We start from the raw sequence: 57,671 nt of genomic DNA, 5'->3' as shown, positions 1-57,671 counted from the left end.
CCCTCCCTACGCTGCGGTCATGGAGTTGCCTCGCGATCTGCCGTTGTTCGAGCGAAGCGCGGTGCGGGTGGTGGTGCTCGACGTCGCCGACCGGATGCTGCTGTTCCACACCCGGGATCCGGAGCACCCCGACCTGGGGGTGTGGTGGGAGCTGCCCGGCGGCGGGCTGGACCCGGGTGAGACGTACCGGGAGGCGGCGGTGCGCGAGCTGCGCGAGGAGACCGGCATCGTGGTCGCGCCGGACGAGATCGGCGCGCCGACCTGGCGGCGGCGGGCCAGCTTCCGGCACCGGCAGCGGCGACATCTGCAGGACGAGGTCGTGGTGCCGGTGCGGCTACCCGGTCCGGGGCCGGAGGTCGACGGGACGAACCGGCTGGACTACGAAGTGGAGGACTACTTCGGGTTCCGCTGGTGGCCGCTGGCCGAGGTGCTCGCCGACCGGCCGCGCTGCTATCCCGGTCGGCTGCCGGAGCTGCTGCCGGCGTTCCTCGCCGGCGAGGAGATCGACGAGCCGTTCGAACTGTGGTCCTGACCGACGTGCCGGGAACCCCGCCAACGGGCAGAGTGGAGCGGTGACTCCTCTCCACGCACCCCTGGCCCACTACGCCGAGCGGCTGCACCGCGCCGCCGGTGACACCCACCACGTCGCCTCGCCGCTGGGCGCCTGGCTGCTGCTGGCGCTGACCGGCCCGGCCGCCACCGGCGAGGCCCGGGCGGCGCTGGCCGAGGCGCTCGGCGTCGATCCGGACGACGCCGCCGCCGCGGCCCGGGCGTTGCTCGCCGCGCCGCACCCGATGGTCGCCGCGGCCACCGCGCTGTGGGAGCGGACCCCGTTCGAGGAGCTGGCCGAGTGGCGAGCCGGTCTGCCCGAGCAGACCGAGCGAGGTCCGCTGCCCGACCAGGCGGCGCTCGACGCGTGGGCCCGGGAGCGCACCGGTGGCCTGATCGAGCGGTTCCCGGTCGACGTCGCGCCGGAGACGCTGCTGATCCTGGCCAACGCGTTGGCCACCCGGGTCTCCTGGGCCGACCCGTTCGAGGTGGCGCCGGCCGCGGGGCTGGGCGCGGACAGCGCCTGGGCGGGACGGCTGCGGCAGGTGCTCCGGACGCCCCCGGTCGGGCACCGGTGCTGGGTGTCCACCACCGAACGGGCCGGCGACGTCGCGGTGCACGTGGCGCCGGCGCGCGTGGGCGACGACGGCGCCGGGATGCTCGTGGTGTCGGTGATCGCCGCGCCGGACGTGTCGCCCGTCGTGGTGCTGGCCGCCGCCCGGGACCTGGCGGTGGCCGCCGCCACCGTTCCGGACGGGCCGGTGCCGGGACGGCGGTCGCTGTTCGACCTGCCGCTGGGCGAGACCCCGTTGTGGACGCTGCGGGAGGAGCCGACCCGGACGTTCGCCCGTGACGGCCGCGAGGAGCGCGCCACCGCCGTGCTGCCGTGCTGGGCGGCGCGCAGCCGGCACGACCTCACGCCGGCCGGGTTCGGCTTCGACGCGGCGGCCCGGGCGTTGGGCGAGTTGCTCGGGCTCGCCGAGCCGCCGTTCGCCGCGGCGCAGTCGGCGGTGGCGAGGTTCGGCCGCTACGGCTTCGAGGCCGCCGCCGTGACCGCGTTCGGGATGGTGGCCGGGCTGCCGCCGGAGGGTGTCGCCCGCGTCGCCGACCTGCGCTTCGCCCACCCGTACGCGGTGGTCGCGGTGGCCACGGACCCGGCGGGTGGCCCCTGGCACGCCCTCCCGGTCTACTCCGCCTGGGTGCGGGACCCGGAGGACGTCCCGGCCGACGAGGTCGGCTGACCCGGGCCGGCGTCGAGGATCTGTTCCCGGAGGATGTCCGCGTGCCCGCAGTGCTGGGCGAGTTCGCGCAGCACGTGCAGGTAGACCCAGCGCAGCGGCAGCGGCCCGAGCCGGTGCCCGCGCAGGACGTCGTCCGGGCCGAGGGACGACGTGGCCCGCCGCGACGCCGCGCAGGCGTCGCGGTGCGCCTGCCGGACGGTGGCGATCGTGTCGCCGTCGTCGAGCACGAAGGAATCCTCCGACCGCTCGGGGATGCCGATCTCGGCACGCGACCGGCCGGTGACGGCCTCGTCGAACCAGACCTTCTCCACGAAGGTCACGTGCTTCACCAGGCCCAGGAGCGTGGTCCGGGAGGCCACCAGCGACCGGCGTGCCTGTTCCTCGGTCAGCCCGTCCAGGCAGCCGTCGAGCGCCGCCCGGTGCTCGTCGAGGAACGCCTCGAACTGGCCGCCGACCGGCAGCGCGACGACCCGGTCGGCGAAGGTGGGTGGAAACGACGGCATGGGCGAAGCATTCCAGACCGTCGCCGCCGAGGGCGTCCGGTCGGCGACCGGGGTCAGCCCGCGCTGAGGTCGGTGCGGCGGACGATCCACCAGACGGTGAGCAGGGCCAGCGCGGCCAGGCCCAGGTAGCCGGAGGCGACGATCAGGTGGAAGTCGGGGATCCGGCTACCCGGCTGGTACTGCACGTGTTGAACAAGATGGTTGTCGAACTCACAGGGCAGCGTGGTGCCGGCGCCGTTGTCGGGCGGGCAGAGGCGTTGCAGTTCGACGCCGGTGAGCTCGCGGCCGGAGGAGTCGAAGGCGCCGGACGGCCCGTCGATGCCGTAGTCGATCATGCCGCCACTCACGACCAGCGCGTTGTCGCGCAACGGACCACGGTCCGGCCCGCCGACCCGCAGGGTCACGGACAGCGGCTCCAGCAGGGTCGGATAGCGCCACTGGACGAGATAGGTCAGGCCGAAGAAGCCCGCGATCACGACGAACACGGCGGGAAGCGTGCGTCGGATCGCGGCGCCGAGCGCGACGCCGACCGCGAACCAGGCGATGCTGATCGCCACCGGCAGCATCCCGGTGTTCAGGAACGGCAGGTAGTCGAAGAGGGTCACCGGGGCGACCAGGGCCGTCGTCCGCTCGAGGTGGTCGCTGACGCCGCCGACGACCGCGGTCACCGCCGCCACGAAGAGGCCGAGCGCGCCGAGCCTGGTCCACAGCCAGCGCGTCGGGGAGACGTCCTGACTCCAGGCCAGCAGCAGCGTCCGCTGCTCGTGCTCGCGGCTGAGCACCGGGACGCCGACGAACAGGCCGATCAGCAGCGGCATGTACTGCACCAGCCGCTCCAGGGCGGCCAGGGTCAGACCCAGCGGCGAGGACCCGCCGAGCCGCCTGCCCTGCGGGGAGTCCTCCGGGCAGAACGTCTCGTGGCACTGGTGCCACAGGTCGGTCAGCTCCATCGACAGGTAGGTCATCACGCCCACCAGGACCGCGGCCAGGACGAGCGTGCTGACCAGGGTCCAGCGGTGCTGGCGCCAGGTCAGCCAGAGCAGGCCGCGCAGCCCCGCGCCGGACCCGGCATCCGCCCGGCGCTTCGCGGGGGCCGCGTCGACGACCGCGTTCATGAGACCGCCTCCAGGTCGCGGGATTCCGTGGCCGACGCCCTGAGGTAGGTCAGGATCAGCTCGTCCAGGGTGAGGGGCTGGGTGGTCCAGCCGGGCGCGACGACGGCGTGCGTGGTGGGCGTCGCCGGCTGCCGCAGCACGAATGTGGACTGGCGGTCGGTGTGCCGCGCCTGGACGACCGCGCCGGGGCCGGGTGGCTGGTCGGCGCGCGGTCCGGTCATGCGTACGTGGCCGTCGAGCAGCTCGTCGACGTCGCCGGTGAGCACGGGCCGGCCCGCGTCGAGCAGCAGCAGATGGTCACCGACGCCGCTGAGCTCGGCGATGATGTGGGTCGACAGCATGACGGTCATGTCGCCGTCGGCGGCCTCCGCCATCAGTTCACCGGTCACCTCGGTACGGGCCACCGGGTCCAGGTTCGCGAGCGGCTCGTCCAGCAGCAGCACCGCCGGTCGGGACCCCAGGGCGACGGCCAGCGCGACCTGCGCCCGCTGCCCGCCGGAGAGCCGGCCGCAGCGCCGGTCCAGCGGAATGTCGAAGCGTTCCAGCCAGGACAGCGCCCGCCGCTGGTCCCACATCCGGTTCGTCGACCTGCCGAAGCGGAGCATGTCCGACACGCTGAAGTCCCGGTAGAGCGGCTTGTCCTGGGCGAGGATCGCGACCCGGCTGCCGGCGGAGGCGCCCCCGTCGCCGGAGCGTCCTCGCACCACCGGCCGACCGTGGACCAGCAGCGAGCCGCGGGTGGCCGCCAACGTGCCGGCGATGATGCTCATCAACGTCGACTTGCCCGCGCCGTTCGCGCCGACCAGCGCGACGATGCGGCCGGCGGGCAGGCGGAAGCTGCACTCCCGTAGCGCCCAGACGCTGCCGTAACGCCGGCTCACGTCGCGCGCCTCCACGGCGACGGGCTGCGCGCTCATGCCGTGCGTGCCGGGCATGCCCGCACGGCCCTCACTCCGCTCGGTGCGCTCGGTCATGCGGCGCCCTCCTTGCCGTGCCCCACGCCCGGTGCCGGCGGGGCGGTTCGTCGGGTGGGGTTCTCCCCGATCACCGAGGCGAGCAACGCCTGGACGTCCTCGTCCTCCAGACCGGCCTCGCGGGCCTGGTCGAGCCACCGGGCCAGGCTGCCGCGCAGGCGGGCCATGACGTGCGGGTCGGCGCCCCCGAGCGTGCCGGTGACGAAGGTGCCCGCACCCTGTCTCGCCTCCACCAGGCCGGACAACTCCAGCTCCCGGTAGGCCTTGAGCACGGTGGTCGGGTTGACCGTGCACGAGGTCACCACGCTGCGCACGGTGGGCAGTTGGTCCCCGGGCCGCAGCGTCCCGATCCGCAGCGCCTCGCGCACCTGGCGCACCAGTTGGGCGTACGCGGGGACGCTGCTGGACCGGTCGACGTGAAAGTTGATCACCTGGTGGCTCCTCATCCGTTCCGGACACCGCAGATTGTTCTGGTTAAGTAGAACACCAGTCAATCGGCGTGACAAGTTCCGTCAGGCGCGGGGACCCAGGAACAGGCCGCCACTGGCGTCGACCACCTGCCCGGTGACCCAGCGCCCGGCGTCCGAGGCGAGGAACGCGACCACGTCGGCGACGTCGTCGGGCCCACCCAGCCGGCCGAGTGCGGTCATCCCGGCGATCGCGTCGGCGAGCCCGGGCGCCTCGAAGACCGGCGAGTTGGTCGCGGTCCGGGTGGCGCCGGGCGCGACCGCGTTCACGGTCACCCCCCGGGCGCCGAGCTGGTTGGCCAGCGTGCGGGTCATCGTCTCGATCGCGCCCTTGGTCATGGCGAACGAGGTCTGGGTGGCGTTGGCCATCCGGGTCGCCACGGAGGAGATCGTGACGATCCGACCGCCGTCCGCGGGAAACAGCGGCAACGCCCGCTCGATGACGAAGTAGGGCGCTCGCACGTTGACCGCGAACAGACGATCGAAGGCGGCCCGGTCGGTCTCGCCGAGCGGGCCGGCGGGAGGCGCCGCCGCGTTGTTGACGAGGATGTCGAGCGGCCGGCCGGCCAGGTGGGCCTCGACGCCCGCGAACAGCGTCCGGACGTCGCCGTCCACGCCCAGCACCGCACGGACGGGGTACGCCGTGCCGCCGGCGCGCACGATCTCGTCGACCGTCGCCGTGGCACCGGCCTCGTCGGTGCCGAAGTGCGCGACGACGGCAGCTCCCCGGGCCGCCAGCCGGATCGCGATCGCCTGCCCGATACCCCGCGACGCGCCGGTCACCAGCGCCGTCCTGCCGACCAGGTCACCCATGGTGTTAGTCGCCCCCAAATTGATAGTTACTACCATCCTGGTAGTGTCTAACACATGGATGGGCGACCCTCAACCCTGCGGGAGCAGCGGCGGGCCGAGACGCAGCGGGTGATCCAGACGCACGCGGTCCGGTTGTTCGTGGAGCGTGGCTACGACGGCACGACCGTGAACGACGTGGCGGAGGCCGCCGGCGTGTCCCCGATGACGGTGTACCGGCACTTCCCGACCAAGGAGGACCTCGTCCTGGTCGACCAGAACGGCCCACTGGTCGCGGACCGGGTCGCCGCGACGCCGGCCGGGCAGCCGCTCGTGCACCGCATCGGCGGCGCGCTCGTCGAGTCGGCGCGGGCGCTGACCGCCGGCGACGACCGGTTCCTGCTGGCCCGGCTGCGACTGATGATCTCGACGCCCGCGCTCCGGGCCCGGCACCTGGACAACCACCACGTGCTTCAACAGGCCATCGTGGACGGGCTCGGCGACGAGGCCGCCGACCCGGACACGGCGTTCCGCGCCGCGGTGGCGGCCAGCGCCTGCCTGGCCGCCATGCACACCGCGCTGGTGCGGTGGGCGACCGAGGACGGGCGCGGCGACCTGCCGGATCTCATCAGCGAGGCGTTCGCCGCGGCCTTCGGCGACGCCGCGCCCCGACCCCGGTAGGTCAGGGTCGGCGGCGGCCGGCGATGCCGTCCAGGACGATCGTCAGGTTGTGGTGGAAGGTCTCCGCGGCGTCGAGGTGGGCGCCGTCGACAACGAGCCGGGCGACCGTGGGATAACGACCCGTGTCGAGCATGCGGGTCAGGTAGGGCCCGAGGGCGGACTGCCAGGCGGCCACGTCGACCCCGGTCGTCCGCGCGGTGCGCCGCTCGGTGACCTCCCGGCGGAGCGCCCCGACGAGGTAGGCGTTGAAGGCGCCCAACGCTCGCTGGAGATCGTCGACGTCGCGTACGCCCGGGGCCTGGACGAGGGCCGCCGCGGTCGCCTCACCCACGGCGAGCGCGTACGGCCCGAGGTGCGGCCGCGCGCCGAGCAGGTCGGCGAACCACTCGTGGTCGAGAGCGGCGTCCCGGGTCGCCCGGGCGAGGGCGCGGGCCGTCGCGCGCCACCCGTCCTGCGGGGCGGTTTCGGCGATCCGGGCGTACACCTCGTCGACCATCAGATCGAGCAGCTCGGATCGGTTGAGCACGTAGTCGTAGAGCCGCATCGGGCCGACGCCGAGAGCTTTGGCGATCTTGCGGAGCGAGAGTCCGTCGAGGCCCTCCGCATCGGCGATCCGGGTCGCGGTGGCGGCGATCGTCGCCCGGGTCAGCGGCACCGGCGTCGCCCGGGGCCGGGGCTCGGGGCGTTCCCAGATCGGCAGGGGTGCGTTACCGTACGGCGTATCCACGAAATACAGCGTACGCTAAGGAGACCACGATGCGCATCGCGATCGTCGGCGGTGGCCCCGGCGGCCTGACGCTGGCTCGGGTCCTGCGCCGGCACGGCCTCCACGCGACGGTCTACGAACGCGAGACCCACCGGACCGCACGCTCACCCGGTGGCTCGCTCGACCTGCACCCGGAGTCCGGGCAGCGGGCCCTGGCCGAGGCCGGCCTCGCGGCACGGTTCCGGTCCGAGGCGCGACCGGAGGGCGAGGAACACCGCATCCTCGATCCGGCCGGACACGTCCTCGTGCACCACCGGCCGCAGCCCGGTTCGTTCTCCGGGCGGCCCGAGATCGACCGTCGGGTCCTGCGCGACCTGCTGCTCGACTCGCTCCCGGACGAGGCGGTGGCGTGGGGTCACCGGCTCGTCGGCGCGACGCCGCGACCCGACGGCGGCTTCCGGCTGGCGTTCCACGGCGGCCGGCACGTCGACTGCGACGTCCTCGTCGGCGCGGACGGCGCCCGCTCGGTCGTCCGACCGCTGCTGACGGACGCGGCGCCGGCTCCCGTGTCCACGATGGTGGAGCTCACCATCGACGACGTCGACCGGCGCCACCCGGAGCTCGCCGACCTGGTCGGCCCCGGCAACCTCTGGTGCGTCGGCGGACGCCGGATCCTGTCCGGGCAACGCCTCGGCGACGGCAGCATCCGGGTCGGGGTCTCGCTGCCGGCGGACGACCGCCCCCTCGACACCTACCGCGACCGGCGCGCCCTGCTCGACGTGTTCGACGGCTGGGCCCCGCACCTCACCGCGCTCATCGAGGCCGGCGACGGCCCGCCCGTCCCGCACCGGATCGCGGCGATGCCCGTCGGCGCCCGCTGGGCGCACCGGCCCGGCATCACGCTCATCGGTGACGCCGCGCACCTCATGCCGCCGGTCGGCGAGGGGGCCAATCAGGCCATGCTCGACGGTGCCGAACTCGCCACCGCGCTCGCCGCCCACGTCGGCGATCCCGACTCGGCGATCCGGGCGTACGAGGAGCCGATGTTCGCCAGGACCCGCGCGGTCGCGGAGATGTGCGACCGGGTGCAGGCGATGATGCTCTCCCCCACCGCCGCCGACGACCTCGTCCGCTTCTTCACCCCCCGGCCCACCGAGTCGGCACCCGCCGACTGACCCCACCCGATGCCGCCGGCTCGATACGATGAGCCATGGACGTCGACGTGCTCCGCTGCCGGTGGCGCCACGACCTCGCCGTTTCGCCGGCCCTCGCCTGGTTGAGCATCCATCTGCTGCTCTACCTCGGTGTCGGCGCGACGACCCTGGCGCTGTGGAATCGGGTGCCCGACCTGAGCCTCGTCGACACGCTCCTCCTGACGCTCCTCGGGGTCATGTTCGTGCTTCTCAACCCTGGCGCGGCGGCCGTGGGCGTCGCGGCCGCCTGCTGCCTGGGCGTGCTGCGCCTGCTTTCCGGCGTCCGGTGGTACTGGTTCCGGGTGGCCGCGGTCCTGCTCTTCGCCGTGCCGTTTCCCCTGGCCCTGCTCGTCGCCGCAGGCCCGGCGACGGCGTTGCCCGTGGCGGCCTTCCAACTGACGGCGGCGCTGCTCGTCGTGCAGCCCCGTGAGCGGCCGGACGCGTGGGCGAGCCGGGACCCGGCCATGGAGGACCACCGGTGGTAGCGGGGAGGTGACGCGCCGGCTCGGCTCAGGCCGTGGCCGGCCTCGGCCCGTAGCGTTCGGCCGCACGTGCCTTGGCCTTCGCGGCCTCGACCTCGCGGTCCCGGGAGGGCGCCTTCGTCACGAGGCTCTCCAGCAGGGTCCGGGTGGCCGCGGTGACCGCGCGCACCGCCTCGTCGAACGCCTCCTCGTTGGCGGCGGACGGGCGGGTCGCGCCGCTCACCTTCCGCACGTACTGAAGGGCGGCGGCCTCGATCTCGTCGGCGGTCGCGGGCGGCTCGAAGTTGTGGAGCACGCGAATGTTCCGGCACATGCCTCCACCATGCCAGCTCGCACCGACCTTTTGCTTGACAGGCCGGCGTGGCCTGCGGCAGTCTTGCCGCCGACCACGCGTTCGGCGTGGCACCACGCATGAGGGAATGACGCCTGTGATCCAGGTAGGCCCAGCGGCCGCCTGAGTGTCGACCGCGCGACGGATGACCGTCGTGCTGTCCGGCCACGGTTCGGCGGTCCGACGCATCGTTCGTCCACCGTCCGCTCCTCCCTGCATCGAGGTTCTACGTTGATCATGGATGCTCGCGTCCAACAATGCGTCGTCGCCACCCTCTCGGCGCGTCCCGCGCCCGTCGAGGTGGGGCCGTTCGTGGTGGGGGTCGACCCGACCACCACCAGCCCACACATCAACTACGCCACGCCGCGCGCCGGCTCGGCCGTCACCGCGGCCGACGTCGCCGCGCTGGTCGCCGCGTTCCGCGCCGTCGGTCGCCGACCCCGCCTGGAGTACGTCGCCAGTTCCGCCCCCGCCCTGGAGGCGCTGCTCACCGACGCCGGGTTCGTCGTGGAGGCCCGGCACACCTACCTGGTCTGCCTGCCCGACACGCTGCGGACCGCACCCACGCCCGCCGACCTCGACCTGATCGAGCCGCGCACCGACGACCAGCGCGCCGCGCTGATCGGCGCGCAGAACGAGGCGTTCGGCGGGGAACCGGAGGCCACCCCGGCCGACGTGGCCCGGCTCCGGCGCCAGCAGGAGGACGGCGCCGTGGCCGTCGCGGCGGTCACCGGATCCGGCGCCTGCGCGGGCGGCGGCGGGGCGGCCCCGCCCGCCGAACGGGTGAGCGAGGTCGCCGGCATCGCCGTCCGCGCGCCGTACCGCCGCCGCGGCCTGGCCGCAGCGATCACCGCCGAGGTGACCCGGCGACTCTTCGCCGCGGGCGCGGAGGTGGCCTGGCTGGAGGCCGGCGGCGAGGACTCCTGGCGGGTGTACCGGCGGGTCGGATACCGCCCCGCCGGTGAACGGCTCTACCTCGCCGCCGACTGACCCCGCCCCGCACCGGTCCGCCGCACCACGCGGTGATCGAGGAGTTCGCGTCGGCCCCGGAGCGGGAACCGACGCGAACTCCTTGATCGACCCGGTGCGGGTGGGGGGTCAGACCGGGACGGCCTCGCGGGTCTCCGCCCTGGCGGCGAGGCGCTTCTCGCGCTCCTGGGCGCCGATCAGGTCGTCCGGCAGGGAGTCCTCGACCTCCAGGTCGAAGCGGCGTAGCAGCCGGATCGCGAAGCCGCCCAGGGTGATCAGGATCAGGATCACCCCGAAGCAGACGTACGCGAAGCCGATGCCGCGGCCCGGACCGGTGCCGATCACCGCGCCCACCGAGCCGGCGAGCGACCCGCCCGGGGCGAGCATCGGCTCGAACACGGCGGTGGCCGCCGGCGCGAGCACCGCGAAGCCGATCGGCAGCGTGGACCAGGCGATGGTCTGGTTCAGGCTGAACACCCGGCCGTGGAAGCGCTGCGGCACCTTCACCTGGACGATCGTCGCGTAGATCGACTGCGCGGTGGTCATCGCCATGGCCAGCCAGCAGAAGCCGACGCAGATCGTCACGATCGACGCGTCCAGGCCGATCAGCACGCAGCCGATCGCGGTGCCCAGGTTGCCGATCAGCACGCCGATCATCCGCCGCTTGCGTGGCCCGCCCCACAGCGACATCAGCACGCCGCCGAGCACCGCGCCCACCGCCTCGGCCAGCGCCACCTGGGCCACCTGGGTCGGACTGCCGAACGACAGCACCAGCGGGGTGGTGAGCACCAGCGCCGGCGCCAGGAAGATGTTGCCCAGCGCGAAGTAGCCGAGCATCAGCCGGAAGCCGCGGTGCCGCCAGGAGTAGCGCAGGCCGTTCGCGATGGCCACCAGCATCCGCTCCCGGGGCCGCCAGCCGAGCAGGTCCGGGAAGCGGACCACGGCCAGGGTGAGCACCGCGACGACGTAGCTGGCCACGTCGACGACCAGGATCCCCTTCAACTCGATCGCGGCGAGCAGCCCGGCGGCGAACGCCGGCATCAGCAACGTGGCCACGCCGGTGGAGAGCTGGGTGATGCCCATGGCGTGCCCGAGGTAGCGCTTCGGCACCAGTTGCGGCACCGCCGACTGGAACGCGATCCGCTGGAACGACCCGGCCACCGAACTGAACGCCACCAGCAGGTAGATGTGCCAGAGCACCAGGTTGTCGGTCCACAGCAGGAGAGCCAGCACCAACTGGATCGAGCCGGCGACGCTGCTGGCCAGCATCATGATCCGGCGTCGGCTGACCCGGTCGACCAGCGCGCCGGCCACCGGCAGCATGAGCACGCCGCAGATCAGCGCCAACGCCCACAGCAGGCCCAGGTCGGCCACCGAGCCGGTGCGGTTGAACAGCCAGATCGGCAACGCGAACGCGGTCAACGCCGATCCGGTGCTGGAGACGAGCTGCCCGACGGTGACCGCCAGGAACCGGCCCATGCTCGGCTTGACCGTGGTGTCCGGCTTGCGGTCCTCGCCGACCCGCAGCGTGTCGTGCACCGCCCAGCCGGCGTCCTCGCCCCGGGCCTCCGGGTCCAACCCGCCGACGTCGCCGGCCACCACCGCCGGGTGCACCCGGGTGACGATCTCGGCCAGCTCCTCGGCGCGGTACTTCAGGAAGAAGTGCCCCGCCTGGTCGAGCACCACCAGGCCGAGCGTGTCGCTGAGGAACTGCCACTCGGCGTACCGCTCGCGGTAGTAGTCGGTGACCGGGTCCTCGGAGCCGACCACCGAGACGATCGGCGCGCGCAGCTTCGTCGCCTGCCGGTCGAGCAGGCCGGTGAAGTACTCCTCCGAGGCGCGGGAGTCGGCCCGCATGTTGCTGATGATCCGGTCCGCCTGCTCCGGGTCCAGCTCGTCGGTGTCCACGCCCATCGACTTGAGCCAGCTCGCGTAGTGCTTGTTGCTGCGCAGCTGCTCCAGCCGGTTGCGGGCGGCGGCGAACGGGCCCTTCGGGCGGGCGAACGGGAACATCGCGCCGATGTAGACGGCGGCGAGGTCCCGGCCGGCCGCCTCGACCTTGCGGGCCACCTCGGCGACGATCGCGCTGCCCACGCCGCAGTGGCCGTAGAGCGCGATCGGCCCCTCCACCCGTTCCACGATCTCGTCGGCGACCCGGGTGGTCAGCTCGTCGAACGGCACCGCGTCCTCGCTCAGGCCCACGTCGTGGCCGGGGATCGCGAGCGACCACAGCCCGTACCCGGCCGGCAGCGCGTCGGCGAGCGGCTGGTAGACGATGGCGCTGCCGCCGCCGTACGGAACACAGACGTAGGTCAGCACCCGCTTGCCGGCCGGGATCGGCTTGGTCAGCTCGTAGAGCAGCCGGCGCGGCCCCTCCTGCGCGGCGTCACCGGAGACGAACGCGGCCAGCTCGCGAATGGTGCGCTGCTGGAACAGGTCCATCACGCCGACCGCCCGGCCGCCCAGCTCCGCCTTGCGGATCTTCGCGACCACCTGGGTGGCGAGCATCGAGTGCCCGCCCAGGTCGAAGAAGTCGTCGTCGATGCCGAGCGTCTCCACGCCGAGCACCTCGGACCAGATCGCCGCCAGGGCCCGCTCGGTGTCGTCGCGCGGCTCGACCAGCGCCACCGACGCCTCGCGGGTCACCACCGGGGCGGGCAGCGCCTTGCGGTCGAGCTTGCCGTTGGGGGTCAGCGGCAACACGTCGAGCGTGACGAACGCGGCCGGCACCATGTACTCCGGCAGCGTGTCCTTCAGCGCCGCCTTCAACGTGGCGTGCTCGGCCGGCCCGACCAGGTAGGCGGTGAGCCGCTTGTCGCCGGGGCTGTCCTCGCGGACGATCACCGTGGCCTCGGTGACGCCCGGCTGCTCGCGCAACGCGCTCTCGATCTCGCCCAGCTCGATCCGCAGGCCACGCAGCTTCACCTGGTGGTCGATCCGGCCGAGGAACTCGATCACCCCCGCGCCGTCCGGCCCGACCACCCAGCGGGCCAGGTCACCGGTGCGGTAGAGGCGGGCGCCCGGCTCGGCCGAGAACGGGTCGGGCACGAACTTCTCGGCGGTCAGCGCCGGCCGGCGGTGGTAGCCGCGGGCCAGCCCGACGCCGCCGATGTGCAGCTCACCGGCGACCCCGACCGGGCACACCGCCCCGGACGGGTCGAGCACGTGCAGCCGCAGGTTGGCGATCGGCGCGCCGATCGGCACCGCGCTCACCTCGGCCAGCCGCGCCGGCTCGCACGCCCAGGAGCTGACGTCGATGGCCGCCTCGGTGGGGCCGTAGAGGTTGTGCAGGCCGCACCAGGGCAGCCGGGCGGTGAAGTCGACCGCCGCGGTCAGCGGCAGCTCCTCACCGGAGCAGATCACCCGGCGCAGCGCGGTGGCCGCCTCCACGCCCTCCTCGGCGAGGAAGACGGTCAGCATCGACGGCACGAAGTGGGTGGTGGTGATCCGCTCGGACACCAGCAGGTCACGCAGGTAACCGGCGTCCTTGTGGCCGCCCGGCTTCGCCAGCACCAGGCGGGCGCCGGTGCGCAGCGGCCAGAAGAACTCCCAGACCGAGACGTCGAAGCTGGCCGGCGTCTTCTGCAGCACCGCGTCGTCGGCGCCGAGCCGGTAGGTCTTCTGCATCCAGTCGAGCCGGTTGACGATGCCCCGGTGGGTGTTCGGCACCCCCTTCGGCCGGCCGGTCGAGCCGGACGTGTAGATGACGTACGCCAGGTGCTCCGGGCCGGCCGACGGCGCCGGGTCGGTGGCCGGCTGGTCCGCCCAGACCGTCGCGTCGTCGAGGTCGAGCACGGTCGCCGAGGTGGCCGGCAGCACGTCGCGCAGGTGCGACTGGACCAGCACCACCGGCGCGTCCGCGTCGGTGACCATGAAGGCGAGCCGGTCCGCCGGGTACTCCGGGTCCAGCGGCAGGTAGGCGCCGCCGGCCTTGAGCACGCCGAGCAGGCCGGCGACCAGCTCCACCGAGCGCTCCGCGCACACCCCGACCAGCGTCTCCGGGCCGACACCGGCCGCGCGCAGCCGGTGCGCGACCCGGTTGGCGTCCGCGTTGAGCTGCGCGTACGTGCGGCTGTGCCCGTCGATGGTGACGGCGACCGCGTCCGGGGTGGCGGCGGCCCGCTGCTCGATCGGGCCGTGCAGCGTCTCGTGGCGGGGGAAGTCCGCCGCCGTGTCGTTCCAGCCGGCCAGCAGCTCCCGCTCGGTGTCGGCCAGCAGCGGCAGCCGGGACACCGGCGTGTCCGGCGCGGCGACGACCGCGTCCAGCAGGGCGGTCCAGCGCCGGGCCATCCGCTCGACGGTGGCCCGGTCGAACAGGTCGGTGTTGAAGACCAGCTTGCCCCAGAGCCCGTCGACGGTCTCCACCGCGTGCAGCTCGAAGTCGAACCGGGTCGCCTGAAGCTCCATCGGGGTCCACTCGAAGGTGACCTCGTCGCTGCGGGACACGCCGCGGAAGCGGCCCATCTCGTAGTTCTGCAGCACGAACATGGTCTGGAAGACCGGGGAGCGGCTGACGTCGCGGGCCAGCCCCAGCTCGTGCACCACCTTGGCGAACGGCACCTCGGCGTGCTCGAAGCCGTCGAGCACGCTGCGGCGGGTGCGGGCCAGCAACTCGGTGAAGGTCGGGTCGCCGGCCAGCTCGGCGCGCAGCGGCAGCATGTTGATGAACATGCCGACGACGTTCTCCAGCTCCGGCGCGGACCGGCCGGCCACCGACGCGCCGACCGCGAAGTCGTCCTGCCCGGCGTGCCGCGCCAGCAGCACCTGGTACGCCGACAGCAGCGTCATGAACAACGTGCCGCCGCTGTCGCGGGTGAGCGCGTTGAGCGCCTCGGTGGCCGCCGGGTCGAGCTGGAACTCGACGAAGTCGCCCCGGTAGGTCTGGGTGGCCGGGCGGGACCGGTCCAGCGGCAGCTCCAGCGGCGTGACGCCGGCGAGGCGCTGCTTCCAGTAGTCCACGTGCGCGCGGGCCTGCGGGCCGTCCAGCTCCCGCGCCTCCCAGGCGGCGAAGTCGCCGTACTGGATCGGCAGGGCGGGCGGCTCGCCGCCCCGGTAGAGCGTGATCAGGTCGCGCAGCAGCACGTCCACCGACCAGCCGTCGCCGACGATGTGGTGCTGACCGAGGAAGAGCACGTGGTCCGAGTCGGACAGGCGGATCAGCAGCGCCCGCAGCAGCGGCCCGTGTGCCAGGTCGAACGGCTCGGCCGCCGCCGCGTCGACCAGGGCCTGCGCGGCAGCCTCGTCGGCCGCCTCCACCACGGTCAGCGGGATGTCGGGCGTCTCGGCGACCACCACTGTGGGGCGGCCGTCGGCGTCCGCCGGGAAGCGGGTGCGCTGCGACTCGTGCCGGGCGCCGAGCGCGGCCAGGGCCGCGCGCAGCGTCTCGACGTCGAGCGGTCCGCGCACCCGCAGCGGCACCGCGATATGGTACGCGGCCTCGCCCGGGGCGAGCTGGTCCATGAACCAGACCCGCTCCTGGGCGTAGGAAAGCGGCACCGGCGCGCCGTCGGGCCGGGGGGTGATCCGGGCCGCGGGGGCGGCCTGGCGGGCGCGCAGTCGCTTGGCGATCAGCGCCTGCCGGGCCGCCTCGCGGGCCGGATCCTTCAGGTCGGTCATCAGTTGGTTCCCTCTTCCGCCGCGAGCAGCGCGGCGACCTCGGTGTCGGAGAGCCCGTCGAGTTCGGCGGCGATCCGCTGTTCGATCTGGGCGGCCAGGTCCGCCACCACGGGGCTGGCGAACAGCGCCCGCATGGGCAGGTCGACGTCCACCTCGGCGCGGATCCGGGCCATCGCCCGCATGCCGCGCAGCGAGTTGCCGCCGAGGGTGAAGAAGTCGTCGAGCGCGCCGACCTTCTCCACCTGGAGGATGTCGGCGTACACCTCGGCGACCAGGCCCTCGGCCTCGGTGCGCGGGGCGACGTAGCTGTCCTCGGCGGGCTCGGTGGCCGCCGGGGCGGGCAGCGCGGCCCGGTCCAGCTTGCCGTTCGGGGTCAACGGCAGCGCGTCCAGCCGGACCAGGGCGGCCGGCACCAGGTGCGCCGGCAGCTCGCGGGCCAGCTCGGCGCGGACCGAGTCCTCGTGGGCCGGGCCGACCAGGTAGCCGACGAGCGTCGGCTCGCCACCGCCGTCGACGCGGACCGCCGCGGCGGCGGCCCGTACGTCCGGGTGGGCCAGCAGCGCGGCCTCCACCTCGCCCAGCTCGATCCGCATGCCGCGCACCTTGACCTGGTCGTCGCGGCGGCCCAGGTAGTCCAGCGTCCCGTCGGGGCGCCGGCGGGCCAGGTCGCCGGTGGCGTACATCCGCGCGCCGGGCGGGCCGTACGGGCAGGGCAGGAACCGCTCGGCGGTCAGGCCGGGGCGGTCGTGGTAGCCGCGGGCGAGTTGGGCGCCGGTGACGTACAGCTCGCCGACCACGCCCGGCGGCACCGGCTGGAACGCGCCGTCGAGCAGCAACGCACCGGTGTTCCAGGTGGGCGTGCCGATCGGCACCGGGCCGGGGGCGACCGGCGCGCCGGGGGCGATCCGGGCCGCCACGCAGCCGACCGTCGCCTCGGTCGGGCCGTACTCGTTGACCACCGCGACCTCGGGGTGCGCGGCCCGCCAGCCGGCGAGCTGCTCCCCGCTCAGCGCCTCGCCGCCGATCACCAGGTCGGTGGTGGGCGACAGCTCGCCGTCGAGCAGCGGCAGGTGGCTCGGGGTGACCTTGAGGAAGGACGGCCGGCCACCGGCCCGGGCGGCCGGCGAGTCGATCGCGGCCAGCCGCACCGTGCCGCCGGCGGTGAGCGTGCCGAGCAGGCCGGTGACGGTGAGGTCGAACGAGACCGGCGAGTGCAGCAGCGCGACGCCGGCCAGCCCCGGGTAGGTCGCCCGGGCCCAGGCCAGGTAGGCGGTCACCGCCCGGTGCTCGACCACCACGCCCTTCGGGCGGCCGGTGGACCCGGAGGTGTGCAGCACGTACGCCGGATGCCCGGGGCGCAGCGGGGCGGACCGGTCGGCGTCGGTCAGGTCGTCGCCGGGCTGGTCCGCGCCGACCTCACCGTCGAGCACCAGCGTGTCGCCGGCGGCGGACGCGGCGGTGTCGGGCGTGGCCACCACCAGCGCCGGGGTGGCGTCCGACAGCAGGTAGGCGATCCGACCGGCCGGGTAGGCGGGGTCCACCGGCACGTACGCGGCGCCGGACTTCAGCACCGCGAGCATCGCCACCACCAGCTCGCAGGAACGGGGCAGCAGCAGCGCGACCCGGGTCTCCGGGCCGGCGCCACGGGCCACCAGCAACCGGGCCAGCCGGTTGGCCGCGGTGTTCAGCTCGGCGTAGCTGAGCGTGACACCGTCGCAGACCAGCGCCGCGGTCTCCGGGGTGGCGGCGGCCTGCCGCTGCACCTCGTCGACCACCGTGGTCACCGGCACGTCGCGTGCGGTGTCGCCGCCCAGGACCAGGTCCCGCTCGTCGTCGGTGAGCAGCGGCAACGCGCCGACCGTACGCTCCGGCTCGGCCACCGCGGCGGCGAGCAGCCGCACGTAGCGCCGTACCACCGCCGCCGCGCTCCCCCGGTCGAACAACGCGCTCCGGTAGACCAGCCGGGACTCCCCGGTGGTGATGTCGAACGCCAGGTCGTCCTTGGTGGTGCCCAGCTCCACCGGGTCGAGGCCGGAGTCCGGGATCCAGTTCAGCGCGGTCTGGAAGACCGGCTGCACCGACGGGTCGCGCTGCGGGTCGACCGCCTCGACGATCTTCTGGAACGGGGTCTGCCCGTGCTCCATCGCGTCGATCAGGCCGTTGCGCACCCGGCCGAGCAGTTCGGCGAAGGTCGGGTCGCCGGAGACGTCGCAGCGCAGCGCCACCGGGTTGACGAACATGCCGATCAGCGGGGCCAGCTCGGGGTTGTCGCGGCCGGCGGTGGAGACGCCGACCACCACGTCGGTGTCGCCGGAGATCCGCGACAGCAGCGCCGCGAAACCGGCCAGCAGCACCATGTACGGGGTGGCCTGCGCGCCGACCGCCAGCGCGCCGACCCGGTCGAGCAGCCCGTCGGGCAGCGTGAAGCGCACCTCGTCGCCGGCGAAGCCGAGCTGGGCCGGGCGGGGCCGGTCCAGCGGCAGGCCGGTGACCGCCGGCGCGCCGGCCAGGTGACCGGTCCAGAACGCGAGCTGCCGCGTCAGCTCGTCGCCGGTGAGCTGCTCGCGCTGCCAGACCGCGAAGTCGGCGTACTGGATCGGCAGCTCGGGCACGGCGGGCTCGGCGCCGGTGCGCGCGGCCTCGCAGATCGCGGCGAGTTCGGCGTGGAACAGCACCGCGGAGTGGCTGTCGAAGACGGCGTGGTGCGCCACGAACGCCAGCGCCCAGGCGTCCTCGAGGCGGATCAGCCGGGCCCGCCACAGCGGCGCCGCGTCCAGCGAGATCGGGGTGCGGGCCAGCTCGCCGCGCAGCCGCTCGAACTCGGCCAGCCGCTCGCCGGCGGGCAGGTGGCTCAGGTCCACGGTGGGCAGCGGGGTCGGCTCGTGGGCGCGCACCACCTGCACCAGCGCGCCGTCGTCGACGCGCAGGTGGGTCCGGAGCGCCTCGTGCCGGGCCACGATCCGGTTGACCACGTCGCTCGCCGTCCCGGCGTCCACGCCGGCCGGGAAGGCCCACGGGACGGAGACGTTGAACACCGGCGAGCCGGCGTCGAGCTGGTTGGCCATCCACACCCGCTCCTGGGCGTACGAGGCCGGGAAGGTCCACTCCCGCGTCATGAGATTCCCTCGCGCACCGAGCGGGGACGCATGTCGGTCCAGACCTCGTCCACGTGGGCCAGGCACTCCTCGCGGCTGCCGGCGAAGCCGGTGTCGTGCCAGCCGGCGGGCAGCTCCCGGTCGGCCGACCAGATCGAGTACTGCTCCTCGTCGTTGCGGACGACCAGGAATCGGGGTTCGGCCATGTCAGTTCGCTCCAGCGGTGTCGGGGGTGTACGCCTCGGCCATCGCCACGGCGATCTTCCGGGGGCCGGTGAACGGCTCCCGGCCGTGCGCGGCCGTCATGTTGTCGACCACCAGCACGTCGTCGCGCTGGTAGTCGAAGCGGACCGTGGCCGCCCGGTAGGCGGCGCGCAGGTGGTCCATGACGTCGGCGGGGATCTCGCCGCCGTCGCCGTAGTAGGTGTTCGACGGCAGCCCGTCGGCGCCGAACATGGCCAGCAGCCCCTCCTGGTAGTCCTTCGGCAGGGTGCTGAGGTGGAAGAACGTGGCGTGGTTGAACCAGCGCGGCGTGTCCGAGCCGGGCCGGTGGTGCACCGCGTCGCGCACCGCGCGGGTCCGCAGGCCGTCCGCGCCGACCCACTCCACGGTGATCCCGTTGGCCGCCGCGTACGACTCGACCTCGGCGCGGCTCTCGGTGTTGAACACCTCCTGCCAGCGGGTGCCGAAGTCGCCGTGGAAGTTGCGCACCAGCATCCAGCGCCGCCGGACGAACTCCTCCCGCACCGCCGGGTCGATCAGCTCGTGGACCCGGCGCACGTCGGCCAGCGGCGTGGCGCCCTGGGTCTGCGGGGCGGTGACACAGTAGAAGAACAGCGTCAGCGGCCACCGCGCCTGGTACGAGTTCTCGTTGTGCAGGAAGATCTCCTCGTCCGGCGGGTAGTCGGTCGAGGTGTAGACCCGGCCCTTGATGGAGTGCCGGGGCGAGGAACGCTCGGTGTAGGTCAGCGGCTCACCGGCCAGGGCGCGCACGGCGGCGTCGAAGCCGTCCACGCCACCCACGTCGAAGCCGCGGAACAGCAGCCCGCCGCTGGTGACCAGGGTGTCCCGCAGCTCGGCGCGCCGGGCCGCGATGAGGTCGGTCAACGGCCGGCCGTCGTTCTCGACGACCACCGGGAGCGTGGCGGTTGTCTCGCTCATGATGCGGTGTCTCCTTGTTTGCGTCGGGGGGTGTCAGCCGCGGGGCAGTCGCGGGATGGCCGGGATCGCCGCCGGGGCGGCCGGTTGGTCGGCGGGCGTCTCGGCGCGAAGCTCCTCGATCCGGGCCGCCAGTCCGGCCACGGTGGGGGTCTCGAAGAGGCTGCGCATCGGCAGCCGCACCCCGGTCGCCTTGCGCATCGCGGCGATCAGCTGCACGGCGACCAGGGAGTTGCCGCCGAGGGCGAAGAAGTCGTCGTCGACGCCGACGTCGGTGACACCGAGGCCGTCACGCCACACCTGGGCGATGGTCCTCTCCAGCTCGGTGCCGGGCGCGGCCGAGCCGCCGCCGGCGGTGGCCGGGCCGGCCGGGGCGTCGGTCTCCTCGGCCAGGCTGTCCGTGGTGACCCGGGCGGCCCGGCGCCGGATGTCGGCGACGGTGCGGGTGGCGATGACCACCTGCGCGCCCAGGCCGGCGGCGAGGCTGCGGCGGAACGCCTCCGCGCCGTCGACCGGCCGGATGTCCTCGGTGACCGCGGCCGGCGCGTCGGTCGCCTCCGCGGCCTCCGCGAGGTTGCCGGTGACCGCGCCCTGGTCCACCCGACGCAGCACGAAGTCGCTGATCGCGACCAGCTCCCGGCCGTCCGGGTCGCGCAGCGACAGGTCGGCGGCGACCACCTCGTCGGTGGCCGCGGGCCGGTGCCGCAGGTGGCTGTGGAACCGCGCCGGCAGCGACCCGCGCACCACGATCCGCCCGTAGGACAGCGGCAGGTAGGTGCCGCTGCCCTGGCCGCGGCCGAACGCGGTGGCCACGTCGAGCAGTGCCGGGTGCAGCCCCCAGTCGGGCAGGTCGCCCAGTGCGGCGGCGGGCGCCTCCACCCGGGCCAGCTCCTCCCCGTCGGCGAGGTGGTGCTCGGCCAGCGCCGCCCAGCGCGGCCCGAACGTGAGCATGCTGGTGCGACCGCGCCCGAACGAGGCGTCGTCGTCGACCCGCCGGCCGGCGACCTCGGCCGGTACGGCCGGCGACGCGGCCTCGGTGGTCCAGCCGGCGGTGCCGCGTACGTGCGGGCGCAGCCGGCCGGCGGCGAGGCTGGCCACGGTGAAGTCCACGCCGTCCTCGGTCGGGGCCAGCTCCACCCGGTACTGGGCGACGGTGCCGTCGGGCACCGAGAACGGCTCCAGGAAGACCACGTCGCGCAGCTCCACCGCGGCGTCCGGCGCGGGCGCGGGCAGCGCGGCGACCACCGCGGCCCGCACCGACTCCAGGTGGGCGGTGCCGGGCACCACCGGCACCCCGCCGATCCGGTGCTCGTCGAGCAGCCAGTGGGTGTCCGCCGCGACCAGCCCGTGCAGCACGGTGCCGTCCGGCCCGACGACCATCGTGGTCAGCACCGGGTGGGTGACCGCGCTGGTCACGGTGTCCCGCCCGGCGGCCCGGAACGCGGCCGGCGCGGCGGTCTCCACCGCCATGCCGACCTCGGCCCAGCCGCCCCAGTTCTGCGACACCACCGGCGCCCGGAACCCGGCGCCCGAGCGGGCCAGCGCGTCCAACACGTTGTTCGCGGCGCAGTAGTCGACCTGGCCGAACCCACCGATCACCGCGGTGATCGACGAGCAGAGCGCCACGAAGTCCAGCGGCAGGTCGCCGAAGACCTGGGCCAGCGCCAGCGTGCCGGCGAGCTTCGGCGCGAGCACCCGCTCCGCCTCGGCCCGCTCCTTGACCTCGGCCATGCCGCCGCCGGGCAGGCCGGCGGCGTGCACGATGCCGTCCAGCCCGCCGAAGCGGCGCTCCGCCTCGGCCCGCACCCGGCGCAGGTCCGCCGCGTCGGTGACGTCGGCGGCGAGCACCAGCACCTCCGCGCCGGCGGCCTCCATCCGGCGGATCGCCGCGATGGCCCGGCCGGCCCGGTCCGCGCCGCCGTGCACCGCCAGGTGCGCGTCCCAGTCGTCGCGCTCGGGCAGGCCGGAGCGGGCCAGCAGCACGAGCTTGGCGCGGGCCCGGCGGGCGAAGTCCTCGGCCAGGGTGACGCCGATGCCGCCGAGACCGCCGGTGATCAGGTAGCGGCCCTCCTCGCGCAGCACGCCCGGCTCGTCCTCGGCGGCCACGGTGACCTGCTCGTACCCCGCCACCCAGCGCCGGTCGCGGCGCAGTGCCACCTCCGGGTGCTCCGGGTCGACGGGGCTGCGCAGCTCCACCGCGAGCGCGGCCACCCCGCGCGCGGCGGGATCGGCGTCGAGCAGCCGGACGGTGAGGCCGGGCAGCTCCACCGGGAGCACCCGGGCCAGGCCGGCGAGCGTGGCGTGCTCCGGCCGGACCAGGTCGTCGCCGCGCACGTCGCCGATGCCGGCGGTGACCAGGTCGAGGCGGACACCCGCCTCGTCGGCGGTCAGGCCGGCGCCGGCGAGCGCCTGCACCAGGTGCAGCGCGCCGAAGAAGCCGCGCTCCTGGGCCGCCCAGGCGGCGGCCACGTCGGTGCCGGCCGGTTCGCCGTCGAGCGCGAACGCGTGCACGATCCGCCGGGGCAGGTCCGCGCCGAGCGCGGCGACCAGCGCCTCGGCGTCCTCCCGGGCGCCGGGGCGCAGCCGGAAGCCGGTCGCGGTGGCGGTGAACGCGGCGCCGGCGCGTACCTCGACCGGGTCGTCGCCGGCGGCGCGCAACGCGGCGACGAGCGCCTCGCCGCGCGGGCCGTCCGCCAGCACCAGGCAGCGGCCGAGCGGCTCGACCGCGCGGGCCGGCGCGGCCTGCCGCCACACCGGCACGGCGAACCACTCCGGCAGCGGGCGGGGGCCGGTCTCCACCGGCGCCGCGGCCTCCGCGCGCACCGGGTCCGGGTCGACCCAGTAGCGGCGCCGCTCGAACGGGTACGTGGGCAGCGGCACCCGCCGCGCGTCCGGGTCGACGGCCAGGTCCACCGGCGCCCCGGCGCACCACAGCGCGCCGGCGGTGCCGAGCAGCGTGGCCAGGTCGCCGGTGGGCTCCCCCGGCCCGGGCAGGCTGCCCAGCGGGGTGAGCGCGCGCTGCGCCTCGCCGGCCTTGGCGACCTGCATCCGGGCCAGGTTGGCGAGCTGCCGGCCGGGACCGCACTCGACCAGCGCCCAGGTGCCCTCGGCGAGCAGGGTGGCGACGCACGCGCCGAAGCGGACCGGCCGGCGCAGGTGCGCCGCCCAGTACGCCGGGTCGGTGGCCTGCGCGTCGGTGATCCAGGTGCCGGTCACGTTGGACACGAACGGCATCGCCGGCGCGCGCAGCGGCACGCTCGCCATCAGCGCGGTGAACTCGTCGAGGATCGGGTCCATCATCGGCGAGTGGAAGGCGTGCGAGGTGCGCAGCAGCTTCGACTTGTTCTTGCTGCCCAGGCTCTCCGCGAACGCCTCGACCAGCGCGGTCTCGCCGGCCACCACGCAGGTGCCGGGGCCGTTCACGGTGGCCACCGACAGGCCCTCGGGCAGCCGGTCGGCGACCGCCGACTCGTCGAGTGTGACGGCCAGCATGGACCCGGCCGGCAGGGCGTGCATGAGCCGGCCCCGGGCGGCCACCACCCGCAGCGCGTCGGGGAGGCTGAGCACCCCGGCGACGGTGGCGGCCACGTACTCGCCGATGGAGTGGCCGATCATCGCGGCCGGGGTGACGCCGGCGGCGCGCCACGCGGCGGCGAGCGCGTACTCGACGGTGAACAGGGCGGGCTGGGTCCAGCGGGTCTCGGTGAGCTTCGTCGCCGCCTCCGGGTCCCGGCCGAGGATCAGGTCCCGGATGTCCAGGCCCAGCTCGGGGTGGAGCAGTTCGGCGCACTCGTCGACGGCGGCGGCGAACGTCGGGTCCTCGGCGTACAGCTCGGCGCCCATGCCGGCGTACTGCGAGCCCTGCCCGCTGAACAGGAAGGCCACCCGGGGGGCGGGCCCGTCGGCGACGCCCCGCTGCGCCCTGCGCCGGTCGCGCAGCGCGGCGGCGGCGGCCTGCGGGTCGCCGGCGACCACGGCGGCCCGGTGCGGGTAGCGCTGCCGGCCGATCCGCAGCGTGTGCGCGACGTCGGCGAGCAGGTCCGGGCCGCCGGCGGTGGCGCGCTCCAGGTGGTCGGCGAGGTCGCGGACCGCGGCGTCCAGCGCGGTGAGGGTCTTCGCCGACACCTGGAGCAGGTGCGCGGGGCGGACCCGCCGCTCCGACCGGTACGCGGCCGGCGCCTCCTCCAGCACGACGTGCGCGTTGGTGCCGCCGATGCCGAACGAGCTGACCCCGGCCCGGCGCGGCCCGCCGTCGGCGTCCCACTTGGTCAGCGTGTTCGCCACGTAGAACGGGGTGTCGGCGAAGTCGATGGCCGGGTTCGGCGTCTCGTAGTTGATGGTCGGCGGAATCAGCCCGTGTTCCATGGCGAGCACCGTCTTGATCACGCTGACGATGCCGGAGGGCTGGCTGAGGTGGCCGATGTTGGACTTCACCGAGCCGATGCCGCACCAGCCCCGGTCATCGGTGTCACGGGTGTAGACGGCGGAGAGCGCGGCGATCTCGATCGGGTCGCCGAGCGCGGTGCCGGTGCCGTGCGCCTCGACGTAGCTGATGCTGCGCGGGTCGATCCCGGCCAGCCCGACGGCCTGGGCGACGGCCTCCACCTGCCCGTCGATGCTGGGTGCGGTGAAGCCGACCTTGCCGGCGCCGTCGTTGTTGATCGCGTTGCCGAGCACCACCGCGCGGATGGTGTCGCCGTCGGCGATCGCGTCGGAGAGGCGCTTGAGCAGGGTGACGCCGACGCCGCTGCCCCAGACCGTGCCGTTCGCGTCGGCGTCGAACGGGCGGCACCGCCCGTCCGGCGAGGTGAAGCCGTCCATGCCGAGGTAGCCGGCGTGCGGCAGCTCGATGTTGACGCCGCCGGCCAGGGCCATGTCGCACTCGCCGTTGCGCAGCGCCTCGCAGGCCAGGTGGAACGCCACCAGCGAGGTGGAGCAGGCGGTGTGCACGGTGAGGCTCGGGCCACGCAGGTCGAGCCGGTACGACACGTTGGTGGCCACGTAGTTCGGCGAATTGCCGGTGGCGATGGAGACCGCGCCGTGCGGGCTGCCGCCGACCCGCTTGTTGCGCAGCACGTAACGGTTCAGGTAGGTGGTGCCGCCGGTGCCCGCGTACACGCCGACCGCGCCGGCGTAGCGGCCCGGGTCGTAGCCGGCGTCCTGCAACGCGGTGTAGCAGCTCTCCAGGAACAGCCGGTGCTGCGGGTCGGTGATCTCCGCCTCGCGGGCGGTCATCCCGAACAGGCCGGCGTCGAACTCGTCGTAGCCGTCGACGAGCGGGGCCCGGTTCACCCAGCTGGGGTCGTCGACCTCGTCGGCGCTGACGCCACGGGCGAGCTGCTCCTCGCGGGTCAGCTCGGTCGTCGACTCCACGCCGTCGACCAGGTTGCGCCAGAACTCGTCGACGTCTGCCGCGCCGGGCAGGCGGGCGGCCAACCCGACGATGGCGATGGGTTCGATGCCGTCGTCGGCGGCGGGAATGTCGTTCTGCATGGGAGGTCGTCCTTCATTCGCACGGGGTTGCGGCATCACGGCTGGTGAGGTCGGCGGGGTGGCGGGGTACGGCGGGCGCGGCCCCGCCGGGCGGCGGCGCGCAGCGCGGCGCGGGCCAGTTCCGGCCGTTCGGCGGCGCCGTCGAGGCTGGCGGCGAGCGCGCGCACGGTCGGGTGACGGAACAGGTCGAGCATGGTGATCGAGCGGCCGGTGGCCTCGGTGAGCCGGGCGTGCACCGCGGCGAGGGCCATCGAGTGGCCGCCGATGTCGAAGAAGTTGTCGGCCACGCCGACGGTGTCCCGGCCGAGCACGTCCCGCCAGATGCCGGCGATCAGCTCCTCGGTCGCGGTGAGCGCGTCCGGCCCGGCGGGCAGCGGCGCCCGGGCCGGCTCGGCGGCGACCACGGTCATCGCGCCGAGCGCGGCCACCCGGACCGCCGGGCGGGGCAGCTCGGCGGCCACCTCGCCGGCCGGCGCGTCCGGGTCGGCGGCGAGCGCGCCGACCAGGGCGGCCAGGTCGGCCAGGAGCGCGGTGATCCGCTCGGCCTCGAACAGGTCCGGGTTGTGCACCACCTCGACGCCGGCGCGGCCGTCGCGCTCCACCACGTAGACCGTGAGGTCGAACGGTGACCCCGGTTTCGGCACCGGCACCGCCTCGACGGTGAGGTCGGCCAGGGTCAGCCGGGGCGGAACGAAGTTGAGCACGTTGAACAGCACCTGCACCAGCGGGGCCCGGGAGGTGTCCCGGCCGACGCCGAGCGCCTCCACGATGCGTTCCAGCGGCGCGCCCGGGTGCGCGGTCACCTCGTGCAGCTCGGCGGCGCACCTGTCGACCTGCTCGGCGAAGCTGCCGCCGGCGCGCACCCGCACCGGCACGGTGTCGATGAAGAACCCGATCACCTCGTCGAACGCGGCGAGGCGCCGGTCCGCGACGATCGCGCCGAGCACGTGGTCGGCACCGCCGGTGAGCCGGCGCAGCAGCTCGCCGAAGCCGGCCAGCAGCACGGCCGCGACGGTGGTCCCCCGCCGGGCGGCCAGGTCACGGACCGCCCGGTCGGCCGACTCGTCCAGCGCGACCGCGGCCTCCGCGCCGGCGTACGTCTGCACGGCCGGGCGGGGCCGGTCGCGGGGCAGCTCCAGCACGGTCGGCGCGCCGGCGAGGTGCCCGGTCCACCAGGCCAGGTCGGCCTCGCCCCGCCGACGGTCGCGGTCCTCCCGCCACACCGCGTAGTCGGCGTACGTGGCGGGCAGCGGCGGGCGGCCCGGCGTCGGCCGGCCCAGCGCCCGGTCGTACGCGGTCGCCAGCTCGTCGTAGAGCAGCGCCTCGGACCAGCCGTCGAAGACCGCGTGGTGCACGGTCACCGCCAGCACGTGCTCCTCGGCCGCGAGCCGGTAGACGGTCACCTGCCAGGGCGGGCCGGTGGCCAGGTCGAACGCGTGCCCGGCGCCGGCCGCGAGCATGGCTGCCAGCTCCGCGTCCCCGGCGGCGGAGGCGGTCAGGTCGACCACCGGCACCGCCACGTCGGTCGGCTCCTCGCGCACCGCGTAGGGCACGCCGCCCTGCTGGGCGATGCGCCAGCGCAGCACGTCGTGCCGTTCCGCCACCACGCGCAGGGCGGCGCCGAGCGCGGCGACGTCGAGCGGTCCGCGCAGCCGGTGCGCGACCGCGATGTTGTAGGGCGCGCTCGACGGCGCGAGCTGGTCCATGAACCACAGTCGCCGCTGCGGCGGGGAGAGCGTGGGCGGGTTGCCGGTGGTCAGGCCGTCGCCGCCGGCCGGGTCGGCGGCGCGGACCCGGTCGACGAGCGCGGCGAACGTGCGGTCGGTGAACAACACCCGGGTGTCCACCTGGCGGCCGGTCTCCGCGCGCAGCGCGGCGACCAGCCGCATCGCGGCGATCGAGTTGCCGCCGGCGGCGAGGAAGTCGCTGTCCGGCGCGGGCACGACGCCGAGCAGCCGGGTCCACAGTCGCCGGACCGCGACCTCGACCGGGTCGCCGCCGTCCGGTGTGACGTCGGCCGGCGCGGCGGTGGCGGCCAGCTCGCGCAGCGCCGGCCGGTCCAGCTTCCCGGTGGTCGGGCTGACCGGCAGCGCGGCCAGCCGCACCGTCCGGGCCGGCAGCATCGCGGCGGTCAGCCGCTGCTCGGCGTACGCCCGCAGCACGTCGTCGTCCGGCGCGGCGGCCGGGGTGAGGAACGCGACGAGCTCGGTGCCGGCCGGGCCGGGCACCGCCTCCACGACGACCCGCTCGACGCCCGGGTGGGCGGCCAGCACCGCCTCGATCTCGCCCAGCTCGATGCGTTGGCCGCGCACCTTGACCTGCCGGTCGGCCCGGCCCAGGTAGACGATCCGACCGTCCGGTGCCTGCCGGACCAGGTCGCCGGTGCGGTAGAGCCGCGCGCCCGGGACGTTGCCGAACTCGTCGGGCACGAACCGCTCGGCGGTCAACGCGGGCCGGTTGAGGTACCCGTCGGCGAGACCCGGCCCGCCGATCAGCAGCTCGCCGGTCTCCCCCGGCGGCACCGGCCGCAGCTGGGCGTCGACCACGTAGGCGCGGTGGTTGGGCAGCGGCCGGCCGATCGGCACCGGGTCGGTGTCGGCCGGGGTGAGGTCACCGCCGACCGCCAGCACGGTGGTCTCGGTCGGCCCGTAGCCGTTGAGGAACCGCCGGCCGGGCGACCAGCGGGCGACCAACTCGGCCGGGACCGCCTCGCCGCCGCAGAGCAGCACCCGCCACGACGGCGCGTCCGCCGGATCGAGCAGGGCGAGCACGGTCGGCGTGATGAAGCCCCAGGTCACCTCGTGCGCGGCGACGAACCGGGCCAGCCGGGCCGGGTCGGCCCGGTCGTCGGCGCCGAGCAGTTGCACCGCGCCGCCGAGGGTCAGCGGCACGAACAGGTCCATGGTGGCCGCGTCGAACCCGAGCGAGGCGATGCCGAGGCTGCGCATCGACGCGTCCGCGCCGGTCAGCGCGGTCACCCCGGTGACGAACTCGACAGCGTTGCGGTGGGTGGTGAGCACGCCCTTGGGGCGGCCGGTGGAGCCGGAGGTGAACAGCACGTACGCCGGGTCCCCGGGGCGGGCCGGGCAGGGCGCGAGCGGTGCCGGGCCGGGCAGGCCCAGCGCCTCGACGTCGGGCTCGTCACCGAACTCGGCCACCGCCGCGTCGCCGACCACCACCCGCACGCCGGCGTCCCGGGCGATCTCGCGCAACCGGTCCCGCGGGCCGCCCGGCTCCAGCGGCACGTACGCGGCGCCGGCCAGCAGCACACCGACCACGGTCACCACCAGGTCCGGGGTGCGGGCCCCGCACACGCCGACCCGGTCGCCCCGGCCGACACCGTGCGCGTGCAGCGCGGCGGCCACCCCGGCGGCCCGCTCGACGAGCTGCCGGTAGGTGAGCCGGGTGTCCCACTGGCGTACCGCCACCGCGTCCGGCACCCGGGCGGCCCGGTCGGTGATCAGGTCGGCGAGGGTCGCGTCCGGCCAGGGCAGGTCCGCCCCGGAGGCGGCGCTGACGGTCAGGGTGTCGGTCACCGGTGTGCTCCCAGGTGCTCGGCCGGATCGGTGATCTGGAGGCGGAGTTCACTGACGTAGCCGCGGCCCCGGGCGTCGGGCACCCAGGCCTCGGCGGGGGCGGGCAGCAGCTCGGAGACCACCACCGGCACGTCCGCGCCGGTGCGCAGCGCGGCGTCCACCATGGCGCAGAGCGACTGCGCGTACAGCGGGCCGGTCAGGTCCACGTAACAGGGTTTGATCTCGGTGCCCACCTTGACGAACACCCGCTCGGGCAGGCCGGTGGCCGCCCGCCAGCGACGCACCGCCAGGTAGCGGGCGTGCTCGTCGGGGTGGCCGCCCAGCCCGCACTCCCCGGCCGTGGTGCGCCAGGTGCGCCGGGCCACCACCAGCCGGTCGATGGTGATCCGGGGCGTGTGCGGCGCCGCCCCGAACAGCTTGAACGCGTCCAGCAGCAGCGAGCCGAGCAGGGTGGCGAAGACCTCCATCAGGGGCCAGCGGGCACCGTCCGGGAAGACCGCGGTGAGCCGGTCGCCGTCCCGTTCCACCACCACCGCGGTGGCCGGGACCAACCGGTCGGTGTCCGCGCCGTGCGCGGTGTCGATGCCGAGCTGGCGGTCCGCCGGGCCGGTCAGCGCGTACGTGGTGCGGGTGGTCCGCCGGGGGAAGCTGTCCGGCCAGAGCACCCGCAGCCGCACCGGGCCGAGGTCGGCGTCGAGGTCGGCGCGCAACGCGGCCGGGTCCGGGTGGAACGGGCTGAGCACCGCGCTGTCGAACGCCACCGAGGCGGGGTGCAGCTCGCCGAGCACGAGCAGGAACTCGCCCCGCTCGACCGCCTCCGGTGAGGCGGCGCCGAGCTGGACGTCCGGGTTGTGCAGCCGGGCCGACGGCCAGCCGGGGGCGTCGGCCGGGAACAGCTCCCGCACCCGCTGCGCCAGGTCCGCCGCGCGCACCCGCAGCTCGGCCTGCCCGGCGGGCAGGTCACGCAGGCCGAACAGCTCGGCCCACCGCTCGGTCAGCTCCCGCCCGGCGAGCCCGATCGGGCCGTCCGGGGCGATCAGCGTGCCCTGGGCCAGCAGCCACAGGTCGGCCAGCCGCACCGGCGCGCCGCCGTCGGCCAGTTCCTCGTGCAGCTCGGTGAAGAGGCCGCCGCAGCGCTCGGCCACCCGCATGGTGAACCAGCGGGCGGTGCGCAGCACCACCGCGAGCGGTTCGGCGAGCGCGTCGGTGACCGCCGAGCCGATCCGGAACTCCAGGTCCCGGGCGGTCTCCTCATAGCAGACCGTGCGCGCCGCGTACATCTGTCCGCTGTTGCGGGTGGCCGGGCGCCCGGTGACCGCGGTGAACTCCGCGTTGAGCGCGGCGAGCGCGGCGCCGAGCCGGCCCGGGTCGCCGGCCGCGGCCGCCACCTCGTCGCGGGCGGCCCGCAGCCGGTCGAACTCCGCGGCGGTCGCGGCGCGGACCGGCTCGTCGCCGATGGCGGCGATCCGCGCGGCGAGCACCTCCTCGGCGTCCGGGGCGATCGGCAGGTTCGCGCCCCAGCTCAGCTGGCCGCGCTCGACCCACCGGTCGAGCAGCAGGTAGACGTCGTCGGCGCCGTGCACCGCCCCCTCGGCGCACAGCCGCTCGGCCAGCTCCCGCGCCGGCGTGCGCCCGTCGCAGTCGGCGAGCAGCCGGGTCTCCACCGGGGTCAGCGCGATCGGCGGGTGCAGCGGCCAGCGCAGCTCCCGGCCGGCGACGGTCAGGTGCGGTTGCAGCGCCGGCGCCCACCACCGGCGCACCGCCAGGTCGTCGGCGAGCCGGTCGGCGTACGCGATCAGCGCCCACGCCTCGAAGAACACCCGGCGGCGGTGCACCAGCGTCGCGCCGGGCGCGGTCCGCACGCCGCGCACCGTCGGGTCGACGGTGCCCCAGCAGACCGGGCCGAAGAAGCCGATCGTCTCGGCCTTGCCGCAGTAGCGCTGCCAGTAGCGCAGCACGCTCAGCTCCCGCTTGCGCCGGCGCACGTTGCGCACCTGCGGATCGGTGCGCAGCAGGCCGTCCAGCGCGATCAGCATGTCCGGGTTCTGCCAGGTGACCGCCTCGCGCAGCAGCGGGTCGGCGGCCAGCTCGCCGGCGACCGCCGACGACTCGGCGAACGCCTCGCGCAGCGTCTTGTCGAACACCTCGACGGTGCCGGCGCCGGCCAGCAGCCCGTCGGCGGCGGCGGCGCACTCCGGCGCGGCGAACCGGTCCAACCCGGCGGCCGGGAACCCGGCGGTACGCAGGACCACGTCCCGCCACACCGACCAGCCGGTCTCGCCCAGGGGCACCAGGTGGCTCACCGCGCGTCCTCCCGCCCGGCGTCGGTGATGTGCAGGCGCAGCTCGCTGAAGTAGCGCCGGCCCGCGGCGTCGGGCACCCAGGCCTGGTCCGGGGCGGGCAGCATCTCGCTGACCGTGAGCGGGACCGCGTCGCCGCCGTCGACGCGCGCGGCCCGCACCAGCGCGCAGAGCATGGCGGCGAACCCGGGCGCCGACAGGTCGACGAAGCAGGGCTTGGTCTCGGTGCCCAGCTTGACGTAGACCTGCTCGGGCAGGCCGAGCCGGCGTCGCCAGTCCCGGACGGCGAGGAAGCGCTGCCGCTCACCGGTGGCGGTGGTCAGGCCGCTCTCCCCCACCGTGGTACGCCAGGTCTGCCGGGCCACCACCAGCCGGTCCACGGTGATCCGGGGCGTGTACGGCGCGGCGGCGACCAGCTTGAAGCCGTCCACCGCGTGCGCGCTGAACGCCTCGGCGAAGATCTCGGCGAGTGGCCAGCGCAGCCCGTCCGACGCGGTGGCGACCAGCTCGCCGTCGGTCTCGTCGACGGCGAGGTCCACGGTGGGCAGCACCCGGGCCGGGTCGGCGCCCGGCGCGTCGAGGAAGGCCAGTTGCCGATCGGTCGGGCCGGTCAGTGACTCCGCGGTGCGGCTGGTCCGGCGCGGCCAGTCGGCCGGGAAGAGCAACCGGATCCGCCGCTCGCCCAGGTCGGCGGCGAGCGCGTCGCGCAGCCGCTCCACCTGCGGGTGCGACGGGGTGAAGACCGCGCAGTCGAACGACGACCAGGCCGCGTGCAGCTCGCCGAGCACCACGGTGTAGTCCCCGCGCCGCAGCGCCGCCTCGTCGGTGGCACAGATCTGCAGGTCGGGGCTGTGCATGGCGGCGTTGGACCAGGTCGGCCGGGTGCCCGGGAAGACCGCGTCGATCCGCTCGGTCAGGTCGGCCGCGCGCAGCTCGACAGCGGTGGCCCCGGCGGGCAGCGTGTCCAGGCCGAACAGCCCGGCCCAGCGGGCCGCGAAGTCGGCCGCCACCGCGTCGACCGGCCGCTCGCCGCCGCCCCAGAACATGCCCTGCGCGAGGAACCACAGGTCGGCCAGCGCGACCGGGCCGCCGGACTCGGCGCGCAACTCGTCGTGGAGGCCGCGCAGCACGCCGAGGTAGGCGTCGGCGAGCGCGTTGGCCAGCCAGCGGGCCGCGCGCAGCAGCACGTCCAGCGGGGCGGCCAGCTCGGCCAGCAGCGGGGCACCGAAGACCACGTCGAGGTCGCGGGCGGTGTCCTCGTAGCAGATCGTGCGACCGGCGTACATCTGGCCGGCGCGGCGCGCCGCGGGCGCGCCGGTCAGCTCCGTGAACGTGGCGTCGAGGGCGTCCAGCGCGGCCCGCAGCGGCACCGGGTCGCCGGCCGCCCCGGCCACCGCGTCGCGGGCGGCGCGCAGCCGGTCGAAGCCGGCCCGGGCGGCGACGCGGGCCGGCTCGTCGCCGATCGCGGCGATCCGCTCGGCCAGCACCCGCTCCGCGTCCGGGCTCACCGGCAGCGCCGCGTCCCAGGTGATCAACTCCCGTTCCACCAGCCGGTCGAGCAGCGCGTAGCCGTCCTCTGGCCGGCGCAGCCCGATCGCCGGGTCGGCGACCAGGTCGGCGGCGGGGCGACGGCCGTCGGCGGCGTGCAGCAGCGCGGCCTCGACCGGGGTGAGCGTCAGCGGCGGGCGGCCGGGCCGCAGCACGGCCCGGTCCCGGATCGCCAGGTGGGGCCGCAGCGCCGGCGGCCACCAGCGGCGCACCGCCAGGTCCGCGCCGATCCGGTCGGCGTACGCGGTCAGCGCCCACGACTCGAACCACACCCAGCGCCGCCGGGTCAGCCGGTCACCAGGGTTGACCCGGGCAACCTCCGGCTCGTCGGGGTCGACGGTGACCCAGCAGCTCGGGCCGAAGAAGCCGACCGTCTCGTTCTTGCCGCCGTAGCGCTGCCAGTACTTGAGCAGCGCCCGTTCCCGGTCCCGCCGGCGCACGTTGCGGGGCGCCTCGGCGCCGCCGCGCACCAGCCCGTCCAGCGCGACCAGGGCACCCCGGTTCTGCCAGGTGACCGCCTCGCGCAGCAGCGGGTCGGCGGCCAGCGCGTTGAGCAGCTCGGCCCCGGCGCGCACCGCCTCGTCGAACTCCTTGTCGAAGCGGTCCTCGCCGGTGCCGGTGGCGAGCAGCTCGTCGGCGGCCGCCGCGGCCCGCGGCGCGCTCAGCAGTTCCAGCCCGTCGGCGGGGAAGCCGGTGGTCCGCAGCATCGCGTCGCGCCACACCGACCAGCCGGTGTCGCCGAGCGGCACCCGGTGCGCACCGCCGGCGGTCCCGCGGCCGGCGGCGCGCACCGGTGCCGGACCCGCGCCCGGTGTCGCGGCGCGGGTGGTCGGGTCGCCGGGCGCGGCGGTCGCGGCACCCGGCGTCGTCGCGGTAGCCGGTGTCGTCGCGGCACCCGGCGTCGTCGCGGCACCCGGCGTCGTCGCGGTAGCCGGCGCGGCGGGCAGGTCGGCCCGGATCAGCGCGGCCAGCTCGGCGAGCCGGTCGTGCAGGAAGAAGTGCCCACCGGCCAGCTCGTGCAGGGTGAACCCGGCGGCGGTGTGCTCCGCCCAGGCCGCGTTCTGCTCGCGGGTGACCGCCCGGTCGTGGTCACCGGCGAACGCGACGATCGGCACCGGCAGCGGCTCACCCGGGACGTAGCGATAGTCGTCCACCCGGCCGAAGTCGGCCCGCAGCAGCGGCAGCAGCAGTTCCACCAGCTCCGGATGCTCCAGCAGCTCCGCCGGGAGGCCGCCGCCGTCGCCGAGGCGGCGCAGCAACTCGTCGTCGTCGGCCCGGGACAACCCGTCGAAGAGCCCCGGCGCGGCGACGTGCGGGGCGCGGGCGCCGCCGACGTAGAGCCGCAGCGGCAGCGGCCGGCCGGTGCGGCGCAGCTCCCGCACCACCTCGAAGCCGAGGCGGCCGCCCATCGAGTGGCCGTAGATCGCGTACGGGCGGTCGGCCCGGGAGGCGATGGCGTCGGCGACCTCGGCGACCGAGAAGCGTGGATCCTCGGTGATCCGGTTCTCCCGGCCGGGCAGCTGCACGGGCAGCACCTCGACGCCCGGGTCGAACGCGGCCGGCCAGCGCCGGAACGCGCTGGCGCCCGCGCCGGCGTAGGGCAGGCAGAACAACCGCACCGGCGCCTCGGGTCGGCTTCCGGTGGAGACGAACCAGTTCACCGCGGGCCTCTCTGCACGGGGTCGATCCAGTGCCGGCGGCGCTGGAACGGGTAGGTGGGCAGCCCGGTACGCCGGACGGCGCCCTCGGGGTGCAGGGCGTCCCAGTCGACGTCACGCCCGGCCACCCAGTCGGCGGCCAGTTCGCGCAACGGCCCGGCGTCGCCGGCCGTCCGGGCGTCGGTGGCGAGCAGCACGTCCAGCGCGGACAGCGCGGCGGGCAGGTCGGCGGCGACCACAGCCGCCCGGTGGGCGAACGGACGCCGCCCGAGCGCCAGCGTGGCGGCCACCTCGGGCAGCGCCGGCGCGGCGCCGGCCAGGTGGGCCCGCAGCCGGGCCAGCGCCGCCCGCAACGCCACCGGGGTACGCGCGGAGACCGGCAGCAGCCACGGCCCGTCCCCGGGCGGGTCGACCGGCTCGACCGGCGGCGGCTGCTCCACCACCACGTGGGCGTTGGTGCCGCCGAGGCCGAACGCGCTCACCCCGGCGACCCGACGCCCGCCGTCCGGCCAGTCCCGGGCCTTGGTCGGCACGTAGAACGGGCCGGCGGCCAGGTCGATCTCCGGGTGCGGGCGGGTGAAGTGCAGGTTCGGCGGGATCACGCCGTGGCGCACGGCGAGCACGGTCTTGATCAGCCCGGCGATGCCGGCGGCGGCGTCGAGGTGGCCGATGTTCGTCTTCACCGAGCCGAGCGCGCAGGTGCCGGCCGGCGCGGCACCGGCGTACACCTCGTGCAGCGCGGCCACCTCGATGGCGTCGCCGAGCGGGGTGCCGCTGCCGTGGCCCTCGACGAGGCGTACCTCGCCGGGGGCGACCTCGGCGGTGGCGAGCGCGTTGGCCACGGCGGCGGCCTGCCCGGCCGGGCCGGGCACGGCGAACCCGGCCCGGTCCGGGCCGTCGTTGGTGACCGCCCAGCCGGGCAGGATCGCGTAGATCCGGTCGCCGTCGGCCTGCGCGTCGGCCAGCCGACGCAGCGCGACCACGCCGGCACCGGAGCCGAATCCGGAGCCGTCGGCGGCCTCGTCGAAGGCGCGACACCGGCCGTCGGGCGAGGCGAGGCCGCCGGGGGTGGCCCGCTGCCGCGGCCACGTGACGGTGGCACCGCCGGCCAGCGCGAGGTCGCACTGGTAGTCGGCGAGGCTCTGCGCGGCCAGGCAGACCGCCACCAGCGAGCTGGAGCAGGCGCTCTGCACGGCCAGCGCCGGCCCGGTCAGGCCGAGACGGTACGCCACCTGGCCGGGCAGGTGGTCGGTGAACTGCCGGCCGACCAGCCGTGCCTCCCAGTCGTCCGGGTCGACGTCGCCGACCACCGCCGGGTTGTCCATCAGGTGGAACAGGAAGTAGCGGTTGGCGGAGGTGGCGGAGTAGACGCCGACCAGACCCGGGAAGCGTCGCGGGTCGTGCCCGGCGTCCTCCAGCGCCTCCCACGCGGTCTCCAGGAAGAGACGGTGCTGGGGGTCGGTGCGGGCGGCCTCGTCGGCGCCGAACGCGAAGAACTCGGCGTCGAAGTCGGTCACCCCGTCGAGCCGCCCGGTGGCGCGGACGTGCCGGGGGTCGGCGCGCAGGCGCGGACCCACGCCGAGCGCGGCCAACTCCTCGTCGGTGTGGTCGTGGATCGAGTCCACCCCGGTGCAGAGGTTCCACCAGAACGTCGCCACGTCGGGCGCGCCGGGGAAGCGGCCGGCGACGCCGACCACGGCGATCTCGTCGCCGGTGTAGTCGCGCGCGGCGCTGACCGGGGCGGCGGGCGCGGGCAGCAGCGGGGCGCGGACCGCGTCGGGCGGGGCGTCGAGCAACGCCGCCTGGGCGGCGACGGTGGGGTGGTCGAACAGGCGCAGCATCGGCAGCCGCACCCCGAACCGCTCGGCGATCCGCTGCTGCACCCGGCCCAGCAGCAACGACTGCCCGCCCACGTCGAAGAAGCTGTCGGTGCGGCCGACCGCCGGTCGGCCGAGCACGGCGCACCAGATGTCGTGCACGGCGCGTTCGGTCTCGGTGGCCGGCGCCGCCTCGGCGGGCACCTCGGCGGCCGGGTCGGGCAGCGCCCGCTCGTCGACCTTGCCGCTGACGGTGAGCGGGAACTCGTCGACCACGACCACCGCGCGGGGCACGGCGTAGTCGGGCAGGGCGGCGGCCAGCGCCGCCCGCAACGCGGCCGGGTCGGGGCGGACGCCGGCCGGCCGGACGTACGCCAGCAGCTCGCCGTCGCGGGCGATGGCGCGGACGCCGGCCACGCCGGGCCGCCCGGCGAGCACGGCCTCGATCTCGGTGAGCTCGACCCGGTGCCCGCGCACCTTGACCTGCCGGTCGAGCCGGCCCAGGCAGACCAGTTCGCCGCCGGGCAGCCGCCGGCCGAGGTCGCCGGTGCGGTACGACCGCACGCCGCCCTCGCCGACGGCGAAGCGGTCGCTGTCCTGGTTGAGGTAGCCGGGCGCGAGGTGGCGGCTGCGGACCACGATCTCGGCCGTGTCCGGGTCGAGGTCGAGCCGGTAACCGGGGAACGCGGTGCCGACCGGCAGCGGCCCGACGGCGGTCGGGTCCACCCCGGACAGCGGCAGCAGGTGCCGGGCCGCGAACGTCATCTCGGTCGCCCCGTAGCCGTTGACCAGCACGCAGTCGGGGGCGAACCGGTCCCGGCCACGCGCGGCGTCGGCCCAGGTGGCCTGCTCGCCGCCGAGCAGCACCGCGCGCACCGAGGCCAGCCGGCGCTCGCCGAGCGTGTCGAGCAGGAACCGGTAGACGGTGGGCGTGCAGTGCAGCACGGTGGTGCGGTGCCGGTCGAGCTGCTCGACCGCGTACGCCAGGCCCTGCCGGCGCAGGTCGACCGGGACGACCGCGGCGCCGGTGAGCAGCGCCGGGTAGAGGTCGGGGATGGCGGCGTCGAAGCTGAACGAGGCGAGCAGGCTGAGCCGGTCGGCCGGGCCGACGGCGAGCGCCTCGATCTGGTTGTCGACCACGTGGGCCAGGTTGCGGTGGGTCTGGCCGACCGCCTTGGGCACGCCGGTGGAGCCGGAGGTGAACAGCACGTACGCCAGCGCGTCCGGGTCGACCGGGACCGGTCGCAGCGGGGCCGGCGGCGCGTCGTCCAGCGGCACCACGATACGCCCGTCGGCCAGCTCACGGGCCAGCTCCCGGTGCTCCGCGGCGCACGCCACGGCGGTGACCCCGGCGGCGGTGACCATGTGCCGCAGGCGGGCGACCGGGAACCCCGGGTCCAGCGGCACGTAGGCGCACCCGGCGGCGAGCGTGCCGAGCAGCGCGGCGACGGTCGGCGCGCCGTGCGTGGTGAGCAGCGCGACGCGGTCGCCCGGCCGGAGACCGGCGGCGACGAGCACGGCCGCGTTCCCGCCGGCCGCACCGGCCAACTCGGCGTAACCGACCTCGTGGGTCTCACCGAGAAGCGCCGGACGGCCACCGTGGACCGCTGCGACCGCGCCGAAACGATTGATGATCATCGTCTCTGCCATGTCAGGATGCGGGTTGCGCTCCACTGACGGCAGGCACGCAGCAATCGACGAATGTGACCATTGATCCCCCCCAGGACTTCACATTGGAAGCAGAATAAAGCTCAATCTCTCGATCGGAAGAGCATCGATGCGGGTTGAGCCGAAGGTGGGAGGGCGCGTGGTACCTCGGACGGAGGAATTCGTCCGATCATCCCTCTAGCGCGTAGACGATTTTCAGCGTAGGTGGCTACTGGCGAGTTATTTTACGGTGAAAATACTTCCGGGCCGTCAAATTTTCGTCTCGCGGCCTCTGCTCGGCAGCTCGACCCGGGTCACGGGGAGCCTGCTCAGACATCGTACGGCGGGCGCGGAATGGGGTCCACCATTGCGTCGAAACCCCGCGGAAGCTGCGCCACCAGGTCCTCGAATTCGCCGACTGTGACCGTTTCGCGCAATGTGGTGAGCACCGCCCGCACGCCCACCTCGGCGACCGCCGGGTCCACCGCGGCCCGCTCCGCCACCCGGTAGAGGAAGTCCACCGCGGCGCCGGTCGCCCCGCCCCGGTCGGACGCCGACAGGTAGCCGCCGACGTCGTCCGGCAACTGGGCGGCGAGATCGGCCGACTCGTCGGCGGTGATCCGCTCGGCGAGGGTCTGCAGCACCGCCCGGGAGATCGTCGCGGCGTCATCGGTGGGCAACTCGGCCCGACGCGCCACCGCATCGACGAACAGGGGAAACCGCACGCCGCCCCTCCCCTCCCCGCCGACCGCCGCGACCCCGCGCCGCCCCGCCGGCCCCGGCGAGTACCCGCCCCCACCCCCACCAAACGACCACCACCACCCGCCACCCGCCACCCGCCACCCGCCACCCGCCACCCGCCACCCGCGATCTTGCACTTCCTGCCCCGGCAAAAGCCACCAATGTGACGTCTCGGGGGCACCAAGTGCAAGATCGGCGTGGCGAGGGGAGGGAGGTCAGCCGCCGAGGGGGGCGCCGCGCCACTGCCAGGTGTGGCGGCGGGGGCGGGCGGGCAGGTCGGCGCGGCCGGCGCACCAGCGCAGCGCCGCCCACGGGTCGACGCCGGCCAAGCCGGGCGCCACGTCGGGGAAGAGCCGCGCCACCACCCGCGCGCAGACCGGTCGGGGCGCGTCGACGGTCGTGCCCAGACCGGCGGCGATGTCCTCGCCGTGCAGCAGCACCTCGGCCACGCCCATCGCGGCGAAACCGGCCGGGTCGGCCTGGCCGGACGGGTGGAACGCCCGCACCCCGGCCGGGGTGCCACGGACCGCCAGCGCGAGCAACCCGGCCGCGCAGGTCACGCACTCGACCATCTCGGCCGGCGAGGCGCCGGGCTCCACCACGGCGGCGAGGCGCACGAACCGGTCGGCCGGGCGGGACACCACCTGCGCCGCGTACGACAGCAGGGTGTCGGCCAGGTGCTCGGCGGTGTGCCGGCAGTCCCAGTCCAGCCCGCCGGCGGGTCGGGACCAGTCCGCCCCGGTCACCGACGCGAGCGACGCCGCCACGCACGCGGCCGCCCGGTCCAGGTCGTCGGCGGTGACCGTCATCGTGTCCTCCCGGGTCGGCTCCGCACCATCCTGCCCGAGCGGTCCCCGATCCGCCGCCCCCGACGAGACGCCCCGGATGGGTAGCATCCGCGACATGGCCCCCGTCACCCATCCCGGCGCCTGCCCACTGGACTGCCCCGACACCTGCGTCTGGCAGCTCACCGTCGACGACGGCCGGGCCGTCGCGTTGCGCGGCGACCGCGACCATCCGTTCACCCGGGGCGCGCTCTGCGGCAAGGTGAACCGCTACCTCGACGCGGTCAACGGTCCCGACCGGCTCACCACGCCGTGGATCCGCACCGGCCCGAAGGGCGTCGGGCGGGTCGCGTACCGGCCGGCGAGCTGGGCCGAGGCCATCGACCGGGTCGCCGCCGGGCTGCGGGCGAGCATCGACCGCGACGGGCCGGAGTCGGTGCTGCCCTACTACTTCGCCGGCACCATGGGGCTCGTCCAGGGCTGGACCATGGGGCCGCGGCTCTTCGCCCACCTGGGCGCGTCCCGGTTGGACACCACCATCTGCACGGCGGCGGCGAACGCGGCCACCCGGTCGATCTACGGCCGCTCGGTGGGCTTCGAACCGGAGTCCGTCGTCGACGCCCGGCTGATCGTGCTCTGGGGCGCCAACCCGCTGGTCACCAACCTGCACCAGTGGCCGTTCGTGCAGCAGGCCCGCGAGCGCGGGGCGTACGTGGTGACGATCGACCCGCTGCGGACCGACACCGCGGCCCGCAGCGACGAGCACGTCGCGCCGCTGCCCGGCACCGACGCGGCGCTCGCGCTCGGGCTGATGCGGCACGTGCGCGACGCCGGGGCGGCCGACGAGCCGTGGCTGGCCGCGCACACCGTCGGCTGGGCCGAGCTGTCCGCCCGGCTCGACGAGTGGCCGGTGGAGCGGGCCGCCGCCGAGTGCGGCCTGCCGGTCGACGTGGTGCGCCGGCTCGGTGACCGGATCGCCACCACCCGGCCCACCGCGATCCGTGTCGGGCTCGGCCTGCAACGGCACGCGGGCGCCGGCCAGGCGATCCGGGCGATCTGCGCGCTGCCCCTGGTCACCGGCGACTTCCGGTATCCCGGCGGCGGGGCGCTGGTGACCACCAGCGGCCACCACGTGGTCGACAACGGGCCGGTGATCCGGCCGGCCGGCATGCCGGCGCCGCCGGCCCGGTCGGTGAACATGAGCCGGCTCGCCGCGGTGCTCACCGGCGAGGCCGACCCGCCGGTGACGTCGCTGGTGGTGTTCAACGCCAATCCGGCCGCCACCGCGCCGGACCAGATCCGGCTGCTCGCCGGCCTGCGCCGCGCCGACCTGTTCACCGTGGTGCTGGAGCAGCGCTGGACCGACACCTGCGACCACGCCGACGTGGTGCTGCCGGCCACCATGCAGCCCGAGCACCTGGACCTGCAGACCTCCTACGGGCACCACTACACGACGCTGAACCTGCCGGTCACCCGCGCGCCCGGCGAGGCGCTGCCGAACACCGAGATCTTCCGCCGGATCGCCGCCGCGCTCGGTGTCGACCACCCGGCGTTCCGGGACAGCGACGAGGACCTGGCCCGACAGTTGCTGGCCGGCGCGCCGATCACCTTCGAGGAGCTGCGCGAGCGCACGTACGCCCGGCTCACCGGCGTGCCGGTCGGCTCGGCGCCGTTCGCCGACGGCGTGTTCCCCACCCCGGACGGGCGGGCCCGGCTGCACGACCCGACGCTGGCCCGGCTCGGGGTGGATCCGCTGCCCGGCTACACGCCGCCGGTCGAGGCGGGCGACGCCGACCTGGCCCGCCGGTTCCCGCTGCTGCTGCTCGCCCCGGCCGGCCGCTACCTGATGAACTCCACCTTCGCCTCGCTGCCCTGGCACGCCCGCCGGGCCGGGCCGCCCCGGGTGCACCTGCACCCGGCCGACGCGGCGGCGCGCGGTCTGGCCGACGGCGACGCGGTGCGGGTACGCAACGACCGGGGCGCGTTCCTCGCCGCGGTGGCCGTGGACGAGGCGACCCGGCCGGGTTTGGCGTTCACCTACAAGGCGTACTGGGCCCGGTCGAGCCCGGGCCGGTCCACGGTGAACGCGGTGACCGCGGTCCGCGACGCCGACCTCGGTGGGGCGCCGACGTTCCACGACTGCCGGGTCGAGGTCGAGCCGGTGCCGGCCGAGTTGCTGGCCACCGAGCCGCCCGCCGACCACGTCGCGGACGTGCCGGCGCCGGCCCGCTGAGCCGGGACTTCCGGCCCGGCCACCGGGTCCGTGCGTCCCTGCCCCACCCCCACCCCGCCGCCTAGCGTCGGGGACGAGGGCGCCGGAGGCGGCGGGGACGAGGGAGGACGCCATGCGTACGTGGCAGGTGCGGGACGTGATGACCACCGACGTGGCGTCGGTGCGCGAGGGCACGGCGTACCGGGAGATCGTCGACGTGCTGACCGACCGGCGGGTGACGGCGGCGCCGGTGGTGGACGGTGACCGGCGGGTTCTCGGGGTGGTCTCCGAAGCGGACCTGATGTACAAGGTGGAGCTGTCCGGGCAGCCGCGGGAGCGTCGGATCGTGCCCGACCGGCACCGCCGGGAGGCGCGGGCGAAGGCCGGCGCGACGCTCGCGGCCGACCTGATGACGGCTCCGCCGGTCACCGTCGCGCCGGACGCGACCCTCGTCGAGGCCGCCCGGCGGATGGACTCGCGCGGGGTGAAACGGCTGCCGGTGGTCGATGACCTGGGCCGGCTGGTCGGCATCGTGACCCGCGGTGACCTGCTCAAGGTGCACCTGCGCCCGGACGCGGACATCCGGCGGGACGTGGTCGACGAGGTGCTGCGGCGCACGCTCGGCGTGCGCGACGGCGTGGTGGACGTGGCCGTGCACGGCGGCGTGGTGACGCTCACCGGCCAGTTGGAGCGCTGGTCCACGGTGCGGTTGGCGCTGCGGCTGACCCGGCAGGTCAGCGGTGTGGTCGAGGTGGTCGACGCGCTCGGCTACGCGGTCGACGACGCGCCGCATTCGGCGTTGCGGTTGGGCGGCGGCATGCCGGCCGGCATCGCCTGAGGCAGCCCGCGCCGGCGGCGTCGGCTGAGCGGGCCGCGCCGGCGGCGTCGCCTGAGCGGGCCGTGCCGACGGCGTCGGCCTGGGGGTGACGCCGCCGGCCGGCCTCAGCCCTCGGCCAGCGCGTCCAGCACCAGCGCGGCGGTCCAGCTGAACGCCGGCGAGCCGAGGCCGGCCCCGGTGTCCGGGTGGAAGTACTCGTGGCAGCCGGCGCCGTCGACCAGGTCGAGCAGGGACTCGCGCAGCCCGGCCGCCAGGTCGGCCCGGTGGTGGGTGCGCAGCCCCTGCCAGAGCAGCCAGCCGGTGTTCACCCAGCTGGGCCCGCGCCAGTAGCGCAGCGGCTCGAAGTCCGGTGCGGTGCGGTCGAGGGTGGGCAGCGGCCGGTCCATCCGGGCGGCCAGGCCGAACCGGGGCGAGCACGCCTCGGCCAGCACGGCCCGCACCTGCGCCTCGGGCAGGTCGGGCAGGGCCAGCGGCAGCAGCCCGAGCACGGTCCGCGGACCGACGAGCCGGTCGGTGCGCACGTCACGGGGGCGGAACGTGCCGGCGACCGGGTCCCAGAGCCGGTTCACCAGGGCCTCGGTGATCCGGGCGGCCCGGTCGCGGTGCGGGCACGGGTCCGCGCCGACCACTGTCGCGATCCGCGCCAGCGCGTACTCGGCGACGCCGAGCGCGGCGTTGACCAGCGGGCACTCCACCAGGAAGGGGTGCCGGCCGAGCAGCCGCTCGTCGCGGTAGCGGCCGGCGCGGTAGCTGTCCACCAGGGCGACGTAGCGCGCGTAGTCCAGGTCGGTGGGGCGGTGCGCGGCGTCGGCGTGCGCGGTGTCGTGCCGACGGTACGCGCGCATCACCGACTCGTCGGCCGGCACCGCGGCCAGCGGCGCGTCCCAGGCAGGGCTGTTGTCCAGGCCGGACTCCCACGGGTGCACGATCGCGGCCAGCCCGCCCCCGCCGACGTCCCGCCGCCCGGTCAGGTAGCGCTGTTGGGCGACCAGCCGGGGATAGAGCCGGCGCAGCGCGGCCACCGACGCCTCCGACGGCGCGCGGCGGTGCACCAGCCACGCGGCCGGGGCGTGCACGGGCGGTTGGACGATGCCGGAGGTGGGCGCCGACGGGGCACCCTCGGCGCGGGCCGAGTCCCAGAACTCGGGGCCGGGGAAGTACGAGCCGACCCGCAGCGCCGGGTTGAACACGATGTGCGGCACCCGCCCGTCCACCCACTGCGCGGCGAACAGCGTGCGCAGTTCGCGCCAGGCCCGGTCCGGGCGGACGTGCGCCAGCCCGACCGCGATGAACGCCGAGTCCCAACTCCACTGGTGCGGGTAGAGCGTGCGCGACGGCACGGTGTGGTCGTGTTCCCAGTTGGCGTCCAGGGTGGCCAGCGCGAGCCGGCGCAGCCGGGCGTCCCGTTCGGCGCCGGCCCGGACGCCGGCGGCCAGGCTGCCGGTCACGCGGCGGCCCGCCACGGCCGGTCCGGGCGCAACGCGGCGGCGGCCTGGCGCAGCGCGGTTACCGGTTCGCCGCGCAGCCGGCACTCCAGCGCCAGCCACCCCCGATAGCCGATCTCGTCGAGCGTGCCCCGCAGCGCGGCCCAGTCCAGGTGCCCGGCGCCGGGCTGGTGCCGGTTGGAGTCGCTGACCTGCACGTGCCCGAGGTACGGCGCGGCGGCGCGCAGCGCGGCGCAGGGGTCGTCCTCCTCGATGTTCATGTGGTAGGTGTCGGCGACCACCCGGACCGCGGGCGACCCGACCGCCCGGCACAGCTCGACGGCCTGGTCGAGGCGATTGACCATGTGGTCCTCGTACCGGTTGAGCGGTTCCAGGAAGAGCGTGACCCCCTCGGCGCGGGCGTGCTCGCCCAGCTCGCCGAGGGCGTCGACGAGCACCCGCCGGTCGTCGGCGGGCGTGCGGGGCGGTTCGAACGGCGGCAGCCGGCGGGAGAACATGCCCCAGGCGGCCGGCGTCATGGCGCCGACGCCGCCCAGCTCGGCGATCACGGAGAGCTGGGAGCGCAGGTTGCGCACCGCGTCCCGGGAGCGCTCCGGGTCGAAGTCGCCGATGAAGTGGTCCATCTCGACGCAGACGGTCGGCGTCACCACCCCGGCGGCGTGGGCCCGGCGCAGCTCCGGCAGCCGCCGGGCCAGCGCCAGGTCCCCCCGGCCGCGCAGTTCGATGCCCTGGTAGCCGAGGGAGACGGCGAGGGCGTACTTGTCGATCAGGTCGGCGCCGGGGAGCAGTTGCTCCTGGCAGGCCAGTGGGATGTCCATTCAGAACCTCAGCACCACTTGGAGGACGTCACCGTCACCGCGGTCGAGCAACGCCAGGGCGTCGGCCACCGCGCCCGCGTCGACGACGTGGCTCACCAGCGGCAGCGGGTCGACGCTGCCCTCCGCCACCAGGTCCATGAAGGTCTGTGCGATCCGTGTCGGGGTCCACCGGCCGGCCGTGCCCGGTGCCGGGTCCGGCCCGGAGACCTGCGCGGCCACCAGGTGGATCCGGTTGTGGTGGAACTCCTCGCCGAGTTCCAGCCCGTGTGCGTACCCCTGGTAGAAGCCGGCGGCGACGACGCGGCCGGCGTGCGCGGTGGCCTTGATCGCCTGGTGCAGCGCCGGGTACGCGCCGGACAGCTCCAGGCAGACGTCGGCGCCCCGGCCGTCGGTGGCCGCGCGGAGCGCGTCGGCGGCCGCGTCGCCGACGGCGTCGACCACCAGGCGGGCGCCGTAGCGGCTCGCGTACGCCAGCCGCCGGGGCACCCGGTCGACGGCCACCACCCGGGCCCCGGAGAGCACCGCGAGCCGGGTGCCGAGCAGCCCGATGACGCCCTGGCCGAACACGCCGACCCAGTCGCCGAGGTGCAGGTCACCGGCGAGCACCGCGGTCAGCGCGATGGCGCCCGGCCGGGCGAAGACGGCCGCGAGCGGGTCGAGACCGGGGGCGAGCGGGTGCGCCGCGACGGCGGGGAGCACCGCCTCCGCCCGGTGGCCCCAGATCCCCCAGACGAGCTGCCCGGCGCGGCGGTCGGCGACGTCGGGCGCGACCTCGACGATCTCGCCGACCTCCTCGTAGCCGAAGCCGACCACCGGGTAGGCGGGTCCGGCCTGGCGGGGCACGAACATCCGGGCGCCGGCGTCCCAGTCCTTGCGCAGCCGGGGGTTGCTGCCGCGGTAGAGGGTCAGTTCGGTGCCGGCGGAGATGCCCGAGTAGCAGGTGCGGACGCGGACCTGGCCCGGGCCGAGCGGGTCCGGAGGGCAGGGCTCCAGGCGAACGCGCCGGGGCCCGGCCAGAGAGACAACCCAGTTGCTCATGGCGTCGCTCCGAAGAAAGTGCCGGCCTCCATGCTAACCCCAAAAAATGGGCATATGTGATTAGATTGATGAATCCGTGGGTATTGATGCGGCGCCGCGCTCCTTGGAGAAAGGTGCCACCGATGTCATCACCCTCAACACGGCTGCTCGCGTCGAGCCTGATCCTGGCACTGGCCGGGGTCGGCGCGACCGCCTGCAGCGACGACGGGCAGAAATCCGACAGTACGCAGATCACCGTGTGGAGCCTGGAGGACGTGGCCGACCGGGTCACCGCCACCAAGGCGATCATCGCCGACTACACCGCGAAGACCGGCGTCAAGGTCAACCTGGTCACCGTCAACGAGGACCAGTTCCCGTCCCTGATCGCGTCCAGCGCCGCCGCCGGCGACCTGCCCGACGTGGTCGGCTCGGTGTCGCTGGCCGGCGTCCGCACGCTCGCCGCCAACGAGCTGCTGGAGCCGGACGCGAACAAGGCCGTGGTGGACAAGCTCGGGCGGGACACGTTCTCCCCCCGGGCGTTGGAGCTGACCAGCGACGGTGGCACCCAGCTCGCGGTGCCCAGCGACGGCTGGGGCCAGTTGCTGGTCTACCGCAAGGACCTGTTCGACGCCGCCGGCCTGCCGGCCCCCGACACGTACGAGAAGATCGCCGCCGCGGCGGCGAAGCTGAACACCGGCGGCGTCGCCGGCATCACCGCGGCGACCGCCCCCGGCGACGTCTTCACCCAGCAGACGTTCGAGCACCTCGCGCTCGCCAACGGCTGCCAGCTCACCGACGACGCCGGCAAGGTCACCCTGGACTCGCCGCAGTGCGTGGAGGCGTTCCGGTTCTACGGCGACCTGATGCGGAACAACTCGGTCAAGGGCGCGCAGGACGTCGACACCACCCGGGCCACCTACTTCGCCGGCAAGGCGGCCATGCTGATCTGGTCGCCGTTCGTCCTGGACGAGCTGGCCGGCCTGCGCAACGACGCCCGGCCCACCTGCCCGCAGTGCCAGTCCGACCCGGCGTGGCTGGCGAAGAACAGCGGGTTCGTCACCGCGATCAAGGGCCCGAACGGCACCGAGCCGGCCCAGTACGGCGAGGTCAGCTCCTGGGCGGTGCTCGACGGCGCCGCCGACCCGGCGAAGTCCTTCGTGGAGTACATGCTCTCCGACGGCTACCCGCGCTGGTTCGGCATGTCCCCCGAGGGGCGCTTCCCGGTGCGCACCGGCACCCAGGAGGACAAGCAGAAGTTCCGCACCGCCTGGAACACCAGCCCGGCCGGGGTGGACACGAAGAAGCCGCTCTCCGACGTCTACGGCGACGACGTGCTCGCCACGCTGCGCGAGAGCCCGGACACGTTCCAGCGCTGGGGCCTCACCCAGGGCCAGGGCAAGCTGGTCGGGGCGATCCTCGGCGAACTGCCGGTGCCGAAGGCGCTCGCCGACGTGGTGGGCGGCAAGACCGACGCCCAGGCCGCCGCCGAGCGGGCCAAGAAGGACGTCGAGGCCATCGCCAAGGGCGTCAATTGACCACCACCGCGCCGGAGGCCGGCCGCTCCCCCACCGAGGAGCGGCCCCGCCGGCCCGGCCGCCGCCCGCTGACCCTGCGTCGCCGCGAGTCCCGCGCCGGGCTCGCGCTGGTCACGCCCACCCTGCTCGTCGTGCTCGCGGTGATCGGCATCCCCATCGTGTGGACGGTGGTGCTGGCCTTCCAGCGGGTACGCCTGGCGACGCTGCGCAAGACCGGTCTCTTCGGTGAGCTGACGCTGGACAACGTCGACCGGGTGCTGCACACCCCCGGGTTCGCCGACACGCTCTGGACCACGGTGCTCTACAGCGTCGGTGGCACGGTCGGCTCGATCGTGGTCGGCCTGGCCGCGGCGCTGGCCGTACGCGGGCCGTTCCGGGGCCGCACGCTGGTACGCGCCTCGATGCTGCTGCCGTACGTGGCGCCGGTGGTCGCCATGACGTTCGTCTGGCAGGTGATGCTCGACCCGCAGCTCGGCATCGTCAACGACTGGGGGCAGCGCTTCCTCGGCTGGGACGCCCCGGTGGCGTTCCTGTCCCAGGAGTCCACCGCGCTGTGGACGGTGATCGCGTTCGAGGCGTGGCGTTACTTCCCGTTCGCGTTCCTGTTCCTGCTGGCCCGGCTCCAGGCCGTGCCGGCGGAGCTGGAGGAGGCCGCCCGGGTGGACGGGGCGACGCCGACGCAGCGCTTCCGGCACATCCTGCTGCCGCAGCTGATGCCGGTGATCGCGCTGATCGGCGTGCTCCGGTTCATCATGACGTTCAACAAGTTCGACGACGTCTACCTGCTCACCGGCGGATCTGCCGGCACCGAGGTGGTCAGCGTCCGGGTCTACCAGTTCCTCACCGCCCGCACCGACATCGGCGCGGCCGCCGCCCAGGCCGTCGTGCTGGCCGTGGTGCTGCTCGTGTTCGTGGCCATCTACCTGCGCTTCTTCGGCGCGAAACGGGAGGCGTGATGGATCGCGACCGGATCGAGACGATCAGCCTGCGCTGGCTGCGCCGGCTGGTGATCGCCGGCTTCCTGGTGGTCACGCTGCTGCCGTTCTGGTACATGCTGGTGCTCTCGGTGCGCCCGATCGAACGGCTGCTGCTCGACCCCGGCTCGCTCTGGGTGCCGTTCGGCGAGCTGACCGTCGCCACGTACGCCGAGGTGCTGCGATCGGTGGAGAACGGCGGGCAGGGATTCCTCACGTTCATCCGCAACAGCGGGCTGGTGGCGCTGGCCGCCACCGCGCTCACCCTGGTGGTGGCCATCCCCGGCGCGTACGCGGTCTCCCGGCTGCGGTTCTTCGGCCGCCGGCAGGTCAGCGCGCTGTTCCTGGCGGTCTACCTGTTCCCGTCGATCGTCATCGCGATCCCGCTGTTCGTGGTCTTCAGCCGGGCCGGGCTGCGCGGGTCGCTGTTCGGGCTGGTGCTGGTCTACATCTCGCAGACGCTGCCGGTCTCGGTCTACATGCTGAAGAACTACTTCGAGACGATCCCGGTCAGCCTGGAGGAGTCCGCCGCGATCGACGGGGCCGGGCGGCTCGGCATCATCCGTCGGGTCAGCCTGCCGCTGGCCGCGCCGTCGGTGATGGCGGTCGCGCTCTACGATTTCATGATCGCCTGGAACGAGTTCCTGTTCGCGCTGTTGTTCCTGGTCGACCGGCCGAACCGGTGGACCGTCTCGCTCGGGCTGTCGCTGCTCGCCGACGGCGTCGAGGTGCCCAAGACCGTGCTGATGGCCGGCTCGGTCATCCTCACCCTGCCGATCGTGGTGCTCTTCTTCGCCGGCGAACGCCTGCTCACCGAGGGCCTCACCAGCGGGGCGGAGAAGGGCTGAGGCCGCATGCCAGGATGACCGGGTGCGATCACCACGGGAGCGACCGGCCGGCGTGCGGCCGGCCCGGCTGCTCACCGAGGTGTTCGCCCCGGGCGTCCTGGTCACCGCGCTGCCGTTGGTCGCCGCCGCCCGGGTCAGCCGGTCGCCCGCCCAGTTCCTGCTCTGGGGCGGCGCCGCGCTGCTGTTCTGCGCGGTGATCCCGGTCGGGGTGATCGTGCACGGCGTGCGGCGGGGCCGGCTCACCGACCGGCACGTCGGCGACCACCGGCAGCGGGCCCGCCCGCTGTCGATCGGGCTCGCCTCGGTGGCCGTCGGGCTGCTCCTGCTGGCGGCGCTGCGCGCGCCGGCCGAGCTGTTCGCGGTGATCGTGGTCATCTTCGTGGTCGGCGCCGCCTGCACGCTCGTCAACCACTGGTGGAAGCTGAGCATCCACGCGGCCGTGGCCGGCGCCACGGTCGCCGTGCTGGTGCCGCTGCTCGGCCCGGTGGCACACCTGGGCTGGCCGCTGGTGGCCGCGGTCGGCTGGTCCCGGGTGCGGCTGCGCGACCACACCTGGCCGCAGGTGCTGGCCGGGGTGGCGCTCGGCACCCCGTCGGCCGCCGCGGTGTTCCTCGCGCTCACCTGAGCAAGATCAGTTACGGTGGGGTCATGGGCAAGCCGACCCGCTGGGTGACCGACACCAAGCCCGGCCACTCGCAGTGGTACGTCGACCGGTTCCGCCGCCTCGCCGCCGAGGGTGCCGACCTGGCCGGTGAGGCCCGGCTGGTGGACGCGCTGGTGCCCCCCGGCGCGCGGATCCTCGACGCCGGCTGCGGCACCGGCCGGGTGGCCGGCGCGCTGGCCGCCCGGGGGCACACGCTCGTCGGCGTGGACGCCGACCCGACGCTCGTCGAGGCGGCCCGCGCCGACCACCCCGGCCCCCGCTTCCTGGTCGCCGACCTGGCCGAGCTGGACCTGCCCGCCCACGGTGAGCCGGAGCCGTTCGACGCGGCGGTGGTGGCCGGCAACGTGATGACCTTCGTCGCCCCCGGCACCGAACGCGCCGTGCTGGCCCGCGTCGCCGCGCACGTGCGCCCGGACGGGCTGGTGGTGGTCGGTTTCGGCACCGACCGGGGCTATCCGGTCGCCGAGTTGGACGCCGACGCGGTGGCCGCCGGGCTGCGCCTCGAACACCGCTTCGCCACCTGGGACCTGCGCCCCTGGCACGACGGGGCCGAGTTCGCGGTGACCGTGCTGCGCCGCCCGGCCTGAGCCGAGGCGCGCCGGTCACGCCGGGGCGGCCACCGCCCGCGCGGCCTCCGGGTCCAGCGGGCTGCCCGCCGGCAGCAGGTCGACCAGGCTCGCCGGCAGCCGCACCGGGCGCACCCCGGCGTAGCCGAGCATGCCCGCCACGTCCGCGCCGGCCAGCGCGTACCGGCGGCCCAGGTCGGTGACCACGCAGACCGCGCCGCCGGTCGCGCCCGGCGCGGCCGCCGCCTCCACCAGCGCGCCGCGCCCCGGTTCCACCACGACCTGGTCGGCCAGCCCGCCCCGACCCCCGGCGGTACGCGTGGCGGCGGTGAGGTCCGGGGCGGTCGCGCCGAGCCGGATCTCGCGTACGCCCGCGTCGTCGCCGGCCCGGACGCAGAGCGCGCCGCCCTCACCGGTGGCCAGCCGGGGCGGCACGGCGGGCGGCGCGGTCGGCCCGGACGGCACCAGGTCGGGCAGTTTCGGCAGCGCGGCGAAACGGCCGAGCGTGATCGGCTCCGGCTCGCCCTGGCCGGTGCGCGCGAGCAGCAGCGCGGCCTGCAACTCGGTGATCCCGGCCAGTCCGCCGCGCCCCGCCACCGCGTACTGCCGGCCACCGCCGGAGTTGCGTACCAGGTAGACGTCGCCGACGGCGGCCCCCTCCACCCGCTCGGACGGGGCGCCGAGGTCGCCCACCGGCGGCGGCACCAGGTCGGCGCCGGCCGGCACGGTGTTGAGCAGCGCCGCCGCGACCGGCACGGCTCGTTCCCGGGTGGCGGCCAGCGCGGCGAGCACCCGGTCGGTGTCGCGCAGCAGGTACCGCCGGTCGTGCCAGAGCAGGTGCAGCCCGCCGTCCGGGTGGCGGACCAGCAGGCCCTGGTCGCCGAGCGCCCGGCCGCCGGGGACGTCCCGGCCGATCAGCAGCGCGGACCGGGCCTCGGGCCGGCCCGCCTCTCCGGTCACCGACGAGCAGAGCGTCCAGCCGTCGCGGACGAGCCGGTTCGCGGCGGGCAGCGAGTCCGGGGCGTCGGCGATGCCGAGCGGCAGGCCACGTGGCACACCCTCGATCGCGCGGCCGCTGACCAGCACGGTCTTCGGCCGGTCCGCGCCGATGATCAGCAGGGCCGAGGCGTAGTTGAGCACCGGGTGCAGCTTCTCGTCGCGGTAGACGAACCGGGCGCCGGACTCCTTCTCCACGATCACCGCACGGGTGTCCCGCCAGGAGGTGCCGCCGCCGGTGAACAGCCCGTACAGCGCCACCCCGCCGAGCGCGATCGCGGCCACCAGCACGCTGGCCAGGCCGGCGCCGGCGAGCCGGCGGAACGGCGACTGCGCCGGGTCGGTCTCGCGCATGACCAGGGCGGCGACCGCCCGCTGGACGGTGAACTGGTACGAGTGCAGCTGGTCCTGCCGCGACGCCATCGAGTCCCCTCCACCGGGATAGTCGCCGCACAGGATAAGCGTTGCGTCGATCACCCGGCGACCCTGCGTGTCCCCGGGGCGGGGCCGGTGGCGGTCCGGGTACCCCCTGGGGTATGTTCGGACGCAGGAGGTGGGACGTGAAGCTACGACCCGAGATGACCGGCGACGCGCTGACCCGGCTCAAGCGGGCCCGGGGGCAGCTCAACGCCGTGATCGAGATGATGGAGAACGGCGAGGACTGCCGCGCCGCACTGACCCAGCTCGCCGCGGTGTCCAAGGCCATCGACCGGGCCGGCTTCAAGATCATCGCTTCCGGCATGCGACACTGCGGCACCGCCCGGCAGGCGGGCGAGGAGCCGGAGATGACCGAGGAGGAGCTGGAGAAGCTCTTCCTCTCCCTGGCCTAGCACCAACGACACCCCGACCCGGGCCGCGTGAACGCGGTCCGGGCGGGTACTCCCGTGCCCGGCGAACCCGGGCCGGAGTCCGTCCCGCGCATACCCCCCGGGGTATATGCGACATCGAGAGGAGAACGGCACGTGACCGTCGAGGTGTCCGTCATCGCCACGTCCTCGCTCGGCGACCGCAGCTACCTGGCCACCGACGGCCGGGTGGCGATCGTGGTCGACCCGCAGCGCGACATCGACCGTATCCTGCACCTGGCCGGGGCGAAGGGGGTGCGGATCACCCACGTGGTGGAGACCCACATCCACAACGACTACGTCTCCGGCGGCCGGGAACTGGCCCGGATCACCGGCGCGCACTACCTGGTGGCCGCCGCCGACCAGGTCGGCTTCGACCGGACGCCGGTGGCCGACGGCGACGTGGTGCCGGTCTCCGACGACCTGCGGCTGCGGGTCGTCGGCACGCCGGGCCACACGTTCCACCACCTGTCGTACGTGCTGGACGAGGCGAGCGACGGCGGCTGGACCCCGGCCGGCGTGTTCACCGGCGGTTCGCTGCTGTTCGGCACCACCGGGCGCACCGACCTGCTGGGCCAGCAGCACGCCCACGAACTGGCCCACCACCAGCACGCCTCCGCGCGCAAGCTCGCCGACCTGCTGCCCGACGGCGCGCAGGTGTGGCCCACGCACGGCTTCGGCAGCTTCTGCTCGGCCAGCCAGGCCGACGCCCCCGAGTCGACCATCGGCCGGGAGAAGGACGCCAACCCGGTGCTGCGGCTGGCCGCCGACCGGTTCGTCACCGAGACGCTCGCCGGCCTGGACGCCTATCCGGCCTACTACGCCCACATGGGCGCGACAAACGCCGCCGGCCCCGCACCGGTCGACCTCACCCCGGTGGCCCGCGCCGACGCCGGCGAGCTGCGCCGCCGGGTCGCCGCCGGCGAGTGGGTGGTCGACCTGCGGCACCGCAAGGCGTACGCGGCCTCGCACCTGGCCGGCACCGTGAGCCTCGGCCTGGACGGGCCGATGTCGACCTGGCTCGGCTGGCTGATCGACTGGGGCGTGCCGATCACGCTCCTGGCCGAGACCCCGGACCAGGTCGCCGACGCCCAGCGGGAGCTGGTCCGGATCGGCATCGACCGGCCGGCCGCGCAGGCCACCGGCGCGCCCGAGCAGTGGGCGACCGACCGGTCGGAACTGCGCGAGCTGACCGTGGCCGACTTTGCCGCGCTGGCCGCCGCGCAGGCCGGGAACACCCCGGCCGGGCTGCCGACCCCGCAGGTCGTGCTCGACGTCCGGATGACCAACGAATGGAAGGCGGGCCACGTCGACGGGGCGGTGCACGTCCCCCTGCCCGACCTACCCAGGCGACTGGCGGACGTGCCCGCCGGCACGGTCTGGGTGCACTGCGGCTCCGGCTACCGGGCCACCGCCGCGGCGTCCCTGCTGGCGAACGCCGGCCGCGACGTCGTGCTGATCGACGACATGTTCGGCCAGGCCGAGACCGCCGGCGTCCGGATGGCGCCGACCACCTGATCTTCCCGTCCCCCGCCCGGCCGGCGCGCCCACCGCGCCGGCCGGCGATGCCCCCTGCCCAAAACCACCGAAGGAGAGACCATGACCACCACGAGCCCCTCGACCGTCGACGCGGCCACCCTGCGGGAGCTGATCGCCGCCGGCCGCGCCCCCCGGATGCTGGACGTCCGCACTCCCGGCGAGTTCGAGGCCGCGCACGTCGCCGGCGCCTACAACGTGCCGCTGGACCTGCTCCGCGAGCACCGCGAGGAGCTGCGCCACCACCTCGACGAGGACGTGGTGCTGATCTGCCGCTCCGGCGCCCGCGCCAGCCAGGCCGAGCAGGCGCTCGCCGCCGTCGGCCTGCCCAACCTCAAGGTCCTCGACGGCGGCATGCTGGCGTGGCAGGCCACGAATGCCCCGGTCAACCGGGGCCGGCCGCGGTGGGACCTGGAGCGCCAGGTCCGCCTCGTCGCCGGCTCGATCGTGCTGGCCGCCGTGGTCGGCTCGGCGTGGGTGCCGGGCCTGAAGTGGGTCGCCGGCGCCATCGGCGCCGGCCTCACCGTCGCGGCGGTCTCGAACACCTGCGCCATGGGCATGCTGCTCAGCAGGCTGCCCTACAACCGGGGCGCGAGCTGCGACCTGGACACCGTCGTCGGCCAGCTGCGCGACGCCGGGCGGCGGGCGTGACCGCGCTGGCGCTCACCGTGGCCGGCGCGGTGCTCATCGGCGTGAGCCTCGGCCTGCTCGGCGGCGGCGGATCCATCCTCGCCGTGCCGCTGCTGGTCTACGTCGCCGACCTGCCGACCAAGGAGGCCATCGCCACCTCGCTACTCGTCGTCGGCGCCACCAGCGCCGTCGGCGTGCTGCCGCACGCCCGCGCCCACCGGGTCCGCTGGCGCACCGGGCTGGTCTTCGGCCTGGCCGGCATGACCGGGGCGTACGCCGGCGGCCGGCTGGCCGAGTTCGTCCCGGCGGGCGTCCTGCTCACCGCGTTCGCCCTGATGATGCTCGCCACCGCCGCCGCGATGATCCGCGGCCGGCGCCCCGCCGAGGGCCGCCCGGCGCCGCGCGAGCTGCCGGTGCCCCGGGTGATCCTGGACGGCGTGGTCGTCGGCCTGGTCACCGGCCTGGTCGGCGCCGGCGGCGGCTTCCTGGTGGTGCCCGCCCTGGCCCTGCTCGGCGGGCTGCCGATGCCGGTCGCGGTCGGCACGTCGCTGGTCGTCATCGCGATGAAGTCGTTCGCCGGCCTGGCCGGTTACCTGTCCAGCGTGCAGATCGACTGGGGCCTCGCGGGCGCGGTCACCGCCGCCGCGATCGTCGGCAGCCTGCTCGGTGGTCGGCTCGCCGGCCGCATCCCGGAGGACCTGCTGCGCAGGGCGTTCGGCTGGTTCGTCGTGGTGATGGGCGTCTTCGTCCTGGCCCGGCAATTGCCGCCGGCTGCGGGACTCGCGCTGGCCATTCTCGCCGCAGCCGGTACGGTCACGGTGGCGGTGTGGGGCCGCCGAAGGAGGGGACACAGTGGACAGCAGCGCCTGGGACGACCGCTACGCCAACGCATCCGGGCTGGTGTGGAGCGCTGAGCCCAACCGGTTCGTGGTCGAGTCGGTCGCCGGGCTGAGTCCCGGCTCGGCGTTGGACATCGCCGCCGGCGAGGGACGCAACGCGGTCTGGCTGGCCGGTCAGGGCTGGCGGGTCAACGCGGTCGACTTCTCGACCGTTGCCATCGAGCGGGGGCGGGAGCTGGCCGCCGCGCGGGGCGTCTCGGTCGACTGGCGGGTCGCCGACGTGACCGCGTACCGGCCGGTGCCGGGCAGCTACGACCTGGTGCTGATCAGCTACCTGCACCTGCCCGCCGCCGACTTCGCCGGGGTGCTCGCCGCAGCCCGGTCGGCGCTGCGTCCCGGCGGCACGCTCGTGGTGGTCGGCCACGACCTGGCGAACCTCTCCGGCGGCACCGGCGGCCCGCAGGACGCGACAGTGCTGCTCACCCCGGAGGCGGTCGTCGACGGGCTGGCCGGGCTGCGCATCCGGCGCGCCGAGACCGCCCGCCGCCCGGTGCCGACCGGCGACGGCGGCACGGTCGACGCGCTGGACACCGTGGTGGTGGCCACCCGCCCCGCGGACTGACCGCCGGCCGGGGCGTTCGCCGGGCCGGGTCCCGAGCCGGCCGGTAGCATCCGGTGACGGATCGGCGGAGAGGACACCCGGTGGGCGTGCGTTTCGAGGAGTTGGCCTGGCGGGAGACCCCGATCGGGGAGATCAGCCTGCGCCGGCGCCACGACCCGGCGTTGGACGCCGACGTCTATGAGGTGAAGCTCGACGACGAATACCTGATGTCCAGCGCCTTCCCGGTCGCCGAGATCGAGCTGGCCCGGCTCGGGCTGGCCCCGCTCACCGGGGAGACGCTGGACGTGGTGGTCGGCGGTCTCGGGCTCGGCTACACGGCGCGCACCGCCCTGGAGGACGCCCGGGTGCGGTCGCTGCTGGTGGTCGAGGCGATCGAGGACGTGATCGACTGGCACCGCCGGGACCTGCTGCCGTTCGCCGCCGGCCTGGCCGCGGACCCGCGTACCCGGTTCGTCCGGGCGGACTTCTTCGCGGCGGTCGCCGACGGCGGGTTCGACCCGGAGGAGCCCGGGCGGCGTTTCCACGCGGTGCTGCTCGACGTGGACCACTCCCCCCGGCACGTGTTGCACCCCAGCCACGCTCCCTTCTACACGGTCGACGGGCTGCGCCGGCTGGCGGCGCTGCTGCACCCGGACGGGGTGTTCGCGCTCTGGTCGAACGACCCGCCCGACTCCGAGTTCCAGCGCACGCTGACCGAGGTGTTCCCGACCTCGGTGGCGCACGTCGTCCGGTTCCCCAACCCGCTGCAGGGCCGGGAGGCGGCGAACACCGTCTACGTGGCCCGGCGCTGACGTCCCGCCGGTGGCATGGTCGCCGGCGGAGCGGGAAAGCGCGCGGCCCACCGGAGGAGACGGAGGCACGACATGCGCGCGTTGCTCTGGGTGGTCGGCGTGGTCGCCGGCGTGCTCATCCTGCTCGGGCTGCTGCTGGAGGCGGTCCGCTGGCTGGTCATCATCGGCGTGATCGCGCTGGCCGCGGTCGTCGTCTTCGCGATCGTGAAGACCCGGCGGGTGGCCCACCGACATTCGGCCACGCACCGCTGATGTGACCAAACCGGCAACCTACGCTGGCGTAAGTTACCGGCCGGTCACGTTAGGCTGGGGCCGTCATCCGCGCAGCGAGGAGAGACGGCGATGGACGCGACCCACCCCTGGACCCGCAGCTACGCACCCGGGGTGCCGGCCGAGATCGCCGAGCCGGACGGCTCGCTCGTCGACCTGCTCACCGACGCGGCGGGCCGGTTCGGCCCCCGGGTGGCGCTCGACTTCTACGGCGCCACCACCACCTTCACCGAGCTGGCCGACCAGGTGACCCGCGCCGCCGAGGCGCTGCGCCGGCTCGGTGTCTCGCCGGGCGACCGGGTGGCGTTGGTGCTGCCGAACTGCCCGCAGCACGTGGTCGCCTTCTACGCGGTGCTGCGCCTCGGCGCGGTGGTGGTCGAGCACAACCCGCTCTACACCGCCGACGAGCTGGACCGGCAGCTCACCGACCACGGTGCCGAGGTCGCGATCGTGTGGGACCGGATCGCGCCGCTGGTCGCGGGGCGTGGCGCCGTGCGTACCGTGGTCGCGGTCGACCTGACCGCGGCGCTGCCCCGGCTCAAGCGGTGGGCGTTGCGGTTGCCGCTGCCGAAGGTCCGCGCCGCCCGCGCGGCCATGACCGGCCCCGCCCCGGGCGCGCTGAGCTGGTCGGACCTGGTCGCCGCCGCCGGCGGACTGCCGGCCACGCACCCTGGCCCGGGCGTCGACGACATCGCGCTGCTCCAGTACACCGGCGGCACCACCGGGGTGCCCAAGGGCGCCGTGCTGACCCACCGCAACCTGCGGGCCAACGCCGCGCAGGGCCGGGCCTGGGTGCCCGGCCTGCGCGACGGCGCGGAGACCGTGTACGCG

The 57,671-nt window shown here is 75.1% G+C and carries 43 protein-coding genes (1 of these 43 running past the window's edge); 21 read left to right on the top strand and 22 right to left on the bottom strand.

Annotated features, from left to right (window positions below; all coding sequences use genetic code 11):
* Positions 1-19 precede the first annotated feature (19 nt).
* Both GA0070213_RS17685 and GA0070213_RS17680 read left to right on the top strand, forming a co-directional pair.
* Positions 20-532 carry an NUDIX hydrolase gene (locus tag GA0070213_RS17685; protein WP_091065077.1) on the top strand — a complete coding sequence of 171 codons (513 nt, stop codon included), beginning with the start codon at positions 20-22 and terminating at the stop codon, positions 530-532.
* A gap of 40 nt (positions 533-572) precedes the next feature.
* On the top strand, positions 573-1,790 hold the full coding sequence (locus GA0070213_RS17680) for a serpin family protein (protein WP_091065073.1): 1,218 nt from the start codon (positions 573-575) through the stop codon (positions 1,788-1,790).
* Here the strand turns inward: GA0070213_RS17680 and GA0070213_RS17675 are convergent.
* The 5 genes from GA0070213_RS17675 to GA0070213_RS17655 all read right to left on the bottom strand — a co-directional run bounded on the left by GA0070213_RS17675 (position 1,736) and on the right by GA0070213_RS17655 (position 5,662).
* Entirely contained in the window at positions 1,736-2,293 is a 558-nt protein-coding gene (locus tag GA0070213_RS17675; RefSeq protein WP_091065070.1) for a DinB family protein, read from the bottom strand. The two genes, GA0070213_RS17680 and GA0070213_RS17675, sit on opposite strands and share 55 nt — an antisense overlap.
* 53 nt (positions 2,294-2,346) lie before the next feature.
* Positions 2,347-3,408, bottom strand: coding sequence for an ABC transporter permease (locus GA0070213_RS17670; protein WP_091065066.1), 1,062 nt, complete (start codon positions 3,406-3,408; stop codon positions 2,347-2,349).
* Positions 3,405-4,382: an ABC transporter ATP-binding protein gene (locus GA0070213_RS17665; protein WP_245716440.1), complete on the bottom strand. Its 978-nt coding sequence runs from the start codon at positions 4,380-4,382 to the stop codon at positions 3,405-3,407. Before GA0070213_RS17665 ends, GA0070213_RS17670 begins: the two co-directional genes overlap by 4 nt.
* Complete coding sequence (locus GA0070213_RS17660) at positions 4,379-4,813, bottom strand: GntR family transcriptional regulator (protein WP_091065063.1); 435 nt, start codon at positions 4,811-4,813, stop codon at positions 4,379-4,381. Before GA0070213_RS17660 ends, GA0070213_RS17665 begins: the two co-directional genes overlap by 4 nt.
* A gap of 81 nt (positions 4,814-4,894) precedes the next feature.
* Positions 4,895-5,662: an SDR family NAD(P)-dependent oxidoreductase gene (locus GA0070213_RS17655; RefSeq protein WP_091065059.1), complete on the bottom strand. Its 768-nt coding sequence runs from the start codon at positions 5,660-5,662 to the stop codon at positions 4,895-4,897.
* A 54-nt stretch (positions 5,663-5,716) separates the two neighbouring features.
* Between GA0070213_RS17655 and GA0070213_RS17650 the strand changes: the two genes are divergently transcribed.
* The gene (locus GA0070213_RS17650) at positions 5,717-6,319 is read left to right on the top strand and encodes a TetR/AcrR family transcriptional regulator (RefSeq protein WP_091065055.1); all 603 of its coding nucleotides are present in this window, start codon (positions 5,717-5,719) and stop codon (positions 6,317-6,319) included.
* 1 nt (position 6,320) lies between these two features.
* Here GA0070213_RS17650 and GA0070213_RS17645 read toward each other — a convergent pair whose 3' ends face one another.
* Entirely contained in the window at positions 6,321-7,046 is a 726-nt protein-coding gene (locus tag GA0070213_RS17645) for a TetR/AcrR family transcriptional regulator C-terminal domain-containing protein (RefSeq protein ID WP_245716439.1), read from the bottom strand.
* A 29-nt stretch (positions 7,047-7,075) separates the two neighbouring features.
* Between GA0070213_RS17645 and GA0070213_RS17640 the strand changes: the two genes are divergently transcribed.
* A complete protein-coding gene (locus GA0070213_RS17640; protein WP_091065048.1) occupies positions 7,076-8,200 on the top strand; it encodes an FAD-dependent oxidoreductase in 1,125 nt (374 codons plus the stop codon).
* Positions 8,201-8,235: 35 nt separating this feature from the next.
* Positions 8,236-8,703, top strand: a complete 468-nt coding sequence (locus GA0070213_RS17635; RefSeq protein WP_091065044.1) for a hypothetical protein — start codon at positions 8,236-8,238, stop codon at positions 8,701-8,703.
* Positions 8,704-8,728: 25 nt separating this feature from the next.
* On the opposite strand, the gene GA0070213_RS17630 is transcribed toward GA0070213_RS17635, so the two are convergent.
* Positions 8,729-9,013, bottom strand: coding sequence for a DUF2277 domain-containing protein (locus tag GA0070213_RS17630; protein ID WP_091065040.1), 285 nt, complete (start codon positions 9,011-9,013; stop codon positions 8,729-8,731).
* Between the two features lie 255 nt (positions 9,014-9,268).
* Here GA0070213_RS17630 and GA0070213_RS17625 point away from each other — a divergent pair, with 255 nt between their 5' ends.
* The gene (locus GA0070213_RS17625; RefSeq protein ID WP_091065035.1) at positions 9,269-10,021 is read left to right on the top strand and encodes a GNAT family N-acetyltransferase; all 753 of its coding nucleotides are present in this window, start codon (positions 9,269-9,271) and stop codon (positions 10,019-10,021) included.
* A 108-nt stretch (positions 10,022-10,129) separates the two neighbouring features.
* Here the strand turns inward: GA0070213_RS17625 and GA0070213_RS17620 are convergent, their stop codons facing one another.
* The 11 genes from GA0070213_RS17620 to GA0070213_RS17570 form a co-directional block, all read right to left on the bottom strand.
* Complete coding sequence (locus tag GA0070213_RS17620; protein ID WP_091065031.1) at positions 10,130-15,616, bottom strand: non-ribosomal peptide synthetase/MFS transporter; 5,487 nt, start codon at positions 15,614-15,616, stop codon at positions 10,130-10,132.
* Positions 15,616-18,732, bottom strand: a complete 3,117-nt coding sequence (locus GA0070213_RS17615) for a non-ribosomal peptide synthetase (RefSeq protein ID WP_091065028.1) — start codon at positions 18,730-18,732, stop codon at positions 15,616-15,618. The genes GA0070213_RS17620 and GA0070213_RS17615 overlap by 1 nt, the downstream gene beginning before the upstream one ends.
* The gene (locus GA0070213_RS17610; protein ID WP_091065024.1) at positions 18,729-18,917 is read right to left on the bottom strand and encodes an MbtH family protein; all 189 of its coding nucleotides are present in this window, start codon (positions 18,915-18,917) and stop codon (positions 18,729-18,731) included. Before GA0070213_RS17610 ends, GA0070213_RS17615 begins: the two co-directional genes overlap by 4 nt.
* Before the next feature lies 1 nt (position 18,918).
* A complete protein-coding gene (locus GA0070213_RS17605) occupies positions 18,919-19,872 on the bottom strand; it encodes a TauD/TfdA family dioxygenase (protein ID WP_091065018.1) in 954 nt (317 codons plus the stop codon).
* A 33-nt stretch (positions 19,873-19,905) separates the two neighbouring features.
* Positions 19,906-25,362 (bottom strand): type I polyketide synthase, encoded by a 5,457-nt coding sequence (locus GA0070213_RS17600; RefSeq protein WP_091065016.1) that lies wholly within the window; start codon positions 25,360-25,362, stop codon positions 19,906-19,908.
* 35 nt (positions 25,363-25,397) lie between these two features.
* A complete protein-coding gene (locus GA0070213_RS17595) occupies positions 25,398-28,898 on the bottom strand; it encodes a non-ribosomal peptide synthetase (RefSeq protein ID WP_091065012.1) in 3,501 nt (1,166 codons plus the stop codon).
* Positions 28,895-31,201 carry a lantibiotic dehydratase gene (locus GA0070213_RS17590; protein ID WP_091065008.1) on the bottom strand — a complete coding sequence of 769 codons (2,307 nt, stop codon included), beginning with the start codon at positions 31,199-31,201 and terminating at the stop codon, positions 28,895-28,897. Before GA0070213_RS17590 ends, GA0070213_RS17595 begins: the two co-directional genes overlap by 4 nt.
* A complete protein-coding gene (locus GA0070213_RS17585) occupies positions 31,198-34,407 on the bottom strand; it encodes a thioesterase domain-containing protein (RefSeq protein ID WP_091065006.1) in 3,210 nt (1,069 codons plus the stop codon). The genes GA0070213_RS17590 and GA0070213_RS17585 overlap by 4 nt, the downstream gene beginning before the upstream one ends.
* Entirely contained in the window at positions 34,404-37,859 is a 3,456-nt protein-coding gene (locus GA0070213_RS17580; protein WP_245716438.1) for an AMP-binding protein, read from the bottom strand. Before GA0070213_RS17580 ends, GA0070213_RS17585 begins: the two co-directional genes overlap by 4 nt.
* 338 nt (positions 37,860-38,197) lie before the next feature.
* Entirely contained in the window at positions 38,198-38,593 is a 396-nt protein-coding gene (locus GA0070213_RS17575) for a DUF2267 domain-containing protein (RefSeq protein ID WP_091064994.1), read from the bottom strand.
* Positions 38,594-38,824: 231 nt separating this feature from the next.
* The gene (locus GA0070213_RS17570) at positions 38,825-39,418 is read right to left on the bottom strand and encodes a maleylpyruvate isomerase N-terminal domain-containing protein (RefSeq protein WP_091064992.1); all 594 of its coding nucleotides are present in this window, start codon (positions 39,416-39,418) and stop codon (positions 38,825-38,827) included.
* A 94-nt stretch (positions 39,419-39,512) separates the two neighbouring features.
* Here GA0070213_RS17570 and GA0070213_RS17565 point away from each other — a divergent pair, with 94 nt between their 5' ends.
* Both GA0070213_RS17565 and GA0070213_RS17560 read left to right on the top strand, forming a co-directional pair.
* Positions 39,513-41,627 carry a molybdopterin-containing oxidoreductase family protein gene (locus GA0070213_RS17565; protein WP_091065288.1) on the top strand — a complete coding sequence of 705 codons (2,115 nt, stop codon included), beginning with the start codon at positions 39,513-39,515 and terminating at the stop codon, positions 41,625-41,627.
* Between the two features lie 112 nt (positions 41,628-41,739).
* Positions 41,740-42,444, top strand: coding sequence for a CBS domain-containing protein (locus GA0070213_RS17560; RefSeq protein WP_091064989.1), 705 nt, complete (start codon positions 41,740-41,742; stop codon positions 42,442-42,444).
* A gap of 104 nt (positions 42,445-42,548) precedes the next feature.
* Here the strand turns inward: GA0070213_RS17560 and GA0070213_RS17555 are convergent, their stop codons facing one another.
* Genes GA0070213_RS17555 through GA0070213_RS17545 form a run of 3 tightly spaced genes read right to left on the bottom strand, consistent with a single transcriptional unit; the run spans position 42,549 to position 45,745 of the window.
* Entirely contained in the window at positions 42,549-43,907 is a 1,359-nt protein-coding gene (locus tag GA0070213_RS17555; protein WP_245716437.1) for an MGH1-like glycoside hydrolase domain-containing protein, read from the bottom strand.
* A complete protein-coding gene (locus GA0070213_RS17550) occupies positions 43,889-44,707 on the bottom strand; it encodes a sugar phosphate isomerase/epimerase family protein (RefSeq protein WP_091064987.1) in 819 nt (272 codons plus the stop codon). The genes GA0070213_RS17555 and GA0070213_RS17550 overlap by 19 nt, the downstream gene beginning before the upstream one ends.
* Positions 44,708-45,745 (bottom strand): zinc-binding dehydrogenase, encoded by a 1,038-nt coding sequence (locus tag GA0070213_RS17545; RefSeq protein ID WP_091064983.1) that lies wholly within the window; start codon positions 45,743-45,745, stop codon positions 44,708-44,710. It abuts the gene before it with no gap.
* Between the two features lie 122 nt (positions 45,746-45,867).
* On the opposite strand from GA0070213_RS17545, the gene GA0070213_RS17540 reads away from it, so the two are divergent.
* Genes GA0070213_RS17540 through GA0070213_RS17520 form a run of 5 tightly spaced genes read left to right on the top strand, consistent with a single transcriptional unit; the run spans position 45,868 to position 50,332 of the window.
* The gene (locus tag GA0070213_RS17540) at positions 45,868-47,259 is read left to right on the top strand and encodes an ABC transporter substrate-binding protein (RefSeq protein ID WP_091064979.1); all 1,392 of its coding nucleotides are present in this window, start codon (positions 45,868-45,870) and stop codon (positions 47,257-47,259) included.
* A complete protein-coding gene (locus tag GA0070213_RS17535; RefSeq protein WP_091064975.1) occupies positions 47,256-48,215 on the top strand; it encodes a carbohydrate ABC transporter permease in 960 nt (319 codons plus the stop codon). The genes GA0070213_RS17540 and GA0070213_RS17535 overlap by 4 nt, the downstream gene beginning before the upstream one ends.
* Positions 48,215-49,081, top strand: coding sequence for a carbohydrate ABC transporter permease (locus tag GA0070213_RS17530; protein ID WP_091064972.1), 867 nt, complete (start codon positions 48,215-48,217; stop codon positions 49,079-49,081). Before GA0070213_RS17535 ends, GA0070213_RS17530 begins: the two co-directional genes overlap by 1 nt.
* Positions 49,082-49,103: 22 nt before the next feature.
* Positions 49,104-49,706: a phosphatase PAP2 family protein gene (locus tag GA0070213_RS17525; protein ID WP_091064968.1), complete on the top strand. Its 603-nt coding sequence runs from the start codon at positions 49,104-49,106 to the stop codon at positions 49,704-49,706.
* 23 nt (positions 49,707-49,729) lie between these two features.
* The gene (locus tag GA0070213_RS17520; RefSeq protein ID WP_091064964.1) at positions 49,730-50,332 is read left to right on the top strand and encodes a class I SAM-dependent methyltransferase; all 603 of its coding nucleotides are present in this window, start codon (positions 49,730-49,732) and stop codon (positions 50,330-50,332) included.
* Positions 50,333-50,347: 15 nt separating this feature from the next.
* Here GA0070213_RS17520 and eccB read toward each other — a convergent pair whose 3' ends face one another.
* Positions 50,348-51,730, bottom strand: coding sequence for a type VII secretion protein EccB (gene eccB / locus GA0070213_RS17515; protein ID WP_091064960.1), 1,383 nt, complete (start codon positions 51,728-51,730; stop codon positions 50,348-50,350).
* A 137-nt stretch (positions 51,731-51,867) separates the two neighbouring features.
* On the opposite strand from eccB, the gene GA0070213_RS17510 reads away from it, so the two are divergent.
* From GA0070213_RS17510 to GA0070213_RS17475, 8 genes are all read left to right on the top strand, one after another.
* Positions 51,868-52,137, top strand: a complete 270-nt coding sequence (locus GA0070213_RS17510) for a metal-sensitive transcriptional regulator (RefSeq protein ID WP_091064957.1) — start codon at positions 51,868-51,870, stop codon at positions 52,135-52,137.
* Between the two features lie 132 nt (positions 52,138-52,269).
* The gene (locus tag GA0070213_RS17505; protein ID WP_091064953.1) at positions 52,270-53,670 is read left to right on the top strand and encodes an MBL fold metallo-hydrolase; all 1,401 of its coding nucleotides are present in this window, start codon (positions 52,270-52,272) and stop codon (positions 53,668-53,670) included.
* Between the two features lie 81 nt (positions 53,671-53,751).
* Positions 53,752-54,339 (top strand): rhodanese-like domain-containing protein, encoded by a 588-nt coding sequence (locus tag GA0070213_RS17500; RefSeq protein ID WP_091064950.1) that lies wholly within the window; start codon positions 53,752-53,754, stop codon positions 54,337-54,339.
* Positions 54,336-55,232, top strand: a complete 897-nt coding sequence (locus tag GA0070213_RS17495) for a sulfite exporter TauE/SafE family protein (RefSeq protein ID WP_091064946.1) — start codon at positions 54,336-54,338, stop codon at positions 55,230-55,232. Before GA0070213_RS17500 ends, GA0070213_RS17495 begins: the two co-directional genes overlap by 4 nt.
* Complete coding sequence (locus tag GA0070213_RS17490; protein WP_091064943.1) at positions 55,171-55,779, top strand: class I SAM-dependent methyltransferase; 609 nt, start codon at positions 55,171-55,173, stop codon at positions 55,777-55,779. Before GA0070213_RS17495 ends, GA0070213_RS17490 begins: the two co-directional genes overlap by 62 nt.
* An 80-nt stretch (positions 55,780-55,859) precedes the next feature.
* Positions 55,860-56,570 (top strand): polyamine aminopropyltransferase, encoded by a 711-nt coding sequence (locus tag GA0070213_RS17485; RefSeq protein WP_091064939.1) that lies wholly within the window; start codon positions 55,860-55,862, stop codon positions 56,568-56,570.
* A gap of 72 nt (positions 56,571-56,642) precedes the next feature.
* Positions 56,643-56,822, top strand: coding sequence for a hypothetical protein (locus GA0070213_RS17480; RefSeq protein WP_091064935.1), 180 nt, complete (start codon positions 56,643-56,645; stop codon positions 56,820-56,822).
* Between the two features lie 54 nt (positions 56,823-56,876).
* Positions 56,877-57,671, top strand: partial view of a long-chain-fatty-acid--CoA ligase gene (locus GA0070213_RS17475; protein ID WP_281182298.1) — the 5' end (the start) only. The gene runs 921 nt beyond the window's last position; 795 of the gene's 1,716 nt are visible here — the first part of the coding sequence; its start codon is at positions 56,877-56,879; its stop codon lies off the right edge, out of view.

The sequence above is a fragment of the Micromonospora humi genome (assembly GCF_900090105.1).
In the GTDB taxonomy this organism is placed as follows: Bacteria; Actinomycetota; Actinomycetes; order Mycobacteriales; family Micromonosporaceae; genus Micromonospora; species Micromonospora humi.
The sequence above is the reverse complement of the archived record's forward strand: the minus strand, read 5'-3'. Positions and strand labels throughout refer to the sequence as shown.

Bases quoted from the DNA above. Each gene is read 5' to 3' on its own strand.
- GA0070213_RS17550 (WP_091064987.1), bottom strand. From the start codon at position 44,707: ATGGACATCCCACTGGCCTGCCAGGAGCAACTGCTCCCCGGCGCCGAC.
- GA0070213_RS17500 (WP_091064950.1), top strand. From the start codon at position 53,752: ATGACCACCACGAGCCCCTCGACCGTCGACGCGGCCACCCTGCGGGAG.
- GA0070213_RS17600 (WP_091065016.1), bottom strand. From the start codon at position 25,362: ATGCAGAACGACATTCCCGCCGCCGACGACGGCATCGAACCCATCGCC.
- GA0070213_RS17520 (WP_091064964.1), top strand. From the start codon at position 49,730: ATGGGCAAGCCGACCCGCTGGGTGACCGACACCAAGCCCGGCCACTCG.
- eccB (WP_091064960.1), bottom strand. From the start codon at position 51,730: ATGGCGTCGCGGCAGGACCAGCTGCACTCGTACCAGTTCACCGTCCAG.
- GA0070213_RS17620 (WP_091065031.1), bottom strand. From the start codon at position 15,616: ATGACCGACCTGAAGGATCCGGCCCGCGAGGCGGCCCGGCAGGCGCTG.
- GA0070213_RS17540 (WP_091064979.1), top strand. From the start codon at position 45,868: ATGTCATCACCCTCAACACGGCTGCTCGCGTCGAGCCTGATCCTGGCA.
- GA0070213_RS17650 (WP_091065055.1), top strand. From the start codon at position 5,717: ATGGATGGGCGACCCTCAACCCTGCGGGAGCAGCGGCGGGCCGAGACG.
- GA0070213_RS17670 (WP_091065066.1), bottom strand. From the start codon at position 3,408: ATGAACGCGGTCGTCGACGCGGCCCCCGCGAAGCGCCGGGCGGATGCC.
- GA0070213_RS17675 (WP_091065070.1), bottom strand. From the start codon at position 2,293: ATGCCGTCGTTTCCACCCACCTTCGCCGACCGGGTCGTCGCGCTGCCG.
- GA0070213_RS17545 (WP_091064983.1), bottom strand. From the start codon at position 45,745: ATGAGCAACTGGGTTGTCTCTCTGGCCGGGCCCCGGCGCGTTCGCCTG.
- GA0070213_RS17625 (WP_091065035.1), top strand. From the start codon at position 9,269: ATGGATGCTCGCGTCCAACAATGCGTCGTCGCCACCCTCTCGGCGCGT.
- GA0070213_RS17605 (WP_091065018.1), bottom strand. From the start codon at position 19,872: ATGAGCGAGACAACCGCCACGCTCCCGGTGGTCGTCGAGAACGACGGC.
- GA0070213_RS17570 (WP_091064992.1), bottom strand. From the start codon at position 39,418: ATGACGGTCACCGCCGACGACCTGGACCGGGCGGCCGCGTGCGTGGCG.
- GA0070213_RS17610 (WP_091065024.1), bottom strand. From the start codon at position 18,917: ATGGCCGAACCCCGATTCCTGGTCGTCCGCAACGACGAGGAGCAGTAC.
- GA0070213_RS17530 (WP_091064972.1), top strand. From the start codon at position 48,215: ATGGATCGCGACCGGATCGAGACGATCAGCCTGCGCTGGCTGCGCCGG.
- GA0070213_RS17480 (WP_091064935.1), top strand. From the start codon at position 56,643: ATGCGCGCGTTGCTCTGGGTGGTCGGCGTGGTCGCCGGCGTGCTCATC.
- GA0070213_RS17580 (WP_245716438.1), bottom strand. From the start codon at position 37,859: ATGATCATCAATCGTTTCGGCGCGGTCGCAGCGGTCCACGGTGGCCGT.
- GA0070213_RS17655 (WP_091065059.1), bottom strand. From the start codon at position 5,662: ATGGGTGACCTGGTCGGCAGGACGGCGCTGGTGACCGGCGCGTCGCGG.
- GA0070213_RS17565 (WP_091065288.1), top strand. From the start codon at position 39,513: ATGGCCCCCGTCACCCATCCCGGCGCCTGCCCACTGGACTGCCCCGAC.
- GA0070213_RS17560 (WP_091064989.1), top strand. From the start codon at position 41,740: ATGCGTACGTGGCAGGTGCGGGACGTGATGACCACCGACGTGGCGTCG.
- GA0070213_RS17635 (WP_091065044.1), top strand. From the start codon at position 8,236: ATGGACGTCGACGTGCTCCGCTGCCGGTGGCGCCACGACCTCGCCGTT.
- GA0070213_RS17665 (WP_245716440.1), bottom strand. From the start codon at position 4,382: ATGACCGAGCGCACCGAGCGGAGTGAGGGCCGTGCGGGCATGCCCGGC.
- GA0070213_RS17615 (WP_091065028.1), bottom strand. From the start codon at position 18,732: ATGACGCGGGAGTGGACCTTCCCGGCCTCGTACGCCCAGGAGCGGGTG.
- GA0070213_RS17685 (WP_091065077.1), top strand. From the start codon at position 20: ATGGAGTTGCCTCGCGATCTGCCGTTGTTCGAGCGAAGCGCGGTGCGG.
- GA0070213_RS17630 (WP_091065040.1), bottom strand. From the start codon at position 9,013: ATGTGCCGGAACATTCGCGTGCTCCACAACTTCGAGCCGCCCGCGACC.
- GA0070213_RS17640 (WP_091065048.1), top strand. From the start codon at position 7,076: ATGCGCATCGCGATCGTCGGCGGTGGCCCCGGCGGCCTGACGCTGGCT.